The organism is Micromonospora sp. L5 (genome assembly GCF_000177655.2).
GTDB classification, from domain to species: Bacteria; Actinomycetota; Actinomycetes; order Mycobacteriales; family Micromonosporaceae; genus Micromonospora; species Micromonospora aurantiaca.
This window is the reverse complement of record NC_014815.1, coordinates 1,236,790-1,293,592: the sequence shown is the minus strand read 5'-3', so window position 1 is coordinate 1,293,592 and position 56,803 is coordinate 1,236,790. Positions and strand designations below refer to the sequence as shown.

General features: G+C 72.9%; 52 protein-coding genes, 1 tRNA gene and 1 other RNA gene (2 of these 54 running past the window's edge). 18 read left to right on the top strand and 36 right to left on the bottom strand.

The features are described from left to right. Both ML5_RS06430 and ML5_RS06425 read left to right on the top strand, forming a co-directional pair. A protein-coding gene (locus ML5_RS06430) for a TetR family transcriptional regulator (RefSeq protein ID WP_013284233.1) crosses the window boundary here: on the top strand, positions 1-226 show its 3' portion. The gene continues 389 nt to the left of window position 1, outside the view; only the last 226 of its 615 coding nucleotides appear in the window; the start codon falls outside the window, past its left edge; the stop codon is at positions 224-226. Between the two features lie 74 nt (positions 227-300). Next, a complete protein-coding gene (locus tag ML5_RS06425; RefSeq protein WP_013474130.1) occupies positions 301-432 on the top strand; it encodes a hypothetical protein in 132 nt (43 codons plus the stop codon). A 95-nt stretch (positions 433-527) separates the two neighbouring features. Here ML5_RS06425 and ML5_RS06420 read toward each other — a convergent pair. Together ML5_RS06420 and ML5_RS06415 are read right to left on the bottom strand one after the other, a co-directional pair. Then, positions 528-600 (bottom strand) — tRNA-Ala (locus ML5_RS06420). 88 nt (positions 601-688) lie between these two features. After that, on the bottom strand, positions 689-1,279 hold the full coding sequence (locus ML5_RS06415; protein WP_013284232.1) for a YqgE/AlgH family protein: 591 nt from the start codon (positions 1,277-1,279) through the stop codon (positions 689-691). A 149-nt stretch (positions 1,280-1,428) separates the two neighbouring features. On the opposite strand from ML5_RS06415, the gene ML5_RS06410 reads away from it, so the two are divergent. Beyond that, positions 1,429-2,229: an S-methyl-5'-thioadenosine phosphorylase gene (locus ML5_RS06410; RefSeq protein WP_013474129.1), complete on the top strand. Its 801-nt coding sequence runs from the start codon at positions 1,429-1,431 to the stop codon at positions 2,227-2,229. 109 nt (positions 2,230-2,338) lie between these two features. Then, positions 2,339-3,931 (top strand): benzoylformate decarboxylase, encoded by a 1,593-nt coding sequence (gene mdlC, locus ML5_RS06405; RefSeq protein WP_013474128.1) that lies wholly within the window; start codon positions 2,339-2,341, stop codon positions 3,929-3,931. Positions 3,932-3,934: 3 nt separating this feature from the next. Here the strand turns inward: mdlC and ML5_RS06400 are convergent, their stop codons facing one another. The 9 genes from ML5_RS06400 to pruA all read right to left on the bottom strand — a co-directional run bounded on the left by ML5_RS06400 (position 3,935) and on the right by pruA (position 11,807). Then, positions 3,935-4,879: a hypothetical protein gene (locus ML5_RS06400; protein WP_013474127.1), complete on the bottom strand. Its 945-nt coding sequence runs from the start codon at positions 4,877-4,879 to the stop codon at positions 3,935-3,937. Positions 4,880-4,920: 41 nt separating this feature from the next. Next, positions 4,921-5,346, bottom strand: coding sequence for a hypothetical protein (locus ML5_RS06395; protein WP_013284228.1), 426 nt, complete (start codon positions 5,344-5,346; stop codon positions 4,921-4,923). 194 nt (positions 5,347-5,540) lie between these two features. Beyond that, positions 5,541-5,916: a transfer-messenger RNA gene (gene ssrA / locus ML5_RS31410) on the bottom strand. Positions 5,917-6,019: 103 nt separating this feature from the next. Continuing rightward, positions 6,020-6,499 carry an SsrA-binding protein SmpB gene (smpB, locus tag ML5_RS06390; protein WP_013284227.1) on the bottom strand — a complete coding sequence of 160 codons (480 nt, stop codon included), beginning with the start codon at positions 6,497-6,499 and terminating at the stop codon, positions 6,020-6,022. Between the two features lie 133 nt (positions 6,500-6,632). After that, entirely contained in the window at positions 6,633-7,508 is an 876-nt protein-coding gene (gene ftsX / locus ML5_RS06385) for a permease-like cell division protein FtsX (protein ID WP_013284226.1), read from the bottom strand. A 64-nt stretch (positions 7,509-7,572) separates the two neighbouring features. After that, the gene (ftsE, locus tag ML5_RS06380; protein ID WP_013284225.1) at positions 7,573-8,253 is read right to left on the bottom strand and encodes a cell division ATP-binding protein FtsE; all 681 of its coding nucleotides are present in this window, start codon (positions 8,251-8,253) and stop codon (positions 7,573-7,575) included. A gap of 118 nt (positions 8,254-8,371) precedes the next feature. Then, complete coding sequence (prfB, locus tag ML5_RS06375) at positions 8,372-9,493, bottom strand: peptide chain release factor 2 (protein WP_013284224.1); 1,122 nt, start codon at positions 9,491-9,493, stop codon at positions 8,372-8,374. A 35-nt stretch (positions 9,494-9,528) separates the two neighbouring features. Further along, positions 9,529-10,044, bottom strand: a complete 516-nt coding sequence (locus ML5_RS06370; protein WP_013284223.1) for a PadR family transcriptional regulator — start codon at positions 10,042-10,044, stop codon at positions 9,529-9,531. A gap of 134 nt (positions 10,045-10,178) precedes the next feature. Further along, complete coding sequence (gene pruA, locus ML5_RS06365; RefSeq protein ID WP_013284222.1) at positions 10,179-11,807, bottom strand: L-glutamate gamma-semialdehyde dehydrogenase; 1,629 nt, start codon at positions 11,805-11,807, stop codon at positions 10,179-10,181. 454 nt (positions 11,808-12,261) lie between these two features. Between pruA and ML5_RS06360 the strand changes: the two genes are divergently transcribed. Beyond that, complete coding sequence (locus tag ML5_RS06360; protein WP_013474126.1) at positions 12,262-13,311, top strand: hypothetical protein; 1,050 nt, start codon at positions 12,262-12,264, stop codon at positions 13,309-13,311. 11 nt (positions 13,312-13,322) lie between these two features. Here the strand turns inward: ML5_RS06360 and ML5_RS06355 are convergent, their stop codons facing one another. Next, positions 13,323-13,832 carry a hypothetical protein gene (locus ML5_RS06355; protein WP_013474125.1) on the bottom strand — a complete coding sequence of 170 codons (510 nt, stop codon included), beginning with the start codon at positions 13,830-13,832 and terminating at the stop codon, positions 13,323-13,325. 197 nt (positions 13,833-14,029) lie between these two features. Between ML5_RS06355 and ML5_RS06350 the strand changes: the two genes are divergently transcribed. Both ML5_RS06350 and ML5_RS06345 read left to right on the top strand, forming a co-directional pair. Beyond that, complete coding sequence (locus ML5_RS06350) at positions 14,030-14,257, top strand: helix-turn-helix domain-containing protein (RefSeq protein WP_013474124.1); 228 nt, start codon at positions 14,030-14,032, stop codon at positions 14,255-14,257. 95 nt (positions 14,258-14,352) lie between these two features. Next, complete coding sequence (locus ML5_RS06345; RefSeq protein ID WP_013474123.1) at positions 14,353-14,931, top strand: Rv3235 family protein; 579 nt, start codon at positions 14,353-14,355, stop codon at positions 14,929-14,931. A gap of 414 nt (positions 14,932-15,345) precedes the next feature. Here ML5_RS06345 and secA read toward each other — a convergent pair whose 3' ends face one another. Next, complete coding sequence (gene secA, locus ML5_RS06340; protein ID WP_013284217.1) at positions 15,346-18,246, bottom strand: preprotein translocase subunit SecA; 2,901 nt, start codon at positions 18,244-18,246, stop codon at positions 15,346-15,348. A 169-nt stretch (positions 18,247-18,415) separates the two neighbouring features. Here secA and ML5_RS06335 point away from each other — a divergent pair, with 169 nt between their 5' ends. Both ML5_RS06335 and ML5_RS06330 read left to right on the top strand, forming a co-directional pair. Beyond that, positions 18,416-19,573 (top strand): GNAT family N-acetyltransferase, encoded by a 1,158-nt coding sequence (locus tag ML5_RS06335; RefSeq protein ID WP_013474122.1) that lies wholly within the window; start codon positions 18,416-18,418, stop codon positions 19,571-19,573. Continuing rightward, complete coding sequence (locus ML5_RS06330) at positions 19,570-20,676, top strand: GNAT family N-acetyltransferase (protein WP_013474121.1); 1,107 nt, start codon at positions 19,570-19,572, stop codon at positions 20,674-20,676. Before ML5_RS06335 ends, ML5_RS06330 begins: the two co-directional genes overlap by 4 nt. A 43-nt stretch (positions 20,677-20,719) precedes the next feature. Here the strand turns inward: ML5_RS06330 and hpf are convergent, their stop codons facing one another. From hpf to mtrA, 5 genes are all read right to left on the bottom strand, one after another. Continuing rightward, positions 20,720-21,364, bottom strand: coding sequence for a ribosome hibernation-promoting factor, HPF/YfiA family (gene hpf, locus ML5_RS06325; RefSeq protein ID WP_013474120.1), 645 nt, complete (start codon positions 21,362-21,364; stop codon positions 20,720-20,722). Between the two features lie 249 nt (positions 21,365-21,613). Beyond that, positions 21,614-22,318, bottom strand: a complete 705-nt coding sequence (locus ML5_RS06320) for a ComF family protein (protein ID WP_013474119.1) — start codon at positions 22,316-22,318, stop codon at positions 21,614-21,616. 7 nt (positions 22,319-22,325) lie between these two features. After that, positions 22,326-24,125, bottom strand: a complete 1,800-nt coding sequence (locus ML5_RS06315; RefSeq protein WP_013284212.1) for an LpqB family beta-propeller domain-containing protein — start codon at positions 24,123-24,125, stop codon at positions 22,326-22,328. Next, a complete protein-coding gene (gene mtrB, locus ML5_RS06310) occupies positions 24,122-25,861 on the bottom strand; it encodes an MtrAB system histidine kinase MtrB (RefSeq protein ID WP_013474118.1) in 1,740 nt (579 codons plus the stop codon). Before mtrB ends, ML5_RS06315 begins: the two co-directional genes overlap by 4 nt. Before the next feature lie 28 nt (positions 25,862-25,889). After that, positions 25,890-26,579 carry an MtrAB system response regulator MtrA gene (gene mtrA / locus ML5_RS06305; RefSeq protein WP_013284210.1) on the bottom strand — a complete coding sequence of 230 codons (690 nt, stop codon included), beginning with the start codon at positions 26,577-26,579 and terminating at the stop codon, positions 25,890-25,892. 215 nt (positions 26,580-26,794) lie between these two features. Between mtrA and ML5_RS06300 the strand changes: the two genes are divergently transcribed. The 5 genes from ML5_RS06300 to ML5_RS06280 are packed head-to-tail and all read left to right on the top strand — an operon-like array spanning position 26,795 to position 31,827. Continuing rightward, on the top strand, positions 26,795-27,640 hold the full coding sequence (locus tag ML5_RS06300; RefSeq protein ID WP_013474117.1) for a hypothetical protein: 846 nt from the start codon (positions 26,795-26,797) through the stop codon (positions 27,638-27,640). Next, positions 27,637-28,248 (top strand): DUF4129 domain-containing protein, encoded by a 612-nt coding sequence (locus ML5_RS06295; RefSeq protein ID WP_013284208.1) that lies wholly within the window; start codon positions 27,637-27,639, stop codon positions 28,246-28,248. Before ML5_RS06300 ends, ML5_RS06295 begins: the two co-directional genes overlap by 4 nt. Next, on the top strand, positions 28,245-29,546 hold the full coding sequence (locus ML5_RS06290) for a DUF4350 domain-containing protein (protein WP_013474116.1): 1,302 nt from the start codon (positions 28,245-28,247) through the stop codon (positions 29,544-29,546). The genes ML5_RS06295 and ML5_RS06290 overlap by 4 nt, the downstream gene beginning before the upstream one ends. Then, positions 29,543-30,520 carry a MoxR family ATPase gene (locus ML5_RS06285; protein WP_013284206.1) on the top strand — a complete coding sequence of 326 codons (978 nt, stop codon included), beginning with the start codon at positions 29,543-29,545 and terminating at the stop codon, positions 30,518-30,520. Before ML5_RS06290 ends, ML5_RS06285 begins: the two co-directional genes overlap by 4 nt. Continuing rightward, entirely contained in the window at positions 30,517-31,827 is a 1,311-nt protein-coding gene (locus ML5_RS06280; RefSeq protein WP_013474115.1) for a DUF58 domain-containing protein, read from the top strand. Before ML5_RS06285 ends, ML5_RS06280 begins: the two co-directional genes overlap by 4 nt. Here the strand turns inward: ML5_RS06280 and ML5_RS06275 are convergent. Next, on the bottom strand, positions 31,805-32,758 hold the full coding sequence (locus ML5_RS06275) for a stage II sporulation protein M (protein WP_013284204.1): 954 nt from the start codon (positions 32,756-32,758) through the stop codon (positions 31,805-31,807). The two genes, ML5_RS06280 and ML5_RS06275, sit on opposite strands and share 23 nt — an antisense overlap. 41 nt (positions 32,759-32,799) lie before the next feature. On the opposite strand from ML5_RS06275, the gene ML5_RS06270 reads away from it, so the two are divergent. Next, positions 32,800-33,768 carry an RDD family protein gene (locus ML5_RS06270; RefSeq protein ID WP_236619369.1) on the top strand — a complete coding sequence of 323 codons (969 nt, stop codon included), beginning with the start codon at positions 32,800-32,802 and terminating at the stop codon, positions 33,766-33,768. Between the two features lie 7 nt (positions 33,769-33,775). Here the strand turns inward: ML5_RS06270 and efeB are convergent, their stop codons facing one another. The 14 genes from efeB to ML5_RS06200 form a co-directional block, all read right to left on the bottom strand. Next, positions 33,776-35,098 (bottom strand): iron uptake transporter deferrochelatase/peroxidase subunit, encoded by a 1,323-nt coding sequence (efeB, locus tag ML5_RS06265; RefSeq protein ID WP_013474113.1) that lies wholly within the window; start codon positions 35,096-35,098, stop codon positions 33,776-33,778. After that, the gene (gene efeO / locus ML5_RS06260; RefSeq protein WP_013474112.1) at positions 35,095-36,225 is read right to left on the bottom strand and encodes an iron uptake system protein EfeO; all 1,131 of its coding nucleotides are present in this window, start codon (positions 36,223-36,225) and stop codon (positions 35,095-35,097) included. Before efeO ends, efeB begins: the two co-directional genes overlap by 4 nt. A gap of 29 nt (positions 36,226-36,254) precedes the next feature. Then, on the bottom strand, positions 36,255-37,181 hold the full coding sequence (gene efeU, locus ML5_RS06255) for an iron uptake transporter permease EfeU (protein ID WP_013474111.1): 927 nt from the start codon (positions 37,179-37,181) through the stop codon (positions 36,255-36,257). A 189-nt stretch (positions 37,182-37,370) separates the two neighbouring features. Beyond that, entirely contained in the window at positions 37,371-38,870 is a 1,500-nt protein-coding gene (gene ahcY, locus ML5_RS06250) for an adenosylhomocysteinase (RefSeq protein WP_013474110.1), read from the bottom strand. Between the two features lie 288 nt (positions 38,871-39,158). Continuing rightward, a complete protein-coding gene (gene manA / locus ML5_RS06245; RefSeq protein ID WP_013474109.1) occupies positions 39,159-40,319 on the bottom strand; it encodes a mannose-6-phosphate isomerase, class I in 1,161 nt (386 codons plus the stop codon). Positions 40,320-40,322: 3 nt separating this feature from the next. Then, on the bottom strand, positions 40,323-41,345 hold the full coding sequence (locus ML5_RS06240; RefSeq protein WP_013284197.1) for a cation diffusion facilitator family transporter: 1,023 nt from the start codon (positions 41,343-41,345) through the stop codon (positions 40,323-40,325). Positions 41,346-41,373: 28 nt separating this feature from the next. Further along, a complete protein-coding gene (locus ML5_RS06235) occupies positions 41,374-42,570 on the bottom strand; it encodes an SIS domain-containing protein (RefSeq protein ID WP_030271147.1) in 1,197 nt (398 codons plus the stop codon). Continuing rightward, positions 42,567-42,773: a Trm112 family protein gene (locus tag ML5_RS06230; RefSeq protein WP_013284195.1), complete on the bottom strand. Its 207-nt coding sequence runs from the start codon at positions 42,771-42,773 to the stop codon at positions 42,567-42,569. The genes ML5_RS06235 and ML5_RS06230 overlap by 4 nt, the downstream gene beginning before the upstream one ends. A 199-nt stretch (positions 42,774-42,972) precedes the next feature. Then, complete coding sequence (locus ML5_RS06225; protein WP_013474108.1) at positions 42,973-43,920, bottom strand: hypothetical protein; 948 nt, start codon at positions 43,918-43,920, stop codon at positions 42,973-42,975. Between the two features lie 105 nt (positions 43,921-44,025). After that, on the bottom strand, positions 44,026-44,745 hold the full coding sequence (gene nfi / locus ML5_RS06220; protein WP_013474107.1) for a deoxyribonuclease V: 720 nt from the start codon (positions 44,743-44,745) through the stop codon (positions 44,026-44,028). A 17-nt stretch (positions 44,746-44,762) separates the two neighbouring features. Beyond that, on the bottom strand, positions 44,763-45,197 hold the full coding sequence (locus ML5_RS06215) for a hypothetical protein (protein ID WP_013474106.1): 435 nt from the start codon (positions 45,195-45,197) through the stop codon (positions 44,763-44,765). Then, complete coding sequence (locus tag ML5_RS06210; RefSeq protein ID WP_236619430.1) at positions 45,197-49,411, bottom strand: toxin glutamine deamidase domain-containing protein; 4,215 nt, start codon at positions 49,409-49,411, stop codon at positions 45,197-45,199. The genes ML5_RS06215 and ML5_RS06210 overlap by 1 nt, the downstream gene beginning before the upstream one ends. Before the next feature lie 24 nt (positions 49,412-49,435). Next, complete coding sequence (locus ML5_RS06205; protein WP_013474104.1) at positions 49,436-49,792, bottom strand: hypothetical protein; 357 nt, start codon at positions 49,790-49,792, stop codon at positions 49,436-49,438. Between the two features lie 3 nt (positions 49,793-49,795). Then, positions 49,796-50,209: a YbaB/EbfC family nucleoid-associated protein gene (locus ML5_RS06200; protein WP_013284189.1), complete on the bottom strand. Its 414-nt coding sequence runs from the start codon at positions 50,207-50,209 to the stop codon at positions 49,796-49,798. A gap of 78 nt (positions 50,210-50,287) precedes the next feature. Between ML5_RS06200 and ML5_RS06195 the strand changes: the two genes are divergently transcribed. Beyond that, positions 50,288-51,523 (top strand): SUKH-3 domain-containing protein, encoded by a 1,236-nt coding sequence (locus ML5_RS06195; RefSeq protein ID WP_013474103.1) that lies wholly within the window; start codon positions 50,288-50,290, stop codon positions 51,521-51,523. A gap of 15 nt (positions 51,524-51,538) precedes the next feature. Here ML5_RS06195 and ML5_RS06190 read toward each other — a convergent pair whose 3' ends face one another. Continuing rightward, on the bottom strand, positions 51,539-52,978 hold the full coding sequence (locus ML5_RS06190; RefSeq protein ID WP_013474102.1) for an aldehyde dehydrogenase family protein: 1,440 nt from the start codon (positions 52,976-52,978) through the stop codon (positions 51,539-51,541). A 142-nt stretch (positions 52,979-53,120) separates the two neighbouring features. On the opposite strand from ML5_RS06190, the gene ML5_RS06185 reads away from it, so the two are divergent. Together ML5_RS06185 and gabT are read left to right on the top strand one after the other, a co-directional pair. After that, the gene (locus ML5_RS06185) at positions 53,121-54,557 is read left to right on the top strand and encodes a gamma-aminobutyraldehyde dehydrogenase (RefSeq protein ID WP_013474101.1); all 1,437 of its coding nucleotides are present in this window, start codon (positions 53,121-53,123) and stop codon (positions 54,555-54,557) included. A gap of 4 nt (positions 54,558-54,561) precedes the next feature. Beyond that, entirely contained in the window at positions 54,562-55,833 is a 1,272-nt protein-coding gene (gene gabT, locus ML5_RS06180) for a 4-aminobutyrate--2-oxoglutarate transaminase (protein WP_013474100.1), read from the top strand. Between the two features lie 67 nt (positions 55,834-55,900). Here the strand turns inward: gabT and ML5_RS06175 are convergent, their stop codons facing one another. Both ML5_RS06175 and ML5_RS06170 read right to left on the bottom strand, forming a co-directional pair. Beyond that, the gene (locus ML5_RS06175; protein WP_013474099.1) at positions 55,901-56,560 is read right to left on the bottom strand and encodes a hypothetical protein; all 660 of its coding nucleotides are present in this window, start codon (positions 56,558-56,560) and stop codon (positions 55,901-55,903) included. Between the two features lie 75 nt (positions 56,561-56,635). Then, a protein-coding gene (locus tag ML5_RS06170; protein ID WP_013474098.1) for a M15 family metallopeptidase crosses the window boundary here: on the bottom strand, positions 56,636-56,803 show its 3' end. The gene runs 468 nt beyond the window's last position; 168 of the gene's 636 nt are visible here — the last part of the coding sequence; its start codon lies beyond the right edge, outside the window; its stop codon occupies positions 56,636-56,638.

Sequence of the window (56,803 nt, the reverse complement as noted above, 5' to 3'; positions counted from 1 at the left end):
GCACCACCTGGCCGAGGCGGTGGCCACGCTGGCAGCAGCCGGGCACCTTGAGGTCAACTCGCCCGAGGCAACTGCCACCTTGCTCTCCGGCGCGATGAACGAGGCAGTGCTACGGATCGCCGAAGCCCCGGACCGGGACGCCGCATTGGTCGAGACGTGGCCCGATCTGCTGCGCCTGCTTCAGTGCCTCCGCGGGCCGCGCACCGCACCCGTCCGGCACGGTTAGCTGGTGGTGCGGCCTTCGAAGGTGACACCGGCAGCACATGGTCAGCACAGAGCGGCGCGACGCTCAAAGAACTGATGGCGCGCATCGGCCATACGAGCACCCGGGCAGCGATGATCTACCAGCACGCGACCCGTGACCGCGATCACGCCATCGCCGCCGCGTTGGACGCCCTGATCGAAGAGGCGCGCGGCAAGCTCAGCGCCTGATCTGACACGATCTGGCACATTGCGACCCGAGAAATCGACGAATGACAAAAGCCCTGGTGGGAGGCATTGTCTCTCACCAGGGCTTTTCGCTTGGGTGGAGCCGAGGGGACTCGAACCCCTGACCCCCACACTGCCAGTGTGGTGCGCTACCAGCTGCGCCACGGCCCCTTGCGGTCGTCCCCGGTCGCCCGGGCACGGAGAGAACTATACACACGCCGCCCGGCATGGTCATCTCGCGGGGTCACCCGCACCCGGCTCAGTTCAGCGCCACGTCCGGCGGGAAGTGGGCCACCGCGGCCAGCATGCCGCCCTGCCGGCGCAGCACCATCGGCCAGAGATCATCCGGCCGGTCGACGAAGGCGTCGCCGGGCAGCGCGTCGAACACGAACCAGGAGCCCTCCTCGATCTCGCGCTCCACCTGCCCGGCACCCCAGCCGGAGTAGCCGGCGAACACCCGGATGCCGCCGATGGCCTCGCGCAGCTTCTCCGGGTCGACCGAGAGGTCGATGGTGCCGACCGCGCCGGAGACGCGGTGGAAGCCTTTGACCGGCCGGACGGGGTGCCGCATCCGGGCCAGGCAGATGGCCGAGTCGGGCTGCACCGGGCCGCCCTCGAACAGCACGGCCGGGTCGCGGGCGAGGTCGCTCCAGTCGCCGAGCACGTCGGCCACGGAGACCTCGGTGGCCCGGTTCAGCACCACCCCGAGGGCGCCGCCGGGTTCGTGGGCGACGAGCAGCACGACCGTACGGTCGAAGTTCGGATCCTTGAGCCCCGGTGTCGCGACCAGCAGTCGTCCGGTCATCGACTCCATGGCTCGGCCACCGATCGCCTGCCCCTCACTCTGCATGTCCGACACCCGTCAGCCGTGCGCCCGTACGGGCCCGAGGCCGTCGACCGTCCACCCTGTCAACGCCATGTCACGCACCATAGCCTGCGTCCGGCCCGCTGGTTAAGGTCTGACGGGCGGGTGATCACGACGGATCGAGGGAGGGCCGGATGGCGGCGCAGGCCGAACTGGCGGTGATCGGCGGGTCGGGGCTCTACGCCCTGCTCGACGGGGTGGAACACGTCGTGGACACCCCGTACGGCGAGCCGTCGGGCCCGATCACGGTCGCCGAGGTGGGCGGTCGCCGGGTGGCGTTCCTGCCCCGGCACGGGCGCGATCACCGGTACCCGCCGCACCTGATCCCCTACCGGGCCAACCTGTGGGCGCTGCGGTCGCTCGGCGTACGCCAGGTGCTGGCGCCCTGTGCGGTGGGTGGCCTGTGGCCGGAGCTGGGGCCGGGGACGTTCGTGGTGCCGGATCAGTTGATCGACCGCACCAGCGGGCGCGCGCAGACCTACTACGACAGGGGCGCGGTGCACGTGTCGTTCGCCGACCCGTACTGCCCGGCGGGGCGGCGCACGCTGCTGGACACGGCGGCCGGTCGGGGCGTGCCGGCGGTGGACGGCGGGATCGTCGTCGTGGTCGAGGGTCCGCGCTTCTCGACCCGGGCGGAGTCGCGCTGGTTCGCCTCGATGGGCGGCACGATCGTCAACATGACCGGCCACCCGGAGGCGGTGCTGGCCCGCGAGCTGGCGCTCTGCTACACGTCGATCGCGCTGGTGACGGACCTGGACGCGGGGGTCGAGGCGGGCGAGTCGGTCACCCACGAGGAGGTGTTCCGCGTCTTCGCGGAGAACACGGACCGGCTGCGCGGGCTGCTCCTGGACGCCGTGGCGGCGCTGCCCACCGAGCGGGAGTGCGAGTGCGGAAGCGCCCTGGACGGGATCAAGCTGCCGTTCCCGCTGCCCTGAGCGCGGGAAGCGCCCGAAAAGTCGCCTTCGGCCCGATAGATTCGGCTGGTCGGGAGACTGGGCACCGGGCCGGCTCCGGCATCCGCGTGCGGAACGGAGGCAGCCGGCGATGGCGACGGTGCGGGAGGCGACCTACGACCTGCTGCGCGTGCTCGGCCTGACCACCGTCTTCGGCAACCCCGGCTCGACCGAGGAGCCGTTCCTCCAGCACTTCCCGGACGACTTCCACTACGTGCACGCGCTCCAGGAGGCGTCGGCGGTCGCGATGGCCGACGGCTACGCCCAGGGCACCGGCCGGCCCGCGCACGTCAACCTGCACACCGCGCCGGGCACCGGCAACGGCATGGGCAACCTGGTCACCGCCTGGCACAACCGGACCCCGCTGATCGTCAGCGCCGGCCAGCAGACCCGCGAGATGCTGCTGATCGAGCCACGCCTGGCCAGCCCGCGGGCGGTCGAGCTGGCCCAGCCGTACGTCAAGTGGGCCCACGAGCCGGCCCGCGCGCAGGACATCCCGGCGGCCTTCATGCGGGCGTACGCCTCGGCGGTGCAACCACCCGCCGGGCCGGTGTTCCTCTCCCTGCCGATGGACGACTGGGACCGTCCGGCCGACCCGCCGCCGCAGGTGCGTACCGTCGCCACCCGGATCGCGCCGGACCCGGACCGGCTGCGGAGCTTCGCCGGCGCGCTGGCCGCCGCCCGCACCCCGGCGCTGGTGCTCGGCGCGGCGGTGGACCGGTCGGACGCCTGGACGGACGCGGTAGCGCTGGCCGAACACCTGGCCGCCCCGGTCTGGGCCGCCCCGGCGCCGGAGCGCGCCGTGTTCCCGGAGCGCCACCCGCACTTCCGGGGCGTGCTGCCGTACGCGATCGGGCCGCTGTCGGAGGCGCTGCGCGGCCACGACGTGGTGCTGGTGGTGGGCGCGCCGGTGTTCCGCTACTACCCGCACGTGCCGGGCGACTACCTGCCCGGTGACGCGCGGCTGCTGCACGTCACCGACGACCCGGACGAGGCGGCCCGCGCTCCGGTCGGGGAGAGCCTGCTCGGCGACGCCGGGCTGACCATGGCCGCGCTGCGCGAGCTGCTGCCGCCGACCGACCGGGCGGCGCCGTCACCGCGCCCGCAGCCGGCCCTGCCGGAGCCGGCCGACCCGCCGAGCGCCGACGCGCTGTTCGCCGCGCTCGCCGCCGTGTGGCCGGCGGACGGGGTGCTGGTGCAGGAGTCGCCGTCCAACCTGGCCGCGCTGCGCCGCCGGCTGCCGATCGAGCGGCCCCGCTCGTACCTGACGATGGCCAGCGGCGGTCTCGGCTTCGGGCTACCGGCGGCGGTCGGCATGGCGCTCGCCGAACGCGACACCGGGCGTGGCCGCCCGGTCGTCGCGGTGGTCGGCGACGGCTCGTTCCACTACTCGGTCCAGGCGTTGTGGACGGCGGCGCGGCTGCGCCTGCCGCTCGCCGTCGTGGTCCCGGTGAATCAGCAGTACGCGATCCTCAAGGCGTTCGCCGAGCTGAAGCACACGCCTGGTGTGCCGGCGCTGGACCTGCCCGGGCTGGATGTGACGGCGGTGGCGCACGGTTACGGCTGCGCCGGTGAGGTGACCACGCCGGACGGGCTCGGTGCGGCGCTCGCCGCCGCGCTCGGCGCGGACCGGCCGACGGTGCTGCCGGTGCCGATCAGCACCGACGTGCCGCGGATCCTGTGAGTCTCAGCCGGGCCGTACGGTCAGCGGGGCACCGCTGGCGGCGTCCAGCACGGCCCGGCCGCCGAGCGGCGCGTCGAGCGTGACGCTCACCGGCTTCATCACGAGCTGGGCGGTGCACGGGCCGGTGGGCGTAACGACGGCGCCGCCGATCACCACCACGTCCGGCCGTTCCAGCACCAGCGGGGTGGGCGGGCCGTCGCAGGCGCCGACGCCGAGCAGGTAGTCGATGCGGTCGCCGTCGACCGCCCGCAGCTGCTGCGCGGACACCAGGCCCGCCGGGAGCGGCCGGGCAGGCACCGCGCCGCCGGGGGCCCGGCCGGTCACGCGCGGTGCGACAGCGATCCGCGCCACGGGTACGGCCAGCTCGTCCACTGTGAACAGCCAGGCGGGCACCTCGGCACGCCCTCGGCTGGTCCAGACCGGTGCGGTGTCCAGCCGTACCCCGGTCACGGTGAGCGCCACGCACGCGCCCGGCGCCGAGGTCGACACCGGGTCGTTCGGGCCGGGCCGCCCGGTCGGTGCCGGGTCCGGTGCGGCCGGGCGCCCGTCGCACGGCGGCGGGTCGCCCTGGTGGAGTTCGGCGTACGCGTCGGCGGCGCTGACCAGCGGCACCCGCAGCGTGCCGTCGGGGAACCGGATCGTGGCGTCCTTCGGCACGTCGGCCGGCATCGGGATCTGGTCCCGGTACCAGCCGGCGCCGAACGCCGTCTTCGTCTCCTCGGTGAAGCCCGGGTCGCCGGTGAGCACTGTGGCGTCCTGGATCGGCACGTACCCGTCGCGCCAGCCCGGCCCGGGCCGCCAGCCCGCCGCCACCTCCTCGGCCCGCTCGGTGAACGCGGTCCGCTGGTCCGGGCCGGCGGGCGGGGCCGCCCCCGGATCGGCGCCGGGCGTGGCGCAGGCGGAGAGGGCCAGCAACGGGATCCCGAGCAGGGCGAGCACGCGACGCATACGGGTTGGACGCCTGCCCGTCCCGGCCGGTTCCCCCCGGCTCAGTCCTCGCCGCCGAGGTCGGCCTGGTACGCCTCCCAGAGCAGGTCGGCGCCGTGCCGCCGGTGCCGGTCGAGCGCGCGCACCAGGTCGCGGGTGCGGGCCCGCACCTCCGCGGCGGACACCCCGGGCAGGCGTACGGCGTGCTGGAGCGCGGCCAGCGCCGCACTGATCGCGGCGTGCTCGCCGACCAGCAGGCGTACGCCCCGGTCCAGCCGTGGCGCGGCGCGCACCAGGTCGGCGTAGTGCCCACCCACTCCCTCGGTGACGCGGACGTGTTCGGTGAAGCCCCGCCGGACGGGGTCCAGATCGGTGAGAAGTCGCTCCCGCCAGCGCGGCCCGGTGGCCGGTGCCCGCCCGAGGGCGCGCAGGTCACCGACGGCGCTCGGGAGCACGGCGGTCGGCTGCTGGATCGGACTGGTGACCATGGGACACCTCCCTCTGCTGGGTGCGAACCCGTATGGCGATGGTGGACCTGGTTCGAGGGCCTGTCCAGCGGTCCGCGCCGCCTCATCTGCCTCTCGGGCATCACCGGCCCCAGCCGCCCCGCAGGCCCCAGGGATGGCGGCCCCAGAGACGACTGTGCGCCCCGGTCCGGGTGGACCGGGGCGCACAGGCCGTGTGGTGGAGGTGCCGGGAATCGAACCCGGGTCCTTCGCCGGTTTGTCAGGGCTTCTCCGAGCGCAGCTCGCTATGCCTCTACTCGGCCCCACCGCTCACGCGAGCAAGTTGGTGTGACGGGCCCAGTCGCTGATTGATCTCGCCGCACGGACCCCGCGACCGGGTCCGATTGGCCAGCCTTCTAGCTGATGCCGGCTAACTGGGTCGAAGGCGCTCCCAGGCCGACAGACTTGCTACTCGCCTCAGGCGGCGAGAGCGAAGTCAGCGCGATTGTTCTTGGCGCTTATTGGTTTCCGACGACCGATTCTCGAGACGACGTCGGCTTCCTCGGCTCGCTTCCCCTGTCGCTGCGTACGAAGTCGAAACCAGTCACCCCCTCGAAGCGCTGCCCCTGTCGGCAGCACACCAAGCCTAACGCCTGGCGCAACCGGTTTCATCCCGAGGCCCGCTCGACGCGGGCCACCGGACGAACCGGACGTATCACTCAGCCATGCCCTTGCCGCGCCGGCCCACCGCCCGGGCGATCTCCCGGTCGGCGTCCCGCTTGGCGAGGTCCTGGCGCTTGTCGTACGACTTCTTACCCCGCGCCAGGCCGATCTCCACCTTGGCCCAGCCGTCGGAGAAGTAGACCTGCAACGGCACCAGCGTCAGGCCGCTCTCCTTGAGCTTGCCCAGCAGCCGGTCGATCTCCAGCCGGTTCAGCAGCAGCTTCCGGGTACGCCGGGGCTCATGATTCGTCCAGGTGCCCTGGGCGTACTCCGGGATGTGCATGGCGTGCAGGTAGATCTCGCCGTCACGCTCCTGGGCGAACGCGTCCACGAGCGACGCCCGCCCGGCCCGCAGCGACTTGACCTCGGTGCCGGTGAGCGCCATGCCCGCCTCGTACGTGTCGAGGATGGCGTAGTCGTGGCGCGCCTTCTTGTTGGAGGCGACCACCTTGCGACCCTTTTCCCGTGGCATCGGCGCCACCCCCTTCCTGATCGACTCACCGGCCACCGGCCGGCGAGCGGAGATCATGCTACCGGAACCACAAGGGCCCTCCCGCGCCGTTTATTCCGGCGCGGGAGGGCCCTCGGTGAGCCGTACGAGGTGACTAGACCCGCAGGTAGAAGCGCAGCGTGACCCAGGCGGTGACCGCGCTGACCACGCCACCGACGGCGGCCATCAGCGGGAAGGTCAGGAAGATCTCGGACCAGGAGATCGGGGTGATGAGGCCCTCCAGGGCCGCCATCGAGCTGCCGGCCGACAGCAGCTTCACCCCGACCAACGCGAGCAGGCCCAGGATGGAGCCGAACAGACCGGCCACCACCGCCTCCAGCACGAACGGCGCCTGGATGAACCAGTTCGACGCGCCGACGAGCTTCATGACCGCCACCTCACGCCGCTTGCTGTACGCGGCCACCTGGATGGTGTTCGCGACGAGCAGCAGGGCGGCGATGGCCATCACGGTGGCGATCGCGAGGGCGCCGTTCTGGAACCCGCTGAGCACGCCGAAGACCTTGTCGAGCAGCTTGCTCTGGTCGACGATCGTGTCGATGCCCTCGGTGGCCTTGTACTTGTCGTAGATCGCCTTGTACTGCTCCGGGTCGTTCAGCTTCACCCGGTACGACTCGGGAAGCTGGTCCGGCTTGACGGCGCTGACCAGGTCCGGGGCGTCAGCGTACATCTGCTGGAAGCGCTCGTACGCCTGCTCCTTGTTGACGTACGTCGAGTCCTTTACCAGCGGGTCCTGGCCGAGCTGCTGGCCCAGCGCGTCGACCTGTTCCTTGGTGGCATCGGTCTTCAGGAAGATCGAGACCTCGACGTTCTCGTAGTAGAGGTCCTTCATGTCGCCGACCTTCTGGTAGAGAAGGCCGCTGCCGCCCAGCATGAACAGCGACACCGCCATAGTGATGATCATGGCGATGGTCATGGTGACGTTGCGCCACAGCCCGACCAGTACTTCGGACAGGACGTACTTCATCCGCATCGGGATATCCTCCGGCTCTCCGGCGTGAGGTTTCGTCGTCAGGGTCTACGGAACGTCGGCCGGCTCAGCCGTAGACGCCCCGGGCCTGGTCGCGCACGATGCGGCCGCTCTCGATCTCGATGACCCGGCGCCGCATCTGGTTCACGATGTTGGAGTCGTGCGTGACCATCACGACGGTCGTACCGGTGCGGTTGATCCGGTCCAGCAGGCGCATGATCTCGATCGAGGTGTCCGGGTCCAGGTTTCCGGTCGGCTCGTCGGCCAGCAGGATCAGCGGCCGGTTGACGAACGCCCGGGCCACCGCGACACGCTGCTGCTCACCACCGGACAGCTCGTGCGGGTAGCGGTGCTCCTTGCCGCCGAGACCGACCAGCTCCAGCACCTCCGGCACGACCCGGCGGGCGACCGCCTTCGTCTTACCGATCACCTCCAGCGCGAACGCCACGTTCTCGTACGCGGTGCGGTTCGGCAGCAACCGGAAGTCCTGGAAGACGCAGCCGATGGAACGCCGGAAGTGGGGTCGCTTCCAGGAACGCATCGACGTGACGTCCTTGCCGTTGACGACGACCCGGCCCTTGTTGGGCGTGACCTCGTGCAGCAGCAACTTGATGATGGTGGACTTGCCGGAGCCGGATGGACCGATGAAGAAGACGAACTCGCCCTTCTCGATCGAGACGGACACGTTGTCGAGCGAAGGCCGGGACGCCTTCGGGTACGTCTTCGTCACTTGCTCAAGCTGAATCACGGGTCGGTAGTCTACGCGGTGTAACCGCAGAGCCAAGCCCCACGCCCCGCCGAAGCGGTGCGCGTCATCGATTTACCCGGTCAGACCGAGATCGATGACGCGCTGCGTCCAACCGTGATCACGCACTGTCAGCGCTGAGCTGCTGCTGCTTCCGCCAGCGGATTCCCGCCTCGATGAAGCTGTCCAGGTCACCGTCGAAGACCGAGGACGGATTGCCCGTCTCCTGCTCGGTACGCAGATCCTTCACCATCTGATACGGGTGCAGGACGTACGAGCGCATCTGGTCGCCCCAGGAGCTGGTGCTGCCGGTCTTCAGGCCGGCCAGCTTCTCCTCCTCCTCCTGCCGCTTGCGCTCCAGCAGCCGGGCCTGAAGCACCCGCATCGCGGACGCCTTGTTCTGGAGCTGGGACTTCTCGTTCTGGCAGGTCACCACGATGCCGGTGGGGATGTGGGTCAGCCGCACCGCCGAGTCGGTGGTGTTGACGCTCTGCCCACCCGGCCCGGACGACCGGTAGACGTCCACCCGGACCTCGTTCTCCGGGATGTCGATGTGGTCGGTCTGCTCGGTGACCGGCAGCACCTCGACCCCGGCGAAGCTGGTCTGCCGGCGGCCCTGGTTGTCGAACGGGCTGATCCGCACCAGCCGGTGCGTGCCGGACTCCACGCTGAGCGTGCCGTAGGCGTAGGGCACCTTCACCGTGAAGGTTGCCGACTTCAGGCCCGCCTCCTCGGCGTACGAGGTCTCGTAGACCTCGGTCGGGTAGCCGTGCCGCTCGGCCCAGCGCAGGTACATCCGCAGCAGCATCTCGGCGAAGTCGGCGGCGTCCACGCCACCGGCCCCGGCCCGGATCGCGACGAGCGCCTCCCGCGAGTCGTACTCGCCGGAGAGCAGCGTCCGGACCTCCATCTCCTGGATGGCCTTGGTCAGCCCGGTGATCTCCGACTCGACCTCGGTCAGCGCGCCCGGGTCGTCCTCGGCCTGGGCAAGTTCCAGCAGCACCCCGGCGTCGTCGAGCCGGGAGCGCAGGTCACCGAGCTTGGTGATCTCGCCGTTGACGTACGACAGCTGCGACGTCACCTGCTGCGCCTTGGCCTGGTCGTCCCAGAGGTCGGGGGCGGAGGCCTCCTGCTCCAGCCGGGCCTTCTGCTCGCGCAGCTTGTCGAGGTCGAGCACAGCCTCGATGTTGCGCAGCGTGGCGTCGAGGTCCTTGAGCTGTTCGGCGTAATCGGCAGCGGTCACGACAGACAAGACTACTGCCTGGTCGACGCAGGTGGTCAGCCGACGGGCGCGGTCTTCAGCCAGGACAGCGCCGCCTTGTGGTAGGCGACGGCGAACTCCAGCGCGCTGGCGTCGTAGCTGTCGCCTTCCTTCTTGGCGTTCTTGACCTGCTCCCGCACCGCCGCCAGCGCCTCGGTGTGGTACTCGTTCGCCGTCGCGTACAGGTTCTTGAGCTGGCTCGACGAGTGCAGGTCACCGAACGCGATCCGTAGCGCTATCGGGTTACGGATGGTGTCCTTGCCGGGATTCTCCGCCAGCCAGCGGGAGAATGTCCGTTTCCCGGCCGCCGTCAGCGCGTACGGCTGGCTCATCCGCGGCCCGGGCTTGCCGAGACGCACCAGACCCTTCTCGGCCAGGACCGGCAGCTCCCGGTAGACCTGACTGCGGGTCATCGACCAGTACGGCGCCAGCCGGCGCTCAGCGGCGGCCATCAACTGGCCGCCAGTCATCGGGCCGTCGTGCAGCAGACCGAGCAGAGCTGCTGCCGTCGGGTTGACTCCGGATTCCGCCATGCCCTCTAAGCTGCCACTTTGTCGGCTCTGGCGTCCAGGATTTGCTCATTTCGGCACCCGATGACGGGTCCGATGTGCACTGTCGGATGAGGAAGAGGGCCCGCCCCGGCCGGGACGGGCCCTCTCGGAGCGCCTCAGCCCATGTGCGGGTAGACGTGATCGGTCGGCGGGACGAACGTCTCCTTGATCGTCCGCGGCGACATCCAGCGGACCAGGTTGTGCCAGGAGCCCGCCTTGTCGTTGGTGCCGCTGGCCCGGGCGCCGCCGAACGGCTGCTGCCCGACCACCGCGCCGGTCGGCTTGTCGTTGATGTAGAAGTTGCCGGCGGCGTACCGCATCTTCTCCGCCACCTGGTCCACCACCCGGCGGTCGGTCGCGAAGATCGACCCGGTCAGCGCGTACGGCGCGATCGACTCGGCCTGGGTGACCACGTCGTCGAAGCGGGCGTCGTCGAAGACGTGCACGCCGAGGATCGGCCCGAAGTACTCGGTGGTGAACGTCTCGTGCGCGGCGTCGGAGCACTCGAACAGCGTCGGCCGGACGAAGTAGCCGACCGAGTCGTCGGCGGTGCCGCCGGCCAGGATGCGGCAGGAGTCGTCGCCCTTGATCAGCTCCAGCGCGGCGGTGTGCCGGCCGAACGCCTTGTCGTCGATCACCGCGCCGCCGAAGTTGCTGAAGTCGGTCACGTCGCCGTAGGTCAGCGAGTCGGCGGTGGCGGCGAGCCGGTCGCGCAGCCCGCCCTCCCAGATCGACCGCGGGACGTACGCCCGCGAGGCGGCCGAGCACTTCTGGCCCTGGTACTCGTAGGCGCCCCGGATCAGCGCGGTGTGCAGCGCGTCCACGTCGGCGCTGGGGTGCGCGACGACGAAGTCCTTGCCGCCGGTCTCGCCGACCAGCCGGGGGTAGCCCCGGTAGCGGGCGATGTTGTCGCCGACGGTCTTCCACAGGTGCTGGAACACCTTGGTCGAGCCGGTGAAGTGGATACCTGCGAGGTCCGGGTCGGCCAGCGCCACCTCGGAGACCTCCTCGCCGCGCCCGGTGACCATGTTGATCACACCGGGCGGCAGGCCGGCGGCCTCGAACAGGCGCATGGTGAAGTGCGCCGCGAACTGCTGCGTCGGGGACGGCTTCCAGACCACAGTGTTGCCGAGCATGGCCGGCGCGGACGGCAGGTTGCCGGCGATCGCGGTGAAGTTGAACGGGGTGATCGCGTAGACGAACCCCTCCAGCGGCCGGTGGTCGAGGCGGTTCCAGACCCCGGGCGAGGACAGCGGCTGCTCGGCCAGGAGCCGCCGGGCGAAGTGCACGTTGAAGCGGAGGAAGTCGATCAGCTCGCACGCCGCGTCGATCTCGGCCTGGACGGCGGTCTTGGACTGGCCGAGCATGGTGGCCGCGTTGAGCGTGTCCCGCCAGGGGCCGGCGAGCAGGTCGGCGGCGCGCAGGAAGATCGCGGCCCGCTCCTCGAACGGCAGCGCCCGCCACATCGGAGCGGCGTCCTTGGCGGCCCGGACCGCGGCGCGGGCGTCGTCGTGGGTGGCGTGCCCGGTGACGCCGAGGACGTGCGCGTGCTTGTGCGGCTGCACCACGTCGATCGAGGCGCCGCCGGCCATCCGGCGCTCGCCCGCGATCGTCATCGGCAGCTCGATCCGCTCGGCGGCCAGTTCGGCCAGCCGCCGCTGGAGCCGTTCCCGGTCGGCACTGCCGGGCTCGTAGGTGTGCACCGGCTCGTTGAGCGGCTCGGGTACGGAGAACACGGCGTCCATCACAGGCTCCTGGCGATCTCGACGGCGACGGCGAAACCGGACCCGCTGGCGCCGGCCGGCGGCCGGACGCCGGACACCGCGGGGTCAGCGGCGGCGGGACCTGGCCCGATTCTGTCACGAGACGCCCCCGCCGACCGCGCCTCCCCGCCACACCGGACAGCCGGATCATCTCGGGACCGTCGGCTCAACCCACCCACATCCGACGAAACATCGGATCGCAACCCCGTTCATCGACGATTCGTCGGCACCCGCGCGGACCGGTTGATCGACTCCACCTCGGGGGGACGGCGGCATCCGAGCCTTCGGGATACCACCACATCGGCGTACTGCAGTCGATCAAGGCGCGGACGGCACACGGCCCGCCCGGGGAGCGACGGCACGCCGCGTACGCTGGATGACCGGTGACCTGCCCCGCCCGGCGCGGGAAGATCCGGCGACCGTCGAAGGGAAGACGATGAGCAACCAGCCCGGCAGCTCCACGGCCGCGGAGACGGATCAGCCCGAGGCCGTCGAGCCCACCACGGGCGACGGGACCGCCGTCGAGACGTCCTCCGGCGAGGAAGCAGCCGGGCACGCGGACGAGGGCACTGTCACCGGTGGGCGGCCGGAGTTCGCGCCGGGCGCGATCGTGCTCGCCCTGATCTCGGCCGGGTGGCTGGCCGCCATGCTCTGGTCCACCCGCGAGGCGATCCACTCCACGGCGGCAGGCGTCACCGCGATCAGCCTCTCCGCGTACGCGCTGCCAGGCGTCATCACCGCGGCGCTGGTCACCGGCGCCACGGTGGCCCTGCTCGCGACCAACCGGCTGGGCCGCGCCACGCTGCGCTTCCTGGCCGCCGTCGGCACCGGCCTCCTGGTCGGGCTCGTCACCGCGGTGGCGATCAACCTGACGTACGCGGACAACGCCACCACGAACACCATCGCCGGTACCGCGGCGGCGGCAGCGATCATCGGCGGGGCGATGGCCGGTGCGCGCCAGGCCCGGGTGGTGGGGGCGATCACCCTCGCCACGCTCACCGCGCAGATCTTCGTGGTGCTGTTCAGCCGCGTCCGCGACCCGCTCTCCGACCTGTTCGGCGCCGGGGAGACCCAGCAGTCGGTGCTCGACGCCGCGAAGTGGGTCTCGCGTACCGAGTCGCTGCTCGCCGGGCTGCTCGCCGGCCTGGCCGCGTACCTCTATCTCACCTGGTCCCGGCGTCGGGCGGAGCGCCGCGACGGCGCCGCGTCGCCGCTGCGCTGGCCGGCCTACCTGGTCGCCGGGGCGGGCGCGGGCCTGCTCCTGCTGCTCACCGAGGTGATCATCCGGATCGGCGGCCGTGGGCTGCTCGACCTGGCCGCGGCGCTCAGCGAGGCCGACGAGGTGGCGCAGACCGCGCTGGGCACCTCGCGGGTGGACAACGGGATCTGGGTGCTCTTCGTGGGCGCGCTGACCACGCTCATCGTCTTCGGGCGCACGCTCGGGCCGCGCCCGGTGGACGACGACGAGGACGAGCCCGCGGCCTGAACCGCGCGCCGTCAGCCCGCTTCGCGCAGGAGCAGGTCCAGCTCGGTCACGTCGTACCACTCCAGTTCGTGGTCCTCGGCGCCGTCGACTGTGAACTGGGCGTCCGGGTCACCGGCCTGGGCCTCCACCACCACGTCGACGGCGGCGGCCACGTCCTCGACCGCGTCCGCGCCGTCCACGTGCAGCGCGGCGACCGACTTCACGGGTACCGGTCCGACCGGCCGGACCACGCTCGATCCCAGCTCGCCGCCGACCCGGCCGACAGCACGGGCCGGCAGGTCGGCCGAGACCACCACCCGTCGCCGGGGGGCGGCGGGGTCGTGCCGGAGCAGGAGCAACGCGTCCTGGGCGGCCCGGGTGAAGGCCACGTACTCCAGTTCCTCCTCGTCGCCCTCGGCGTACCACTCGCGCAGCTCCGGGGTCACGGCGTGCGCCGCCTCGGCGCTCAGCCCCTCCTCGCGCAGCCGGGCGAGCATGGGAACGGTCGCCGGCAGGTACACCCGGACAAGCTCGTCGGTCACCGGTCACTCCCACACTCAGGCCGATCGTCGGCGGACGCCGACTCCGGGCGCCGATCATGCCGTACGCCGAGACCGTCATACACCCGGCACCCGCGCGGGTGAAGTCTCCCGCCGGTGTGTCTCCCGAACGGGCGCGCGGCGATGTCACCTGGTGATGGCAAACTGAAGCAAACACAACCAACCCCGGGAGTCACACCGTGGAGTCGAGGTTCCTGCTGCTGTCCGACGTCGCCGCCGAGCTGAACGTGTCGGACTCGCAGGTCTACCACATGGTCCGCAGCGGCGAACTGCCCGCGATCAAGATCGGTGGCCGGGGCCAGTGGCGGGTCGAGCGCGCCCGGCTGGAGGAATACATCGAGCGCAAGTACGCCGAGACCGCCGAATGGGTACGCGGCAACCCGCTCGGCGAGCGCGACGAGGAGTGACCACCCGGGGACCGTGAGCCATTGACGGCGATCGTCCGCGTCCGGGAAGATGAGAGTCTGTCGGAGGCAAACGAAGGCAAACGCAAGGATTCGAGATGGTCGACACCCGCCGTCCCCGCGCACCCCGCCCGCCGGTCCGTCTCCGGCCCGCCCCGCCGCTCGACCCGCCGTGCACCGACGAGGAACCGCTCTGGAGTCCCGTCGGTCAGCTCACGCTCGACCTGGCCGACCCACGCCGCCGTGCCGCCGCACGCCCCGCCGGTCGAGCACCGGACCCGGCGACCGCCTGGCCCCGCTGGTCCGGGGCGCAGGCGTCAGCCCTCGCCTCCGCCACACCCGAGGGAGCGCGAGCCGCGCACCTGTTCGTGCGCACCTTCCTGGAGATCGTCAACGGCTTCCGCCCACCCGGTCAGCTCCGGCCGCTCTGCCTGCCCGAGTCGGCCGGCCCGGTGGCAGCCGAGCTGACCCGCGCGGCCCGCCGGGTGACACCGGTCCGCCGCCGTACCGCCCGGCCGGCGCTGCTGCTGCGGCGCCTGCGCGTGTGCGAGCCGCGCGCGGGTGCGGTCGAGGCCACCGCCGTGTTCGCGGGCGCCGGGGGCGCGAGCTGGGCGGTGGCGATACGCCTGGAACGCCGTCGAGGCACCTGGCTGTGCCAGGTCCTGGACGTCCTTTGAGCCCGGCCATCGCCTCCCCGACCTGGCCCGACGCGCCGCGGCCACCCGCGCCGGTCGGCGTGCGGACGCCCGGCACTCAGCGCCCGGGCCGGCGCGATCTTGGTACCAAACGGCCCTCATAGGGGCCCTTTCCTACCAAGATCTCCACCGCTCCCACCAAGCGGAACGCTAATCTCGCTCAACGGGAGGTTCGCCGCAACAACCAGGCGAACGAGGATCTCCAGCCCACCCCACCCCACCAAACCCCCGCGATCTTGCACTTTCGTACCCCCGATTCCGGTATGAATCGGTCACAACAGGGGCCGCAACTGCAAGATCGACCGAGGGAGGGCGCGAGGGAGGACGGGAGGGAGGACGGGAGGACGGCGACGGGCCCCGGCCTTGGTGGCCGGGGCCCGTCGTGGGTGTTCGGGGTCAGTTGCCGCCGTTGGGCGAGCCGTGGCAGCGCTTGTACTTGCGGCCCGAGCCACACGGGCAGGGCGCGTTACGGGACGGGCCCTCACCGCCGTCGACCTGGCCGGGCGCGGCCCGCCGGGCGGTGCTGGCGGCCACAGCCTGGCCGCTCGCCCCGGCCGGCGCACGGCGCGGCGTGGTGGCGGCCGGGCGCTCCGAGGACTGCTGGCCGATGCCGAGCGCCGGCGCCTGCTGCTCGGGCCGCTCGATCACCGGGGCACCCCGGCCGGCCTCGCCGTCCACGGCGGGCGCGGAGTATTGCAGGCCCTGCTGCTGCGGCGCGCGGTTGAGACCCTTGGCCCGGATCTCCACCGGCTTCTCCAGCAGCTGCACCTCCTCGGCCTCCGGCTCCGCCTCCTCGACCTGGACGTCCAGGTTGTAGAGGAAGCCGACAGTCTCCTCCTTGATGCCGTCCATCATGGAGGCGAACATGTCGAAGCCCTCGCGCTGGTACTCGATGACCGGGTCGCGCTGGGCGTACGCCCGCAGGCTGATGCCCTCCTGGAGGTAGTCCATCTCGTAGAGGTGCTCGCGCCACTTACGGTCGATCACCTGGAGTAGGACCATGCGCTCGAGCTGACGCACCGCCTCCTCGCCGAGGCTCTCCTCACGCCTGTCGTACGCGGCGTGCGCGTCCTCCTTCAGGCGGGCGAGCAGGAAGTCCTGGTCGATGCCCGAGCGGGAACCGACCTCCTCTTCCAGCTCCTCGACGGTGATCCCCACCGGGTAGAGCTGCTTCAGGCTCGACCAGAGCTGGTCGAGGTCCCAGTCCTCGGCGTAGCCGTCGCTCGTCGCGCCGACCACGTACGCGGTCACCACGTCGTCGATCATGTTGCGGACCTGGTCGGACAGGTCCTCGCCGTTGAGCACCCGGAGGCGCTCGGCGTAGATCACCTGGCGCTGCTTGTTCAGCACCTCGTCGTACTTGAGGACGTTCTTGCGGATCTCGGCGTTCTGGCCCTCGATCTGGGCCTGGGCGCTCCTGATCTGGCGGGTGACCATCTTCGACTCGATGGGCACGTCCTCCGGGATGTTGAAGCGGTCCATCACGGCCTCGACCGCGCCGGCCCGGAAGCGCTTCATCAGCTCGTCCTGGAGCGACAGGTAGAAGCGGGACTCGCCCGGGTCACCCTGCCGGCCGGCGCGACCGCGCAGCTGGTTGTCGATCCGGCGGGACTCGTGCCGCTCGGTGCCCAGCACGTAGAGCCCACCGGCGGCGGCGACCTCCTCCGCCTCGACGTCGCACGCCTGCTTCCAGGTCGGGAGGATCTCCTCCATCGCCTTGGCGTACTCCTCCGGCTGCTCGACCGGGTCGAGCCCGCGCTGGCGCAGCTCGTTCGCGGCGAGGAACTCGGGGTTGCCGCCGAGCAGGATGTCCGTACCGCGGCCGGCCATGTTGGTGGCGACGGTGACCGCGCCCTTGCGCCCGGCCTGCGCGACGATCTCCGCCTCCTTGGCGTGGAACTTCGCGTTCAGCACCGAGTGCGGGATGCCGCGGCGGCGCAGCATGTGCGACAGGATCTCGGAGTTCTCCACCGAGACGGTGCCGACCAGCACCGGCTGGCCCTGCACGTGCCGCTCGGCGATGTCCTCGACGACGGCGTTGAACTTGGCCTTCTCGGTCTTGTAGATGACGTCGGGCCGGTCGAGCCGGACCATCGGCCGGTGCGTCGGGATGGTCACGACGCCGACCTTGTAGACCTTGTTGAACTCGCCCGCCTCGGTCTGGGCGGTACCGGTCATGCCGGAGAGCTTCTCGTAGAGGCGGAAGTAGTTCTGGAGGGTGATGGTGGCGAGCGTCTGGTTCTCCTGCTTGATCTCCACCCCCTCCTTGGCCTCGATCGCCTGGTGCATGCCCTCGTTGTAGCGGCGGCCGTGCAGGATGCGGCCGGTGAACTCGTCGACGATCAGGACCTCACCGTCGTTGACGATGTAGTCCTTGTCGCGCTTGTAGAGCTCCTTGGCCTTGATCGCGTTGTTCAGGTAGCCGACCAGCGGGGTGTTCACCGACTCGTACAGGTTGTCGATGCCCAGGCGGTCCTCCACCTTGGCCACGCCGCGCTCGGTGATCGCGATGGTGCGCTTGGCGTAGTCGACCTCGTAGTCGCCCTCGCCGTCGGTGCCGGGCTGGAGCCGGGCCACCACGGCGGCGAACTCCTGGTACCACCGGGCGGAGTGCTCGGCCGGACCGGAGATGATCAGCGGGGTACGCGCCTCGTCGATCAGGATCGAGTCGACCTCGTCGACCACGGCGAAGAAGTGGCCGCGCTGGACCAGCTCGTCCTTCGACCAGGCCATGTTGTCGCGCAGGTAGTCGAAGCCGAACTCGTTGTTGGTGCCGTAGGTGATGTCGCACTCGTAGGCCGCGCGGTGCTCGCTGGCGGGCCGGTTGGGCAGCACCACGCCGACCTGCAGGCCGAGGAACTCGTGGACGCGGCCCATCCAGGCGGCGTCGCGCTCGGCCAGGTAGTCGTTCACCGTGATCACGTGCACGCCCTTGCCGGCGAGCGCGTTCAGGTAGACCGGCATGACCGAGGTGAGCGTCTTGCCCTCACCCGTCTTCATCTCGGCGATGTTGCCGAAGTGCAGCGCCGCGCCACCCATCACCTGGACGTCGTAGGGGCGCTGGCCGAGCACCCGCGAGGCGGCTTCCCGGCACACCGCGAACGCCTCGGGCAGCAGGTCGTCGAGGGTCTCGCCATCCTCGAGCCGCTCCTTGAACTGGTCGGTCATGGCGCGCAGCTCGTCGTCGCTGAGGTTGACGTAGTCGTCCTCGATCGAGTTGACGGCGGCAGCGATGGCCTTCAGCCGACGCACCATGCGGCCCTCGCCGGCGCGAAGGAACTTTTCCAGAATCGACACGGATCAACGCTCCCCTAGACGGTCTCGAACCATCGTAGGCGCTCCGACGCGACGATGGTCACTGGTGGCGGCGGTCCGGGCTCCGGAACCCGACATAACGCCGCGACCGTGCGCCACCGGCCGCTAATCGGGTTACGCCGTGCGCGAACGATCCGGCACGATGGCTCGAATGGAGCCTGTGGAGATCATCGAGGACGGCCTGCTGCTGCGCCAGTGGCGCGCGGAGGACGCCGACGCGGTGCACCGTGCCTGCCAGGATCCGGACATCCAGCGCTGGACCACCGTACCTCGCCCGTACCTTCTGGAGCACGCGAGCGAGTACGTCACCACGATCAGCGCCACCGCCTGGGCCGAGGGCACCGGTGCGCTCTTCGCGGTCTGCGACGCCGGCACCGGTGAGCTGCTCGCCTCCTTCGGCCTGGTCTCCGTCGACCGCGCGCGGGAGTCGGCCGAGGTGGGCTACTGGACCGCGCCGTGGGCCCGGGGCCGGGGCGTCGCGGTCCGCGCCACCCGCGCGCTCGCCCGCTGGGCGTTCGACGCGCTCAAGCTGCGCCGGCTCACCTGGCAGGCCGAGATCGGCAACCACGCCTCCCGGCTGGTCGCGCTGCGCGCCGGCTTCCGGATCGAGGGTGAGCTGCGGCTTGCCGACCCCAGCCCCGGCGGCCGGCCCGAGGGCTGGATCGGCTCGCTGCTCCCCGGGGAGGTCGCCGCCGCCGGCGACCCGGTCCCCTACGGCCCGGACACGCTCCAGGCCCGCCGCGCGGCGGTCTTCGGCCGGCCGCAGCCGGTCCTGTTCGCCACCGCAGGCGACACCGAACTGCGGCTGCGCGCGCTGGAGGAACGCGACCTGGCCGCGGTGACCCGCACCTGCCAGGACGAGCAGACGATCCGCTGGACCACGGTGCCGCACCCGTACCGGCCGGAGCACGCCGAGGGCTTCCTGCGCGACCTGGTGCGCCCGGCCTGGGCGCGGGGAACGGCAGTGACGTTCGCCGTGGCCGACCCGGACGACCGCTACGTCGCGTCGATCGACCTGCGCCTGCTGCCGAACGACCCGCTGGTGGCCGACGTGGGCTACATGACCGCGCCGCACGCCCGCGGCCGGGGCTACCTGCCGGCCGCGCTCGCCGCGGTGTGCGCCTGGGGTTTCACCACGCTCGGCCTGGCCCGGATCGAGTGGCGGGCGAACGTGGGCAACACCGCCTCGCGGCGGGCCGCCGAGAAGGCCGGGTTCACCGTCGAGGGCACGCTGCGCGGCGGCGTCCAGCACCGCGGCGAGCGGCAGGACGTGTGGATCGGCGGCCTGCTCCCGGGCGACCTGGCGTGACGCCGGAGGCGATCGAGGGGTACGGCGTACGGCTGCGGCCGTGCCACCTCGCGGACGTGCCCGAGATGGTGGCCGGGTGCGCCGATCCGGAGATCCGCCGGTTCATGCCCCTGCTGCCCGACCCGTACGACTCCGACGCCGCTCGCTGGTGGGTCACCGAGGGCGCGCCCGCGGCGTGGGCGGCGGGCGGTGCGGCGTACACGATCGCCGACCCGGCGAGCGACCGGCTGCTCGGCAGCATCGGGCTGACCCGGCTCAGCGCGGAGCGGGCGACGTACGAGATCGGTTACTGGGTGGGAGCGGCGGCGCGCGGCCGGGGCGTGGCCACCGCCGCCACCCGGCTGCTGACCGAGCGGGCGTTCGCCGCCGGGGCGGCCCGGTTGGAGTTGCTCACCCGCACGGAGAACGTGGCGAGCCAGCGCATCGCGCTCGCCTGCGGTTACCGGCACGAGGGCGTACGCCGGGCGGCGGGCGCGGACGGCGACGGCGTACGCCAGGATCTGATCGCCTGGGTGCGGCTGGCCGACGACCCGCCCGGGCCGCTCGCCCGGTTGCTGCCGGACCTGCCGGACGGCCGGCTCACCGACGGCGTGGTGACGCTGCGCCCGGTGGAGCTGGCGGACACGGACGCGCTGTACCGGCTGCACTCGCTGCCGGAGGTGGTGGCGAACCGGGTGCCGCCGGTGGCGCCGGAGCGGGCGGCGCTCGCGCGCCGCTGCCGGCTGGCGGCGAGCCGCTGGCTCGCCGGCGAGGCCGCCGACCTGGCGATCGTCGACGCGGTCACCGGCGCTGTCGTCGGCGGCTGCGCGCTGTTCTACGACGAGCCGGCCACCGGGCAGGCCATGATCGGCTACAGCCTGCTGCCCGAGGCGCGCGGGCGCGGGCTGGCGGCCCGGACGGTCCGGCTGGTCGCGGGGTGGGCGTTCGGCATCGGGGTGGCCCGGCTGTGGGCCGGCACGCGGCCGGACAACGTCGCCTCGCAGCGGGTGCTGGAACGGGCCGGCTTCCGGCGGGAGGGTCTGTTGCGCGGCCGGCTGCCCGGCCCGGACGGCGCCCGTGTCGACTCGGTGGTCTACGGCCGGCTGGCCACCGACGAGAATTGAGTACGGGCCCCCGCGCGGGGGCCCGTACTCACCGGTCAAGGGGTCACGTGTCGAGCTGGATGATCCCGTAGTCGTACGCGTGCCGCCGGTAGACCACGCTCGGGCGGCCGGACTCCTTGTCCTGGAACAGGTAGAAGTCGTGGCCGACCAGTTCCATCTGGAACAGCGCGTCGTCGACGGTCATCGGTTCGGCGGGGTGGACCTTCGCCCGGGCGATGTGCCACGGCTGGTCGTCGGGTTCGGTGTGGCCGCTCTCGTCGGGGCGTTCCGCGACCGCTGTGGCGGTGCCGTGGCCGTCGAGCGCCGCCAGTCCGGGCCCGTCGAGGTCGGCAACCGGCAGGCCGGCGGTCGCGGCGGCCACGGAGATCGGCGCATGCCGTCCGCGGTGTACCCGGCGACGGTCCGCCGCGCGGCGGAATCGCGTGTCCAGCTTGGCGATGGCGGCGTCGAGCGCGCTGTAGAAGTCGTTCGTGCAGGCCTCGGCCCGGATCACCGGGCCGCGCGTCACGCACGTGATCTCCACCCGCTGGCAGGTGTCCGCCTGGCGTGGATTGCGCTCGTGGAACAACTCGACGTCCACGCGAATGAGCTTCTGGTCGTAGCGTTCGATCTTCGCGAGCTTCTCGGCTACGTGCACCCGGTAATGGTCCGGCACTTCGACGTTACGGCCCTTGACCACGATGTCCACGTGACCTCCCTTGTTCGGACGGTCGTTCGGTCCGGATCATCCGGTCGACGCACCCGGGAGGGCCCCGCTCGGCGTCGACCGGTGTTGTTCGGCTACGCCTCCTTCCAGTGCCGGGGGAAGGTTTGACCCTCACTACCCCCGACACCGAAACGCTAACTCCTGTACGGCCAACCGTCACCCCTGGTTGCCGAAGGCGGTCGCGAAATTTAACAGCTCATACACCATGGGGTGAAACGGATACACGAAGCGTCACCGACGGTGCCGCTTTTGCGTTGCGGCGAGCACGGCCGCGGCCTTTGGCGTCATTCCCGCGCGGTGCAACATCCGGCTCACCGCCGCCAGCGTGGCGCCGGTGGTGACGATGTCGTCGAGCAGCACGACCGTCTCCCCCGGCCGGTGGCCGGCCGACGGGCGGCGCAACCGGAACGCCTCCTCGGCCGCGGCGGCCCGCCCGGCGCTGTCCAGCGCCACCGAGTCGGTCCGGGGCAGCGCCCGCAGCGGGCGCAGCACGCGTACCGGCCAGCCGGCCGCGCGTAACCGGGCCGCCGCCGGCCGGACGAGCCGGTCGAGGTGGTCGCCGTAGCGGGCCCGGGCGGCGCGAGCGGTGTCGGGCACCGCCACGAGCGTGACCGGGCCGGGTTGCCCTGCCGCCACCGCGACCACCTCGGCGAGCAGCGCGCCCAACGGCCGGGCCAGCCCGTGCCGGCCCCGTTCCTTGTACGCCAGCAGACCCTCGCGCAGCGCGCCGCCGTACGGGCCGAGCGCGACGCAGGGCGGCAGGCCGGGTGGAGCCGGATCGGGCCGGGCAGGTGCGGGACGCAGCGACTCCAGCTCCCGCACGCAGCCGGGGCAGAAGCCGTGCCGCAGCCGTACCGATCCCGCGCCGCAGCCCGCGCACCCGGCGGGCAGCACCAGGTCGGTCAGGTCCGACCAGAGCCCGCCCAGGTCACGCACGGACGGCTCAGTAGAGGAAGAACGGCGCGGTCGGGTTGGTCGCCCGGCTGCCCGACGGAACGTCGAGCACCTGCTCCCGCTTCACGTAGTCGAACGGGTTGTTCCGCCAGGCCGCGCCGTCCGTCTCGAACATGAACGAGAACGCGGCCAGGCCGCGGTCGCCGCCGCCCGGATAACCGGCGAGCTGGGTCACCGGGGCGCCGATCTCCACCGCCAGCGGGGTCTCCCAGGCACCGTCGACGCTGAGCTGGTGGATCGCCGAACGCCGGTCCGCCTCGTTGCCGGCGAGCGCCAGCTCGTTCTCCGCCACCCAGTCCACCACCGTCACGCCGGTGAGCAGCGTGGTCACCCGGCGGGGCTGTCCGAGGCTGACCACGCCACCGTCGACGCTCACCGCGGCGACGAAGACCGCGCCGCCGGAGGCCAGCGCGATCCGGTGGCCGTCGAGGGAACCGGCCACAGCCGTCACCGGCCCGGGAACGGACAGCGGGATCTCGCTCATCCGGCCCGCGCCGTCGAACCGGTAGAGCCGGCCGTCCGCCGCCACCAGACCGGCCGGGCGGGCCTTGTTCAGCGACCGCAGCCAGGTGGGACGGCTCATCGCCCGGAACGTACGGTCGCCGGGGCTGAGCATCGCGACCGGTTCCGGACCGGTGCCCACCTTGAGCCGCCTGCGGTTGTCCGACCCGGTCACCACGAGCGCGGCGAGCACCTGGTCGTCGGCGCGGGCGAGCGACGCGGAGACCACGTTGCGGTTCTCCGCGGGCGGCAGCGGAACGGCGGCACGCGACTCGTTGCCGAACGCCAGGGGGCGGACGGCGCCGTCGTAGACGGCGAACCGCATCGGATCGCCGCCGCGTGGATAGGCGGCGGTGGAGACGCGCTCCCGCCGCAGGTCGACGGTGAGCCGCTTCTGGTTCTGGATCTTCAGGTCGACCTGGCCGTCGAGGTCCGACAGCGACCATGCCAGCTGGGTGCCGAGCCGGGTCAGCCGCTGCTCGTTGGCGCCCGGCATGTTCAGGTTTATCTCCCAGTGGCCGTCGGCGCCGGTCGCATTGTTGATCAGCTGGGTGCCGTCGGGCAGCCCGGTCACGCCGGGGGCCAGCCAGTCCGACGGGCGGTCGGCCAGCCACTTCATCACCTCGGTGATCCGGCGCTCGGTCGGCGCCGACGAGGGCAGGTAGCGCTGGTCCGGCACCAGCCGGGTCAGGTCGGTGTTCCAGAAGTAGACGGTGCGGGGACGGTAGTACTCGCGCATCGCCGAGTCGCTGGCCAGCAGCACGTTCGGCAGCTCGGTGATCAGCAGGCCGGTACCGGCCTGCTCGGCCCGGCGCAGCTCGAAGGCGTACTGCGTCTCGCTCGCCACCGGCGGGCCGAGCGTGCCGTCGGCGCGCAGCACGCCCACCTGCTGCACCTTGAGCGTCACGGTGCTGGTGCCCTGGTTGTTGGGCGGCGTGCTCTCCGGCTTCTCCCGCAGCCGCACCACTGTCAGTTCGACCTCGCTGGTCTGCGGCTTGCCGGGAAGCAGGTCGCGGGCCTCCGCGGCGAGGAACTTCCGGGCCCGGGCGTACGCCTGGTCGCGTTCCCCTGCCGCGGCGGCCCGCAGGTAGTTCTCGATGAAGGGCACCGGCTCGCTGCTGTCGGCCGGCTCGGGCGGCCGGGCCGGGCTGCCGTTGAGCGCCCCGGACTCGGCGGCCGGCACCGAGCCGTCCACCTGCACGTCCGTCTGGTCCGGGATGCCGCATCCGGCGAGCGCGGCCGGCAGCAGCGCGCCGGTCAGCAGCAGGGCCAGGACGCGGCGGTTCACGGCCGCGCCTCCGCGTGGTCGCCCCCGCCGGCCGGTCCGGCGGTCAGCGCCGCGACACCGCCGCCGGGCCCGACGGCGGGCAGCCCGCCGTCGCGGGGGCCGCCGAACGGCACCGTGGCGTCGGCCGGCACCAGCCGCAGCGGGGAGGTGGTGAGCCGGTCCCCGGCCCGGGCCGGCAGGGTGAGGCGGAACTGCGCGCCCTGCCCCGGCGCGCCCCACGCCTCCAGCCAGCCGCCGTGCAGGCGGGCGTCCTCCAGGCTGATCGACAGGCCCAGCCCGGTGCCGCCGGTCTGCCGGGCGCGCGACGGGTCGGCCCGCCAGAAGCGGTTGAACACCAGCTTCTCCTCCCCCGGCTTGAGGCCGACCCCGTGGTCCCGCACGGTGATCGCCACCGCGCTCTGGTCCTGGCCCAGGGTGATCCGTACCGGCTTGGCCTCGCCGTGCTCGACCGCGTTGCCGACCAGGTTGCGCAGCACCCGCTCGACGCGGCGCGGGTCGACCTCGGCGATCACCGGAGTGTCCGGCAGGTCCAGCTCGATGGTCACCCCGACCCGCTCGGCCAGCCCGGCCAGCCGCTCGGTCACCCGGTGCACCACCGGCACCAGGTCGGTCGGCTCGCTGTCCAGCACCGCGAAGCCGGCGTCGAACCGGCTGATCTCCAGCAGGTCGGTGAGCAGTTCCTCGAACCGGTCCAGCTCGGCCTGGAGCAGCTCGGCGCTGCGGGCCACCGCCGGGTCGAACTCGTCGCGCTCGGCGAAGATCAGGTCGGCTGCCATCCGTACCGTCGTCAGCGGTGTCCGCAGCTCGTGCGAGACGTCTGAGGTGAACCGGCGTTGCAGCCGGGACATCTCCTCCAGCCGGAGGATCTGCCGTTGCAGGTTCGTCGCCATCTGGTTGAACGAGGCGGCCAGCAGGGCGAGGTCGTCCTCGCCGGAGACCACCATGCGCTGGTCGAGCAGGCCGGCGGAGAGCCGCTGCGCGGTGCGCGCGGCCACCCGTACGGGCGTCACCACCAGGCGGGTGACAAGGGCGGCCAGCAGGCCGAGCAGCAGCACCAGCGCGACGCCGGTGGCGACCACCGTGGCGCGGGCGTCGGCCGCCGTCGCGTCCTGCCGCGCCAGGGGTACGAGGTAGTAGAGCTCGACCTGCCCGAACTTGGTGGGCACCGGGGAGCCGTAGACCAGGTATTTCGTCCGCTCGTCGCCGAGCGAGCCGGTACGGATCTGGTGTGCGACCTTGCCGGAGGCGACTGTGGCCCGCAGCTCGTCGCCGATCACCGCGCCCACCGGCACGTCGGGCGTGGTACGCGGCTCGATGAACTCGGCGAAGTTGTCGGCGGTGATCGCCACCACCACGCCGCTGGTCTGGGTGGGGTCTCCGCCGGCCAGGTAGTTGACGGTGCCGTCGATGGTGTTCTGGAGCTGCGCCTCCTGCGGCTGGCTGTAGAGGTTGAACTGCTTGGCCGCGTACTCGCTGCCGTTGCTCAACCGCAGCCGCACGTCGGTCTCGGCGTTCTCCAGCAGGATGCTCGTGATCTTGTCGGCGATCAGATAGGCGAAACCGCCCACCAGCAGGCTCGACGCCACCAGCGTGATGGTGACCACACGGACCTGGAGCGACCGCCGCCACGCCTGGTGCACCGCGGCCACCAGCCGGGCGACCCGGCCGGTCAGGACGAGCCAGATCGCCCGCACGGCGTGGAGCCGGCGGGGCGCGGCGGTCGGCGGGTCGGGCATCGGGGTGGTCACCACAGTGCTGACCAGGCTATCCGGTACCCGCCTTGTAGCCCACGCCCCGCACGGTGAGGATGATTTCGGGTCGCTCCGGATCCGGCTCGATCTTGGCGCGCAGCCGCTGGACGTGCACGTTGACCAGGCGGGTGTCCGCCGCGTGGCGGTAGCCCCAGACCTGCTCCAGCAGCACCTCGCGGGTGAAGACCTGACGCGGCTTGCGGGCGAGCGCGACCAGCAGGTCGAACTCCAGCGGCGTCAGCTTCACCTCCTCGCCGTCGCGGCTGACCGTGTGGGCCGGCACGTCGATGGTGATCTGGTTGCCGGGCGGGCCGATGGTCAGCATCTCCGGCGCCACGTCCTCGCCGCGGCGCAGCCGGGCCCGCATCCGGGCCACCAGCTCCTTGGGCTTGAACGGCTTGACCACGTAGTCGTCGGCGCCGGACTCCAGCCCGAGCACCACGTCGACTGTGTCGCTCTTGGCGGTCAGCATCACGATCGGCACGCCGGACTCGCCCCGGATGGCGCGGGCCACGTCGATGCCGCTCATGCCCGGCAGCATCAGGTCGAGCAGGACGATGTCGGGTCGGTTGTCGCGGAACGCGGCCAGCGCCCGTTCGCCGTCCGCGACGAAGGACGGCACGAAGCCCTCGCTGCGCAGCACGATGCCGAGCATCTCGGCGAGGGCGGGGTCGTCGTCGACCACGAGTACCCGGGCTCTCATGGGGTTTATCGTTCCATCCCCGTTCGTCTGGAGTGTTCGGCGTCTCCACGAGACCGTAGCGCCGAGCGGCCCCGCGCACCACAGCAAGTCGGCGTGGCCGCCCAGCGTGGCGCGCCGGGGCGGACGGGTCCACCGGATGCGGACCCGCCGTGCAACCATGATCCCCCGGGCGTCGCCCCGCCCGCCACCTCCGCTCGCCCCGCCCAGGAGTACGCGTGCCCGACGCCGGCCCGACCGCGGTGCTGCCGCGCCGTCCGCTGACCGTCGGCGAGCTGCTCGACGCGGCCGTGCTGCTGCTGCGCGACCAGGCCCGGGTGCTCGTCCCGCTCGCCCTGCTGCTGGCCCTCGCCGAACAGGCGGTGCTCCACCCGCTGCGGATGCTCGCCGGGACCGAACCGCCGTTCTGGTGGCCGGCGGAGTTCGGCGACTCCCTCCGCGTGTACTGGCTGCTGCTGGCGGCCGGCGCGGGCACCGAGGCCGCGATCGTCGCGCTGCTCGGCGCCCCTGCGGCTCGCGGCGCCGGCGCGGCGCTTCTGGGGCGCCGTCCCGCACCGTCGGAGCTGCTGCGCGGCGCCCGGCTCGGCGCGGCACTGCCGGCCGCCGTCCTGGTCGGGCTGACCGTCACCGCCGCCGGGCTGACCGGGCCGGGCTGGTTCCCGGCGTACGCGCTGCTCGGCCTGGTGGTGCCGGTCCTGGTGCTGGACGGGGTGCCCGCGCACCTGGTGCCCTGGCGGGCGCTACGCCTGGCCGGCCGGGTCAGCGCGCGGGCCGCCGCGATACGGCTGCTGGGCTACCTGGGCTGGTGGCTGATCCGGCTCGGCATCGGGCTGGGTCTCTACCAGGGCCTCACCATGCTGGGCCTGTTCGACGTCTCGGCCTGGGCGCTGCCGGTGACGATCGCCGCCTTCACCGCTGTGAACGCGCTGGCGTACCCGGCGCTCGCCTGCCTGGACGCGGTGCTGCACCTGGAGACCCGGATCCGCACCGAAGGGCTGGACATCCGGCTCTCCCGCGCGCCGGCCGACGTGCCCGAGCCGGTCCTGCTGGCGGCGCACCGGTGAGCCGGTGGTGGACCGAGACGGTCGCGGCCCTCGGTGACGTGGTGCCGCTGCCGCTGGTCGCGCTGATCCTGCTGGCGGTCGCGCTGCTGGCGGCGCTGGGCTGGTACTTCTTCCCGGCCTGGGTGCCCCGCCGGCTGCCCCGGTTCAGTCTCCCCCGGTGGCGGCGTCCACGGCTGCCCCGGTTCCGCCTGCCCCGGTTCCGCCTGCCCCGGTTCCGGCGGCGCAGCCGGAAGCGCACCGATCCGCCGCCGGTACGCCTGCCCGCGCCCCGGACCCCGGAACCCGTGCCGGCAGGCGGGCTCGGGCCGGCCGACCGGCTGGCGGCCGAGGGCCGGTACGCCGAGGCGGTCCGGGAGCGCCTGCGCGAGATGGTCCGGCTGCTGGTCGTCCGGCAGGTGGTGGAACCCCGCCCCGGGCTCACCGTCGTCGAGCTGACCGAGGCGGCGGCCCGTAACCGGCCGCAGGTCCGGCCGACGCTGCACGCGGCCGGGGCGATCTTCTCCGATCTCTGGTACGCCCAGCGTCCCGCGACCGCCGCGCACGACCGGCGGATGCGTGAACTCGCCACCGACCTGAGCCGCGAGCTGACCGGGGAGGAGCCGCGGTGACGGCCACAGTCGTACCGGAGACCGTGACGGCGGCGGCCACGGCGGCGCCGCGCCGGCGTCCGTACCGGTTGATCGTCCCGCTCGGGCTCGCAGTGCTGTTGATCGTGACCACGCTCGTGCTGCGCGCGGTCGACCGGCCCGACGCCGACGAGCCCGGTTTCCTGTCCCCGGTCGCCACCGACGACGACGGCGCCAGCCTGCTCGCCGAGGCGCTGCGGACGCAGGGCGTGCCGGTACGCCGGGAGACGGATCTGGCGGCGGCGCTGCGTACCGCCGGGGCCGGGCCGAGCACGCTGTTCGTGCCCGCGCCCGGCCTGGTGCACCCGGACCTGCTCGACGGGCTGACCACCCTGCCGCCCGGCAGCCGGCTGGTGCTCGTCGAGCCGTCCCGGCGGGTGCTCGCCGAGTTGGACACCCCTGTCGAACCGGCCGGCGGGCGCTGGGCCGCCCGCGCGGTGCCGCCGGACGCCGACGGCACGCCCTGCCCGCTGCCCGAGGCGGTCCGGGCCGGCACGGCCGCGATCGACCTCCAGCGGTACGCCGGGCCGGCCGAGGTGGACCACTGCTACGGCGGCGCGCTGCTGCGCGTCCCCGGCCGGGTCGAGGTGGTGCTGGCCGGCGCCAGCGACCCGTTCCGCAACGACCGGATCGGCGAGTGGGGCAACGAGGCCCTCGCCACCGGCCTGCTCGGCGGCGACCGCCCGCTGGTCTGGCTCGACCTGCCCGAGCCGGCGTCGGCCCCGACCGGTCCGAGCTGGTCCCCGGAGCCGTTCACCGAGGAGCCCGCCCCGGCCGGCAGCGGCAGGTCGGAACGGCCCGACCCGCCCGACCGCGCCGACCCGCCGCGGGAGAACCCGCTCTGGGGCGCCTTCCCGCAGTGGTTCTGGGCCCTCCTGGTGCAGCTCGCCCTGGCCGGCCTGCTCGTGGTGCTCTGGCGGGCCCGCCGGCTCGGGCCGCCGGTGTCGGAGCCGCTGCCGGTGACCGTCCGGTCCGCCGAGACGGTACGCGGCCGGGCGCGGCTCTACCGCCGGGCGGGCGCCCGGGACACCGTCGCCGCGACGCTGCGCGACGCCGCGCTGGACCGGCTGACGACCCGGCTCAACCTGCCCCCGGGCACGCCCGACGACGAGGTGGCCGCCCGGGTCGCCGAGCGCGCCGGCGCCGACCCGGAACGGGTGGCCGACCTGCTCTACGGCCCCGCCCCGGAGAAGGACCGCGAGCTGCTGGAGCTGGCCCGCGAACTGGACGTCCTGACCCGTACCCTGGCCCCGCATCCCAGCGAAGGAGACACCCGGTGACCGGACCCGTCACGACCACCGCCCCGTCCGGCGCCCGCGCCGCCCTGCACCGGCTGCGCGCCGAGGTCGCCAAGGCCGTCGTCGGGCAGGACGCCGTGGTGACCGGCCTGGTGATCGCCCTGCTCTGCCGGGGGCACGTGCTGCTGGAGGGCGTACCGGGAGTGGCCAAGACGCTGCTGGTGCGGACGCTGGCGGCCGCGCTCGACCTGGACGCCAAGCGGGTTCAGTTCACCCCCGACCTGATGCCGGGCGACGTCACCGGCTCGCTGATCTTCGACCAGCGCACCGCCGCGTTCACGTTCCGGGAGGGGCCGGTCTTCACCAACCTGCTGCTCGCCGACGAGATCAACCGCACCCCGCCCAAGACGCAGTCGGCGCTGCTGGAGGTGATGGAGGAGCGGCAGGTCTCCGTCGAGGGCGAGCGCCGCCCGCTGCCCGACCCGTTCATCGTCGCGGCCACCCAGAACCCGGTCGAGTACGAGGGCACCTACCCGCTGCCCGAGGCGCAGCTCGACCGTTTCCTGCTCAAGCTGACTGTGCCGCTGCCGGAGCGCGAGGAGGAGCTGGGCGTGCTGCGGGCGCACCACGCCGGCTTCGACCCGCGCGACCTGCGTGCCGCGGGCGTACGCCCGGTGGCCGACGCGTCGGACCTGGCCGCCGCCCGGGCCGAGGTGCGGATGGTGCACGTGGCCGAGCCGGTGCTCGGCTACATCGTGGACCTGTGCCGGGGCACCCGGTCCGCTCCGGCGCTGGAGCTGGGCGCGTCCCCCCGGGGCGCCACCGCGCTGCTCAACGCCGCCAAGGCGTGGTCCTGGCTGGCCGGCCGCGACCACGTCACCCCGGACGACGTCAAGGCGGTCGCCCGGCCCACGCTGCGGCACCGGCTGCGCCCGCGTCCGGAGGCGGAGCTGGAGGGCGTGACTGTGGACGCCGTGCTGGACTCGGTGCTGGCCACCGTGCCGACGCCGCGATGACCTGGCGGGCGGGTCTGCTGCTCGGCGCGGGCGCGCTGACCCTGCCGGCCTGGCCGGCGCCGTTCCTCGGCGTCGCCGTGCTGACCGCGACGGTGCTGCTGCTGGTGCTGCTCGACCGGGCGATGGCGGTCCCGCCGGACGCGCTCACGGTGACCCGGTCCGGGGAGCGGACGGTCCGCCTCGGCGGCACCGCCACCGTCACGCTGCACCTGGCCAACCCCACCGATCGCACGCTCCACGCCCAGGTACGCGACGCCTGGGTGCCGTCGGCCGGGGCGCGCCCGGACGTGCCGCCGGACCGCCTGCTCACCGTGCCGCCCGGTGGCACCGCCACGCTGCCGGTCCGGCTCACCCCGACCCGGCGCGGCGACCGGCCGGCGGTGGCGCTGACCGTACGCTCGCTCGGGCCGATGCGCCTGGGCGCCCGGCAGCGCGCCGGGCAACCCGCCACGCCACAGTGGACGCTGCGGGTGCTGCCACGCTTCGACTCCCGCCGGCACCTGCCGGAGAAGCTGGCCCGGCTGCGGGTCATCGACGGCGTGCAGGTGACCCGGGGGCGCGGTCACGGCACCGAGTTCGACACGCTGCGCGAGTACGCGGTGGGCGACGACGTCCGCTCGATCGACTGGCGGGGCAGCGCCCGCCGCGCCGACGTGCTGGTGCGCACGTGGCGCCCGGAGCGCGACCGGCGGCTGGTCTGCGTCCTGGACACCGGCCGCACGTCGGCGGTACGCCTCGGCGACGAGCCGCGGCTGGACACCGCCATCGACGCGGCGCTGCTGCTCACCGCGCTCGCCGCCCGGGCCGGTGACCGGGTGGACCTGCTGGCGGCGGACACGGAGATCCGGGCCCGGGTGACCGGCAGCGGCCGTCCGGCGCTGCTCGCCCGGCTGGTCGACGCGGTGGCGCCGTTGCAGCCCGCGCTGGCCGAGACCGACTTCGAGCTGATCGCCGCCGAGGTGCTGCGCCGGGAGCGGCAGCGCAGCCTGGTGGTGCTGTTCACCGCGCTGGAGGCGGGCGCGATCGGCGACGGGCTGCTGCCGGTGCTGCCCCGGCTGGCGACCCGGCACCGGGTGGTGCTGGCCGCGGCCGGCGACCCGGTGCTGAACCGGCTCGCCACTGCCACCCCGGCCGGCCCGGACGACCCGTACGCGGCCGCGTCGGCGTGGCGGGCGCTGGCCGAACGGGACCGGGTACGCGCCGCCCTGTCGCGCTACGGCGTGACTGTGGTGGACGTACCGGGGCACCGGCTGGCCCCGGCCGTCGCCGACACCTATCTGCGGCTCAAGTCTCTCGGCCAGCTCTGACCGCGCGCCGGCCGAGCACCAGCGCGTACGCCAGGAAGGCCAGCCACACCGCGGCGCCGGCGGCCACCCGCAGCGGGATCGGCACCGGCGCCGGGGTCACGAACGCCTCGATCAGCGCGGAGACCGCGAAGAGGCCGACCAGGCCGGCGGCGACCACGACGGCGAGCCGTCCCGCCTCGGCGACCGCGCGGCCGCGCCCGAGGTGCGCGGGCGGAGCGATCCAGGCCCAGGCGGTCCGCAGTCCGACCCCGGCGGCGACGAAGATGCCGGTCAGCTCCAGCAGCCCGTGCGGGGTGATCATGCCGAAGAAGACGTCCGCCCGGCCGTAGGAGATCATCACGCCGCCGACCACGCCGATGTTCAGCGCGTTCTGCCACAGCAGCCAGAGCACCGGCACCACGAGCACGCCGGCGGCCAGGCACTGGGCGGCCAGCCAGGCGTTGTGCGTCCACAGGTGGAACGCGAACGTGGGCGCGGCGAACTCGGTGTAGTAGCCGGCGAAACCGGAGTCCACGAGCTGCCGGGCCGCCTCGGGGCCGACGAACGCGGCGGCGGTGTCCGGGTTACCGGCGACGAACCAGATGAGGAAGGCGCTCAGGGCGCTGAACGCCGTGGCCACGCCGCACCACCACGGCCAGGCCCGGTAGAGGGCGGCGGGCAGGTCGGCGGCCAGGAACCGGCCCACCGCCGCCCAGGACAGCCGGGGGCGGCCGGTGACCCGGGCCCGGGCGGCGAGGACCAGGTGGGACAGGCGGTTCACCAGCGTCGGCTCGGGTGCCCGGGCGCGCAGCGCGGAGAGGTGTGTGGCGCTGCGCTGGTAGAGCGCCACCAGTTCGTCGACCTCGGCCGCGTCGAGGCGACGCCGGCCGGTCAGGTGTTCCAGCCGCCGCCATTCGGCGCCGTGCTCGGCCACGTACGCGTCGAGATCCACTCACCCTCCCCCGTTCGGCGTCCATGGTGTTCACTGTCGGGGTGCGCGCGCAACCTCCCCCACCGCCCAGTTGGGCCGATGCCGGTCTGGTCAGCGGCGAGGCGGTGGAGCTGGACGTCCGGGTGGCCCGGCTGGGCTCCCGGGTGCTCGCCCTGCTGATCGACGCCGTGATCCAGCTCGTGCTGTTCCTGCTGCTCGGCGCAGTGCTGGCCATGGTTGCGCTCGCCCTGCTGGGCGACCTCCTCGACGCCGCGCTGGCCGGCGCGCTCCAGGTCGTGCTGCTGGTGCTGGTCCTGCTCGGCTATCCGGTGGTGATGGAGCGCTTCGCCGGTGGCCGGACGGTGGGCAAGCTGGCCGTGGGGCTGCGGGTGGTGCGGGCCGACGGCGGCCCGGTGGGGGTGGGCCAGTCGCTGACCCGGGCGCTCGTGGGCGTCGCGGTGGAGTGGCCCGGGCTGGTGCTGCCGCTGCTGAGCTGGGCGGCGAGCGTCACGGTGATGCTCACCGACCCGCGCGGCCGCCGGCTGGGTGACCTGGTCGCCGGCACGCTCGTGGTGCACAGTCGAGGCGCCGCGCTGTGGCGGCCGCTGCCGCCGGCTCCGCCGCCGCTGCTGGCCTGGGCGACCACGCTCGACCTGACCCGGTTCGACGACGGGCTGGCGCTGGCCGTCCGGCAGTATCTGGACCGGCTGCCTCAGCTCGCCGAGCCGGACCGTTCCCGGCTGGGCCGGGCGTTGTGGGTGGAGGCCGCGGCGGTCACCTCGCCGCCTCCGCCGTGGTCCGCGCCGGACTGGGTCTACCTGTCCGCCGTGCTGGCCGAGCGGGGGCGCCGGGCCGCGCTCCGGCTGGGCCGCGCCCGGGCGGTCACCGCCACGCTCTGGCCGGAGCTGGTCCCGCCCCCGGCCGCGGTGCCGCACGCCGTCGCGCCGGCCACCCTGCGTCCCGCCGCGCCGGCCGTCGGCCGGTTGCGGTCCGCGGCGCCGGAGGCCGTCCCCGATCCGGTACGCCGCTGAGCCGGGCTCAGCCGAACAGCCCTCGCCCCCACCAGTCGGCGGCGTCGCGTACGCCGGGCGGGCAGGCGAACAGGCCGCTGGAGACGTGCCGCAGGTACTCGTTCATCGCGTCGTTGCGGGCCAGCCGGGTCTGGATCGGCACGAACTGCCGGCGCGGATCCCGCTGGTAGGCGATGAAGAACAGACCGGCGTCGAGCCGGCCCAGCCCGTCCGAGCCGTCCACGAAGTTGTAGCCGCGGCGCAGCAGGCGGGCGCCGTTGTTCGCGTCCGGGTGGGCGAGCCGTACATGTGCGGTGTCGGCGATGAGCGGCTCCCCGTCGTCGCCCTTCGCGGCGAAGTCCGGTTCGTCGAACTCGTCCCGGAGGCCCAGCGGCGCGCCGCTGCCCTTGGTCCGCCCGACGATCATCTCCTGCTCGGCCAGCGGGCTGCGGTCCCACGTCTCGATCAGCATCCGGATCTTCCGGGTGACCAGGTAGGAGCCACCCGTCATCCACTCCGGGCCGTCACCGGGCTGCACCCAGAGCTGGTCGCGGAGCAGGCCCGCGTCCTCGGCCTTGAGGTTGGCGGTGCCGTCCTTGAAGCCGAACAGGTTGCGCGGCGTGGCCTGGTCCCGCGACGTCGACGAGGTACGCCCGAAGCCGAGCTGCGACCAGCGGACGCTCACCACGCCCATGCCGATCCGGGCCAGGTTACGGATGGCGTGCACCGCCACCTGCGGATCGTTGGCGCAGGCCTGGACGCAGAGGTCGCCGCCGGACAGCTCCGGCCTGAGCGCGTCCCCGGCGAAGTGCGGCAGGTCGGCGAGGGCTGCCGGGCGGCGGGCGGCGATGCCGAAGCGGTCCCGGCCCTGCGCGTCGCGGAACAGCGTCGGCCCGAAGCCCACAGTGAGGGTGAGCTGCGACGGGGGCAGTCCGAGCGCCTCGCCGGTGTCGTCCGGCGGAGCCTCGGGCATGCCGCCGACGGCGCCGATCACCCCGGCGTCCTTGCCGGCGGTCATCCGGGCCGCGGCGGCGGTCCACTCCTGGAGCATGGCGACGAGCCGGTCCCGGTCCTTCGTGACCACGTCGAACGCGACGAAGTGCAGCCGGTCCTGGGCCGGGGTGGTGATGCCGGCCTGGTGCTCGCCGAGGAACGGCACCGACCCGGCGGCGGACCCGGTGGCTGAGGCCTCGTTCCCGTCGGCGAGCAGCGCGCCAGCGCCGCCCGCCACCCCGGCGACGCCGGCCACACCGACGCCGGCCAGTGTCATCGCCCGGCGGCGGGACAGGCCGCGACCGGTCCGCTCGCGGTTCGGCTCGCTCGTCGCGTCACCACCGGCCGGGCCGGTCATCGCGCGACTGCCGCCGCGACCTTGCTGACCGGCTCGGCCAGCGCGTTCACCGCGTCCGACAGCTCCTTGAGCTCGGCCTTGCCGAGCTGGGTGTGCAGCTTCCAGCCGTCGCCGTCCCGGTGCTTGCCGAGGGTTGCCTCCACGTTCGCGAACTCGCTGTCGAGCTGCTTCACCAGGTCGGGCGCGCGCTGCTCCAGCGCCGGGCGCAGCGCCGCGATCGCCGCCTTCGAGCCCTCCAGGTTGGCGTTGAAGTCCCAGAGGTCGGTGTGCGAGTAACGCTCCTCCTCACCGGTGATCTTGCCGCTGGCGACCTCGTCGAGCAGCGCCTTGGCGCCGTTGGCGAGCTGGAGCGGGGTGAGCTTCTCGGCGTCCGCCTTGGCGACGATCGCCTTCACGTCGACCAGGAGCCGGTCGGCGATCGGGCCGTCCTTGCTGACGTCCCCGGTGGTCCAGAGGTCCTTCTCGATCCGGTGGAAGCCGGTGAACTCCATGCCCTCCTCGACCACCTCCTCGCGGCCGTCGATCTTCGGGTCGAGGTCGCCGAAGCTCTCCGCGACCGGCTCGATCCGCTCCCAGTAGGTGCGGGCCACCGGGTACAGCGCCTTGGCCCTGGCCACGTCGTTCGCCTTGACCGCGGCCACGAACTCCTCGGTCTTCGTCAGCAGCGCGGCGGTCTGGCTGCGCACGTACCGCTGGTAGCTCTCGGTCGCCTGGGTCAGCGCGGCGTCGGGGGCGACAGTGGCGGCGGTGCCGGAGACCTTCAGCGCGCCCCGGATGCCCCGGCCGCTCATCCCCGGCTTGCAGGCCGTCTCGTACGTGCCGGCGGTCAGCTCGACCCGCAGCTCGCGGCTGAGCCCGGGGGCGATGTTCTCCACCTCGCCCATCACCCGGTCACCGGCCGCGTAGACGTAGAACTCGTTGACCTTGGAACCGGTGTTCGTCACCTTGAAGGTCACCTGACCGGCGTCGATCTCGGTGTCGCCGACCTCGCAGACGGTGTCGGTGGCCTTGACGGCGATCGGCCCGCCGTTCGTGGCGTCGGCGTCGTCACCGCCCCCGCAGCCGGTCAGGCCGGCGACGGCGAGCAGCCCGGCGGCGGCGGGCGCGACGAGTCGAGTGGTACGCATCGTGCGGGGTCTCCTCGGAAACGGGCGGGTCAGGAGCGGGGGGACGGAACGGCGGCGTCGGCCGGCGCGGCGGACGTCTCGGCGGACGTGTCGGCGGCCGGCTCGGCGGGCTGAACCGGCTCGGCGGACTGCACCGGCTTCGCGGGCTTGGCCGGCTTGCGCAGGAAGAGGACGAGCACCGGCACCGCGTACGCGACCCAGGCGACCAGTTCCAGCACCGTCGGCGCGGCGGTGACGTTGAACATGCCGGCGAGCAGCGCGCCGTACCAGGAGCCCGGGTCGAGCGTGCCCGAGATGTCGAAGGCCAGGTCGTTCAGGCCGGGCAGCACGCCGGCCTCCTGGAAGTCGTGCACGCCGTACTTGAGGATGCCGGCCGCGACCAGGATGAGCAGCGCGCCGGTCCAGGTGAAGAACCGGCTCAGGTTGATCCGTACCGCGCTGCGGTAGAGCAGGAAGCCGATCACGACGGCGGTGGCGATGCCGCCGGCCAGGGCGAGCAGCGAGCCGGGCCCGGTTCCGCCGGCCGCGCTCTCGGCGGCGGCGTAGAAGATCAGCGCGGTCTCCAGGCCCTCGCGGATCACGGCGAGGAACGCCATGCCGGCGACCGCCAGGGAGCCGACGGCGAGCGCGTCGGTGAGCTTGCCGCGCAGCTCACCGGCGATGGTGCGGGCGGCCCTGCGCATCCAGAAGATCATCCAGGTCACGAAGACCACGGCGGCGACCGAGGTGACCGCCTCGAACAGCTCGCGCGACTCGGAGGTGCGCAGCAGCGAGGTGGAGGTGTACTGGATCAGGGAGCCGAAGCCGACGGAGAGCGCCAGGGCCAGGCCGACGCCGACCCACACCTGCGGCAGCCGGTCCCGGCGCTGCGACTTGACCAGGAAGGCGACGAGGATGCTGACCACGAGGGTCGCTTCCAGGCCCTCGCGCAGGCCGATCAGGTACGTGGCGAACATGGATACTCCGTAGTCAGGCTTGCCTCAGTTAACTTAGGGCAGCCATACCTTGCTCCTGTTCACAGCAAACGTCAAGCCGATCCGGGTAACGTCACCTGGTTCGACATCCGCCGGACTCCCCCCGTACGCGAAAAAGGACCGGGGCGGCCGCGCGGCGGCCGACCCCGGTCCTTTCGGGAAGCGTGGGACTCAGTAGCGGTAGTGGTCCGACTTGAACGGGCCCTCCGGGGAGACGCCCAGGTAGGCGGCCTGCTCCTTGGTCAGCGTGGTCAGCTTCGCGCCGAGCGCGTCCAGGTGCAGCCGGGCGACCTTCTCGTCCAGGTGCTTGGGCAGCACGTAGACGCCGATCGGGTATTCCTCGGTCTTGGTGAACAGCTCGATCTGGGCGATCGTCTGGTTGGCGAACGAGTTCGACATCACGAAGCTCGGGTGGCCGGTGGCGTTGCCCAGGTTCAGCAGGCGGCCCTCGGAGAGCACGATGATGGCGTGGCCGTCGTCGAAGCGCCACACGTCGACCTGCGGCTTGATGTTCTCCCGGGTCACGTCGCTGCGCTTGGCCAGGCCGGCCATGTCGATCTCGTTGTCGAAGTGGCCGATGTTGCCCACGATGGCCTGGTGCTTCATCCGGGCCATGTGCTCGTTGGTGATGACGTCGAAGCAGCCGGTCGCGGTGATGAAGATGTCGGCCTGCTCCACCACGTCGTCGAGCGTGGCGACCTGGTAGCCGTCCATCGCCGCCTGGAGCGCGCAGATCGGGTCGACCTCGGTCACCACGACCCGGGCGCCCTGGCCGCGCAGCGACTCAGCGCAGCCCTTGCCCACGTCGCCGTAGCCCATGACGACAGCCATCTTGCCGCCGATCAGCACGTCGGTGGCGCGGTTGATGCCGTCGATGAGCGAGTGGCGGCAGCCGTACTTGTTGTCGAACTTGCTCTTGGTCACCGAGTCGTTGACGTTGATGGCCGGGAAGAGCAGCGTGCCGGCGCGGTGCATCTCGTAGAGCCGGTGCACACCGGTGGTGGTCTCCTCGGTGACGCCCTTGATGCCGGCGGCGATCCGGGTCCAGCGCTGGCCGTCCTCGGCCAGCGAGCGGTGCAGCAGTTCGAGGATGACCGCGTACTCCTCGGAGTCGGCGGACTCGACCGGCGGCACGACGCCGGCCTTCTCGAACTCGGCGCCCTTGTGGACGAGCAGGGTGGCGTCGCCGCCGTCGTCCAGGATCATGTTCGGGCCCTGCCCGTCGGGCCACGCCAGCACCTGCTCGGTGCACCACCAGTACTCCGGCAGCGTCTCGCCCTTCCAGGCGTAGACCGGCACGCCGGCCGGGGCCTCCGGGGTGCCCTCGGGGCCGACCACGATCGCCGCGGCGGCGTGGTCCTGGGTGGAGAAGATGTTGCAGGACGCCCAGCGGACCTGCGCGCCGAGCGCGACAAGGGTCTCGATCAGGACGGCGGTCTGAACGGTCATGTGCAGCGAACCGGTGATGCGGGCGCCGGCCAGCGGCTGGGCCTCGGCGAACTCACGCCGGATCGCCATCAGGCCGGGCATCTCGTGCTCGGCGAGCCGGATCTCCTTGCGCCCGAACGCGGCGAGCGACAGATCCGCCACCTTGTAGTCGCCCTCGGCGAGGGTGCTCGGCCGGGCCTGCGACGACGCGCCGCTGGAGGCCGCCGGGAGGGTGCTGGTCATGGAAGCTCCTGTCGAACGATGGTGGTGCGCAGCCTTCCACCTTACGCTCGCGGGCCACTCGACCCGTGCCCGGTTGGCCGACCGCGCAATCGGCCGGTCGGCGGACAGCGCACGGGGCGGTCGGTCGTGAGCGGACTTTCCACCCACGGCCCGGCCGCCCCGCGCATCCCCCCGGTTTGGTTCCCCCGCACGTCACCGGACCTTCGTCGCGACAACGCTGCGTACCCATAGAGTCACACCACGCAGCGTGACCGTCAAGCCATTTCGGGAAAGTCGGACTTGCGCAGATCAGTGCATGCCGCAAGTGGCGACGAACGCCTCGCCCGCCCCGCCCACCGTCAGCGGGCCACCGGCCGCCGTACCGACCGCCGCCTGACCCGCGTCCAGCGTCACCACGCCCACGCCGTCGTCAACTGTCAGCTTCCCGGCCCGGCAGAGCACCACACGCGGCCCAGGCAGCGTCAGCCGCACCCCCGGTGACCCGGCAGCCACCTCGACCCGGTGCAGCGCGAAGTCCTCCACCGGCACCGGCCAGGTCAGCACCCCCGGCTCCACCTGCTCCGGCCGCAGCACCGGCTGGGTCAGCACCTCGAACCGGAGCACCCGCAACAGCTCGTCCACGTCGACCCGCTTAGGGGTCAGCCCGCCGCGCAGCACGTTGTCACTGGCCGCCATGATCTCGACGCCGGTGCCGTGCAGGTAGGCGTGCAGGTTCCCGGCCGGCATCCAGATGCCCTCGCCGGGCGCCAGCCGGACGTGGTGCAGCAGCAACGCCACCACCACGCCCGGGTCGGCCGGATAGCCCGACGCGAGCGTGCGGACCAGCTCGGCGTCCGCCGAGGCCGGCCCGGCCTCCGCCGCCGCCAGCACGGCCGCCACCAGCCCCGCCCGCTCCGCCCGGGGCCAGCTCAACAGCAGGCGTACCGCCTCCCGCAGCCCCGCCGGCCCGTCGCGCAACGCCGCCACCACAGGCTCCAGCGCGGGTACGCCGAACGCGGCGATCGCCGCCGCCGACTCCCCCGGATCGCGGAAGCCGCACAGCGCGTCGAACTCCGAGAGCGCCACCAGCAACTCCGGCTTGTGGTACGGGTCGACGTAGTTGACCCGCCCCACGTCGACGGCGTGCCCGGCGCGGGCCTGCTCGGCGTCCGGATGCGCCTGGAGGCTCAGCGGCGCGTCGGCGGCCAGCACCTTCAGCAGGAACGGCAGCCGGGTGCCGAACCGGCCGACCAGCCGCTCACCCAGCCAGTGGCCCGGCTCGGCCACCAGCAGTTCGGTGAGGCTGACCGGTCGGCCGTCGCGCTGCACAGTGGCCGGGGCGCCCGGGTGGGCGCCCAGCCACAGCTCCGCCTCCGGCCCGTTGCTCGGCACCGGCCGCCCCTGCAACTCGGCGATCGCGGTGCGCGAGCCCCAGGCGTAGTCACGGATCCGGCCCTGCAACAACTCCATCGGTCAGCTCCCGGGCCGCCCGGCCACCTCGTCGGCCGGCTGCGCCCCACCACTGGTCACGGCCTCCGGGACGGCGGTGTCCGCCGCCTGCCCGGTGCCGGCCCGCTCGGCGGCGGGCGAGTAGATGTCCGGCTCCAGGTAGATCACCCGGGCGGTGGGCACCTCGCGGCGGATCCGCGCCTCGACCGCGTTGATGTCACGCGCCAGGTCCTGGGCGGTCTCCCAGGCCGGCACCGCGATCTTCGCGGCCACCATCAGCTCCTCGGGGCCGAGGTAGAGCGTCTTCATGTGGATGATCCGCTCGACCTCGGGACCGCTGGTCACAGCCTGCTCGATCTTGTCCAGCTCGCTCTGCTCGGCACCCTCGCCGAGCAGCAGGCTCTTGGTCTCGATCGCCAGCGTGATCGCGATGATCACCAGCAGCACACCGATCATCGCGGTGCCCGCGGCGTCCCACATGCCGTCTCCGGTGATCAGCGTCATGCCGACGCCGAACAACGCGAAGACCAGACCGACCAGGGCGCCGAAGTCCTCCAGCAGCACCACCGGCAGCTCCGGCGCCTTGGCGCGACGGATGAACCGGACCCAGGACTGCTTGCCCCGGACCAGGTTCGACTCCTTGATCGCGGTACGGAAGGAGAAGCTCTCCATCACGATCGCCGCGACCAGCACGACCACCGGCACCCACTGCCAGTTGTCGATCGGGTGCGGGTCGGACGCCTTGTGGTACGCCTCGTAGAGCGCGAACAGGCCACCGATGCTGAACAGCACGATCGCCACGATGAAGGCGTAGATGTAGCGCTCCCGGCCGTACCCGAACGGGTGCTGCGGCGTGGCCTGCCGCTTGGCCCGCCGGCCGCCGAGCAGCAGCAGGCCCTGGTTACCCGAGTCGGCCACCGAGTGGATCGACTCGGCCAGCATCGACGACGAGCCGGTGAGGGCGAACGCGATGAACTTGGTGACGGCGATGCCGAGGTTCGCCGCCAGGGCGGCGACGATCGCCTTCGTGCCCCCGTTTGCGCTCATTCCCCGCCTCGCTCGATGCCCCGTGTGCTCACTGGTTTGCCAGCTCCTTCATCTCCGTGATTGCCGGTACCGCCATCGGGTCCAGCCCGTGCGCCAGGGCCAGGTAGATCGAGGCGAAGTCGGGGACCGCCACCAGCGACGCGAGCCGCTCCAGCGCGGAGCCGCCCTCGGCGGTCACCACGTCGCAGCGCACCCCGCGCCGCTCGGCGAGCGTCTGCACCGCGTCCGCGCGGCGCTCCTCGACCGCCAGCGGCTCGTCGGTGTCGTCGTCGGCGTTGAGCCCGCCGTCGCGCAGCAGCACCAGCCGTAGCCGGGTGCCGTCGGGCTCGTCGTCGCCCGGGTCGGCGAAGATGTCCCGCTCGCCCTCGGCCAGACCGCCGAACACGCCGTCGAGCAGGCCGACGCGGCCCCGGCCCGCCTCGCCCAGCGCACCGGCGACCACCGGGTAGCGGGCGTTCGCGGACAACGTGTCACCGAACCGCCGGGCGGCCACGGTGGCCAGCGGGGACGAACCCCACACGATCGGGATCGAACCGGACAGGCCGAGCGCCAGCGACTTCGCCGGGTTGACGAAGGACTCGGCGGTCGGCCGGCATCGATCGGCGTCGGCGTCCAGCCGGGCCGCCGTCTCGGCCAGATCCGCCTCGTTGACCTTCACGAGCCCGAGGGTACGGGCGGCCAGCAGAACCGGCACGGTGAGCGCCCAGAGGCTGGCCCGGGCCGGCGCGCGCCGGGGCACCGGGATGAACGGCGCGCGGGCCCGCTCGGCCACCGACTGGAGCTGCGAGTCCGGCGCGCCGACCGCGACCAGCCGGGCACCGCGCCGGTGCGCCGCCTCGGCCGCGCCCAGCGCCTCCGGGCTGCGGCCCGACGCGCTCACCGCGATGACCACGTCCGCCGCGCCCACCCAGCCCGGCACGCCGGCGCTGCGGTGCGGGATGACCGGCACCGGGCAGCGCGGCCCGGCGACGGTGGCCAGCACGTCACCGGTACGCCCGGCGGTGCCGATGCCGGCGATGACCACCGCGCGGGGTCGCCCGTCGTCGGCGAGCACCGACAGGTTCGCCTCGGCGGCCAGCGCCGCCGACTCGCGCACCTGGGCGCCCGCGGACGCGGTGAACCGGAGCATGCCGCCCGGATCCCGCTCGGAGAGCTGCGCCGCGTCGTCCAGCAGGGCCTCGTCGGCGTGCCGGTGGCCGCTGACCCCGGCCGTACCCTCCATCACCGCGACGACCCGCCCCGCGCGTCGTCGGCGGCGGGTCCACCGCGCGCCTCGTCCAGCAGGAGCACCGGGACGTCGTCCCGGACCTCGAAGATGCGACCGCACTCGGTGCAGGTGAGCGTCTGCGCCTGCGCGTCGTAGTCGAGCGGGGCGTGGTGCGTGTCCGGGCAGGCGAGGATGTCGAGCAACTGCGGGTCCAGGGCCACGGCGCGGCTCCTTCCACGTATGCGGTCTCACCGGTCGGCGGTGCCGATCGGCGCACGCGATCTTATCGGCCGAGCGGCCCCGGCACCGGGCCCCGTTCGGCCCCGGTGTTCCGTCCTCCGGCCGGGCAGGTGGCGGCTACCGGGTCACGGCATGACCACCCACAGTCACGGTAACCCCGGGACCGGGTCGGGTTCCGGCTCAGTCCGGCAAGCGGGGCAAGACGCTCGTCGCGTCCCCGGCAGGCGAGGCCGGCGGCGTCGGGGCGGGCGCGGGCGCGCCGTACACGTTGCCGGCCGGGCGGGGCGGCGTCGCGCCCCCGTACACCGTGGGGGCCGGCCCGGGCGTGCCGGAGCGGTAGGTGGTGGTGCTGCGCGGCAGCGGGACCGGCGGGAGGCCGGCGTCCACGCCGCCACCGCTGCGGTCGGCGCGGTTGCGGCGCAGCAGCAGGACGATGAGAGCGGCGCCGACGAGCACCAGCCCGATACCGAACCACATGATCATGGAACCTCCGAACGACGAGTCGTCGGCCGCGGCGGTGGCCGGGGCGACGGCGGCGGCCACCGGCGACGTGTCGGTCGCCTCGGCCGGCGTGGTCTCGCTCGCGCTGGGCGTCGGCGAGGGCTTACGGGACGGGCTGGGACTCGGCGTCGGCGCGCCCACCAGCCGGGCCGACCCGCCGGCGCGGCCGAGCACGTCGCCGTTCGCGGCGCTCGCCTCACCGGCCAGTTCCAGCCGGCCGCCGACGGCCCCGGCCAGGAAGGACACCCGGTAACGCACGGTGACGCCCTTGCCCTTGCACAGCGGCCGGTCGACCGGCGCGACCGCGGCGGTGGCGACGGCGCCGCCGTCCCCGGAGACCTGCACCGGCACCCATCGGCCGCCGGACGCCACCTGCACCCGGACCTGGTCGGCCCGCAGGCCCTCCAGCCGGAGCCCGACAGCGGTACGCAACTGCACGCAGCCGTCCGTCCGCTTGCGCACCTCGACCGCCACCGTCCCGGGCGGACCACCGGCGGTGAAGCTCTTCGCCGAGCGCAGTCCCACCCGGTCGTCCCGGGCCGACGCCGGTGACGCCGGGACGGCGATCAGGCCACCCAGCAGCGCGCCGACCATGGCCCACCGCGCCGCGTGCCGCCCTGCCGACATCTCCACCTCACCGTTGCGTCCGGACCGGATCCGCCGGTCAGGTTACTACCGGCCCCTCCGGGCACCCGCGCATCGAGCACGCCACATGTGTGCCGCGCCACGCGATCACCGCCCGCCCAGGTCACCGCCCGACGCGCCTGCATCGGCGAGCGCCCGCCGGCACAGCCGGTCGGCCGTACGGGTGGTCTCCGGCAGCCGGTACCGGGGCGTCAGTGCCAGTACCCGCTCCACCGCTTCGTCCAACCCCATCCGGTGCCCGACGCTCACGAAGACCGGCCGGACACCGTCCTGAGTCCGCAGCACCCGCCCGACCACCTCGCCCTCGTCACACAGGTCGGCGCTGTCACCACGCTCGGGACCGGGGCCCGTCCACGAGCCGACGAGCGGCGTCTTACCCACCCCGATCGTGGGCAGCCCGGTCACCAGGCCCAGATGACAGGCCAGCCCGAACCGGCGCGGGTGCGCCAGCCCGTGGCCGTCACAGACCAACAGCTCCGGACGGGTGGTGAGCCGGTCCAGCGCGGCGAGCAACGCCGGCATCTCGCGGAACGCGAACAGTCCCGGCACGTACGGGAAGGCGGGCCGCCCCACGCACACCGCCTCGTCCACCACGTCGAGGGTGGCCGCGTCGAGGACCGTGACGGCCGCTGCGAGCAGGTCACGGTCCTGCGCGTACGCCACGTCCAGCCCGGCCACCGTCGCGGGCGCGGCAGGACCGGGCCCGACCAGGTCCACCCGGGACCGCAACTCCTCCTGTACGCGTCGCGCCTCCGCCACGTCGGCGGGCGGCAGGTAGGGCACGGGCGGGCCGCCGGTGGAGGGCATGGCGTTCCGGGCCGCTGTCAGGAGGCGATGGTGGGGTCGGCAGCCGGGTCACCGGCCTGCTGGAGCTGCTCCTCGAACATCACGAAGGTCCGCCGCCGGATCCCCTTGATCAGCGCGGCTTCCTCCGCGGTGAACGGTCGCCTCTCCGCGACGGCGGGCGCCGCGATCGCCCGGACCGTCTCGTAGAGCGCGAAGACCGGCCCCTCTCCGCTCAGGTAGCGTCCGCGCAACTGCTCGACGTGCTGCACGAAGGCATCAGCCGAGCGCACGTAGATCTCGCCGCCCACGCCACCGATCACGTCGTCGACGAGCTCGTCCGCCGGCCGCCAACCCCCCGTCGAGCGGTCCAGCTTCCAAGCGGCGTGGCCGCCATCCGGTGTGGCGACCAGCTTCACAGGCGTGTCGTAGTGCTCGAAATAAGCGGGAAGTTCGACGCCGTCGACTGTAGCCATCACTCACGCTCCTTGTGCAGCGCCGTCTGAAGAGCCTCCCAGAACAGCTCACGCTGGCGCCGAAGCACCGCCCGACGAATGGCGGACTCTGTCACCGTCACGCTACGTCCCTCCTCACGAGCGACCGCTTCGAGGTCGCGCCGCACTTCGAAGAGGGAGTGTTCCCAGGTCGCCACTCTGTCGAGTGGCGCCAGTTGCAGCCGGAACTCAGCGATGTGCCCGTTGGAGGCACGAAGGAACATCTGTACGTCTCGGTATCCACTTTTCTGTGGGCTCTGGAAGCGGTCTTCGAACTTCACCAGATCCAATCGCCCGTCGTTCCTCAGACGTGCCAGTCCGCCGTAGAGTTCGTCGAGGTTGCCAAACGAGACGTAGCCGCCCGCGAGATCCTTCAGCTGTGACGCATCGCCGCCGTAGCCCTTGATCTTGTCCTCAGCCCGCCCACGGTCCTTGGGCTCACGACGCGGGTGATATTCGGCACCACCACCGCATGACTCTGCCAAATCCCGCCCCAGGGCGTTGAGCTCCGACTGTGCGACAGCGGCTTCCTCATACAACTGGTCCAAGAACTGCTTTCGATACGCGGCGTCACCGAGTCGCGTTAGATCGAAACCCGGCTGCGCGGCCTCCGCGCCATCAGTCGTAAAGGATTCGCTCACCGCCAGGTGAGCGCCTGTCAATCGAGTCGGCATCAGGGCCGGCGGTTCCGTCGATGCAACGACGTCAGCCCCCCGTTCCCGGATCTCGCCTACCACGTCCTGCAATACGTCGATGGCCTGCTGGTGGCTGGCCAGGTGGTGCAGGGTCAGCGGCCGCGCGGTCAGCGAGTTGGCGAGTTCCGGCGTCGCCAGGATCATCCGGACCAGGTCGGGCCGCTCCGCGAGCTGCCGCACCAGCGTCTCGGCCAGCAACTCCTCGCGTCGCGGCGGCGCCTCCCAGCTCTGGTCGAGCATCCGCTGCACGCGCGGGTCGGCGAACAACCGGGTGAGGTCGGCCGCACCGCTCTCGTCCAGCGCCGGTACGAGCCGCCGCAGCGTCGGCACGTCGGCGTGCTGCGCCAGCTCGACGGGCGTCACCCCGGCGGCGAAGGCGTCGTCGAGGTTCCCGCTCTGCGCGAGCGCGTCGCGCACGTAGAGCCCGGCGGCGATCCGGTCGGCGTGCGCCTGCCGGTGGTCCTGGTGCACCCGGGCCGGTTCCGGCTCGACCGGCGGCGCGCTCCCCGGCAACGGTCCGTCGCCCCGGCGGTAGATGGTGGTGGACTCGCCGAGCAGGTGGACGTGGTTGAAGTCCGGGACGTGGCCGTCTGCGATCGGCGGCGGGGCCGGCGGCCGTGGCCGCACCGGACGGGGTAGCGGCTCGGGCAGGACGCTGTAGGTGCCGGGCGGCCGGCCGGCGAGCGGCATCGGCCGGCCGTCGGGGCCGAGCACCAGAGCGTCGACGCCGACGACGTTGCCGCGGGCCGGACGGCCGCTGTGGTGGTAGATCGGCCGGTCCGCCACGTCGCCCGTCTGCGGGTCGAGGAAGAGGATCGTGCCGTTCTGGTTCAACGCCACCCACGCGTGCGATCCGCCGCCCTCGAAGCTGGTGATGAGGAACGCGTAACTGCCGTGACCGCCCGACGCGAGCTGCGCGTACAGGTCCCGGTAACCGCCGTCCACCAACAGCTGCCGGTCCCGGCCGGTGATCCCGGGCCGATCCGGCCGGCAGAGGTTCTGGAACCGGCCGCCGGTCGTCTGCTCGACCCGCAGCGGTCCGTCCGCCTCGCCGCCCACCGGCCGGTTCACGTCGCCGTGCAGGTAGCCGTCGAACGTACGCGGCGCCGCGACGCGCGGCCGTCCGTGGACCCAGGTCTCGAACAGCGACAGGGTGCAGTCGAGGCAGTTGATCCCCCGGGTGGCGTCGGCCGCCGGTCCGCCGTCGTTCGCGAGGCGGAACCAGCCACCGCGCCGGGGATCGGCGGTACGCGTCACGCTGCCGTCGGGGTTGCGGGGCATCTGCCGTTCGAGGTCGGTCTGGTGCAGCGCGAGTGGAGGCCGGAGCCCTCCCCGGCGGCCGTAGGGCCGGGACCTGTCGATCGGCTCGGGGTGTCCGTGACCGGTGAGCGCGGAGTGGTCGGCCGTCTCCACCGCGCCGACGGCCAGGTCCGCCACGTCGTCGTTGATGCGGTAGAAGTCGAGGTCGTCCTCGACCATCACCTCCTGCGGAACGAGCCTGCCGGCCAGGACGTGCCGCGCCTCCTCGCGCAGGTCGGCCGCCTCCAGGGCGGCCTCGTGCGACTCCCGGTGCCATCGTTCGGCCGCCAGGGTCCGGCCGGCGCGGCGCAGCTCCATGGCCTGCGCGGCCCAGTCGCTGGCCCGTTCCTCGTGGTACGTGGCGCGCTCATGCAGCCAGTCGGCTCGGGTCTCACGTCGACGGTCCTCGAACCAGGTCCGCTGGGACTGCAGGTGACCGCGGTAGCGGCGTCTGTCGAACGACTCCCTGTCGGCGACCAGCCGTGCGGCGCGCTCCCGGATCGTTCGCAGGTCGGGAGGCGGCGGGTCGAGCCGGCTGAGGTCGGGACCTGGGGAGTCCGCGGACGGCCGGGGCGGCGCCAAAGACTCCAGCAGGGGGAAGCGGGGGTTCGGAATCGGGCGCGGATCCGGGCCGGGCAGGCCTGGGAACGGTGCCGCATGCGGTTGCGGTGACGGCGTGGACACCGGCGCCGAAGGTCCGAGGCCGGGGCCGGCCCGGTCCGACAACGGCGGCGCCGCCACACTCGGATGGTCAGTGGTGGACGGGGAGAGCGTGGCAGGTGCCGCTCCCGCCTGCACGGGGGTCGACGGTGGCGGGGCGTTGTCGATCGGCGTCGCCACCGGAACCGCGCCGCTGTGGACTCCGGGCGCGGTCGACGGGGGCGTGGCGACGGGCGCTTCCGTGATCACCGAGGACAACGTAGGGCTCGTGGTGACCGTCGGACGTGCCACGTCGTGCGGGACGACATGATTGTGCGGCGGCGTCGTCGTGGGATCCGGCGCCGGGAGGGGCAGGTCCACGGCGAGCGGGTGCGGACCGGCGGCTTGGGGCGTGACGTGCGTGGGTGTCACGGGAACGGCACCGGCGATCGTGTCGCCGCCCTGGACGACCGGCTCGGCGACCCGCTGGGCCGGGATCAACCCGACGGGATCGGCGGCGACCGGCACGTCCAAGCCGACCGGGGACACCGTCAACCCGCTCAGCTGCCCGTCGAGGCGGCGTTGCAGCGCCGAGTCCGCCTGGTTGGTGGCGGACCCGGTGGCGCCGGAGGCTGCCGCACGTGCCAGATCCTCCAGCGACGGCCCTTGGCCGGTCGCCAGACCCGCAGCGGTCTCGGCGAGCGTCTCCCCGGCCATCTCCCGCCCGAACCGCTCGCCGATCTCCGCGAACCGCCCGTTGGCGTGCCGGCCCAGCCCGGCCATCGGCGCGACCGCGCCGCCGGCGAATCCGCCGAGAGCCGACGTGCTCACGTCGGTCAGGTCGAGGCCGTCCCGCCGGCCGGTGGAGTTCTGGTACGCCTGCGTGCCGAGGCTGGTGCCCGCCTCCTGACCGGCCTCCAGCAGTCCGCCGATCGCGGTCCGTCGAGCCAGCGTGCGGGCACCGGACCTGGCCGCCTCCTTGGCAGCGCGTTCGCCCGCCTCTTTGAGGCCCTGCTTGACCGCCTTGCGGGCGAGCTGGGCCACCAACCGCTTGAAGATCTGCTGCACCACGACCCGCGTGGCGGTGATCGCAGCGGCCGCCGCCGGTGAGGCGGCGCCCAGGGTGAGCACCGTGGCGACCGCCAGGGACAGCAACTCGACGACCAGGATGCCCAGCTCGATCCAGGCTTCCAGCTTCGCGCCCTCGATGTCGCAGCCGCAGGAGTCGACCAGACGCGCCAGCTCGTCTGTGGCCGCGACCAGGACGTGCAGTGGAGCGTCCTGGCCTTCGGCGAGCTTGTGCCACGCCGTGTCGAACGCGCCGGCGACCAGGCCGACTCCCCCGTACCCGCTCTTGACCTCGCCGGCGGCGGTGATCGCGTCGTCGCGCGGACGGGTAAGGACGCCTGCTACGCCGTACCACTGGTCGGCCAGGTCCCAGACGGCGCGCTCGTTGCCCTCCGGCCATTCGACGCCGACCACCCAGTCGAGCGCCTCGTAGATCCAGCCGGGCAGGTCCCACGGGCAGAAGTCGAGCGGGTGCGGGATCGGGCTGGGCAGCATGCTCACGCGCGGGTCCTCCGGTGGTCAGCGCCGGGGCCGATGGGGGTTGTGCCCTTGCTGCGGGATCTTCCCGAGGTCACGGGCGTTGCTGAGGTCCGTCTCCACGGTGGCCGTGACCGAGCGGACGACGTCCGACCCGAGCACCTCCAGCGACCGGCCGAGAAGCTCCCACGCGCGCAGCAGCGTCTCGGCGTAGCCCTGGTAGTGCTTGTCGAACGCGGCGCCGATGTCGTCGCGGCCCCAGGGCCGCTGCGCGCTCGCGTGGGCGATCGGCTCGCCCGTCTCCCGCCGGGCCGCGCTCACCGCCCGCCCCGACAGCGCCAGGTCAGCCCCGCCGCGCCGGGCCCGGTCCGGGTCCAGCCAGATCTCTCCCCCGGCCACCTGTCACTCGCCGCGGGCCAGCACGGAGTCGGCCCGGCCGAGCAGCGCGCCGAAGTCATGGGTACGCAGGAATTCGACCGAAGGGGAGCCCGGCGGCAGGTATCCGGAGACCAGTTCGCGGGTGGCGGCGCTCGCCGCCGTGGAGGCGCGCAGCACGGTCTCGGTGATCTTCCGGCTCAACGCACGGGCGTCCCGGTCCTGGAACGCCGCCGGGCTCACCTCGACGCTGATCAGCTCGCCTCGCGCGCCGACGACGGCGGTCACCTGACCGTCGTCGGAGCGTTCGGTGACCCGCAACTCGGCCAGCTTGGTCTGGAGATCGTCCAGACCGGACCGCAAGCGCTGGTATTGGCCGTACACCTCGTCGAATCGCGCGCGTAGTGCACGGTTCGCATCCCGGTCCGCACTCTCGGCCACCGTCGCTCCCCTTCCGTCACCGTGGGTAGGGCCGACCATACCGGGTGCCACGAAATCCGTGGGGTCCGGTAATTTCAGGTGGTGATCGAGCGACAGCAGGCCGAGCAGATCGCCTCGGTGTGGGCCCGGCGGGACTCCGACCGCCTCGGTTTTCCCTGCACGCCGGAGGTCGAGGAGTTCGACCTGGGCTACGTGGTGAGTTCCGTCGTGTCCACCGAGGCCCGGGCGCTCCCCGGCGACCTGCCGACCACTGTGATCGACAAGGAGACCGGCGAGGTGTCCACGTGGCCGCGGGTGCCGGCCGCGGCGGTCGAGCGGATGTACCGGCAGCGGCGTCCGGCCGAACCGCGCCCGCCGCGTACCGTCGACCCGGCCGCCCAACTGCTGCGTGAGCTGACCCGCCTGCCCACGCCCGGCGCGGCGGCGCACCTCACGCTCGACGGCCGGCAGCACGTCGCGCAGGGCGCGAAGGGCGAGATCGAGGTACGCCACCATCCGCTGGTGCAGTCCTATCTGGACGAGCTACCAGCGGGGCATCTGGTACGCGGCGGGGAGCGGCACGCCGAGATTATCGTCGTCTCGGACGCGCTCTACGAGCACGACCACCGTCGGGCCGCCGAAGGTCTGCCACCGCTGTCCATCGAGGACGCCCGCGACCTGCTCGGCACCAGCCGGATCGAGAGCTTCCGCGTCCGCGAACCCGGCGACCCCGCGGGCGGCCCGGCCGAGTTGCGCTGCGAGTCGTGCATCAGGTTCCTCGTGCACGTCAACGTGCTGCCCTGGCCGGAGCTGGCCCTCGCCGAGGAGTGGCAGTCCGAGCCCCAGACGCCTCCCGAGCCCGACCGGTTTCCCGCCGAGGTGGCGAACGCGCTCGTGATCGCCGGCTGGCGGCCGCACTTCGGCGACGAGGTGTCCGCCGCCACCTCGGTCCGCAAGGTCAGCGAGGTCCGGGGCGCACAGCACACCCACGCCACCTTCCCGGCCGCGCTGGCGACGCTCACCGCCTTTCCCGGGCTGGTCACCGCACGCCAGGGCCCCGGTGAAGCGGTCTGGATCTCGCGCTTCGAGGTACGACCGCGGAAGGTGGCACACACCGCCGACTCCCTCGCCGACTTCGCCGCCGTCCTGGGCGCCCGCCTCTTCCCGCTCGGCAGCGAACGTCAGGAGAGCATCCTCGCGGTCGACGAGCACGGCCGGATCTTCGCCCTCGACCAGGCCGGCGAGTGGTTCCTCGGCGCCGACATCGACGCCGCCCTCACCACCCTGCTGCTCGGCCGCGCCCCCGCCCGGGTCCGCGACGACGGCACCTGGTGAGCGGCGGGCGAGCGGTCAGAGGGCCACGCCGGTCAGCACCGTGACCCGCGGCTCGGTGTAGTCGTCCATCGCGCTGCGCAGCCCTTCCCGCCCGACCCCGGAGCCCTTCATCCCGCCGTACGGCATCTGGTCGGCCCGGTACGACGGCACGTCTCCGACGATCACGCCACCGACCTCCAGCGTGCGGGCGGCGTCGAACGCCACGTCGAGCCGGTGGGTGAAGACGCCGGCCTGGAGGCCGTACGCCGAGTCGTTGACGGCGGCGAACGCGGCCCGGTCGTTCACGACCGGGGCGACCACCAGCACCGGTCCGAACACCTCTTCGGCGCACACCTTCGCGTCGGCCGGCACGCCGCTGAGCACAGTGGGCGGGTAGGTGGCGCCGTCGCGCCGCCCGCCGGTCTCGATGACGGCGCCGGCGGCGACCGCCTCGTCCACCCAGGTCTCGACGCGCTGCGCCGCCTCGACCGACACCAGCGGGCCGACGTCGGTCAGCTCGGAGCGCGGGTCGCCGGTGCGCAGCGCCTGCACCGCCGCGACGAGCCGGGGCAGGAAGCCGTCGTAGAGCCATTCGTGCACGTAGACCCGCTGCACGGCGATGCACGACTGCCCGGCCTGGTAGTTGGAGAACGTGGCGATGCGGTGTGCGGCGAAGGTCAGGTCCTCGTCCGCCGCCCAGTCCTCGCAGATGACCGCCGCCGCGTTGCCGCCGAGTTCCAGCGTGACGTGCTTGTCCGGCGCGGCCCGGCGGATGGCCGCGCCGACCGGTCCGGAGCCGGTGAACGACACCACCGGCAGCCGCGGGTCGGTGACCAGTTCGGCGGCGCGCTCGTTCGGCAGCGGCAGCACCGAGAACATGCCCTCGGGCAGGTCGGTCTCGGCCAGGATCTCGCCGAGCAGCAGCGCGGTGAGAGGAGTGGCCGGGGCGGGCTTGACCACGATCGGGGTGCCGACGGCGAGCGCCGGGGCGACCTTGTGGGCGACCAGGTTGAGCGGGAAGTTGAACGGGGTGATGCCGAACACCGGCCCGCGCGGCACGCGCCGGACCAGGGCGATCCGCCCGGTGGCGGCGGGGTCGGTGTCGAGCCGTTGCAGCTCGCCGGAGAAGCGGCGGGCCTCCTCGGCGGCCCAGCGGAACGTGGAGATCGCGCGCCCGACCTCGGCCTTCGCCCATTTGACCGGCTTGCCGTTCTCGGCGGTGATCAGCGCGGCGACCTCGTCGGCCCGCTCGGCGAGCCGGCGGGAGACGTGGTCCAGGGCGGCCGCGCGGGCGTGCGCGGGCAGGGCCGCGGCCTCCGCGGCCACCGCGGCGGCGCCCGCGACTGCGGCTTCGACCTGTTCGGCCGTGGCGAGCGTGGTACGCCCCACCGGCTGCCCGTCGTACGGGTGGGTGACTGTCAGCTCGTCCTCGCCGTGGGCAGGGCGACCGGCGACGTAGAAGGCTCTCGGCTCCACGACCGGCAGCCTAGACCACAGACGCCCACGCGGAAACAGTTGCTCAAACCCTTGTCTGCCTCGGATTTAGTAGCCAAGATGGCAGTCAGATTGCGATAACCTCCGCTGACCCTCTCCCCGGCCACCCTCTCGGAGACTTCTGATGAGCGACCAGCAGCAGCTGCGCAACTTCGTCAACGGCGAGTACGTCGACCCGGTGGACGGCGGCTACGCCGACCTGATCGACCCGTGCACCGGCGAGGTCTTCGCCCAGGCCCCGGTCTCCGGCGCGGCGGACGTGGACGCGGCGATGAAGGCCGCCTCCGCCGCGTTCGAGACCTGGCGGGACGCCACACCGGCCGAGCGGCAGCGGGCGCTGCTGAAGTTCGCCGACGCGGTGGAGTCGCGGGCCGCCGAGCTGGTCGACGCGGAGGTCCGCAACACCGGTAAGCCCCGGCAGCTCACCGCCGACGAGGAGTTGCCGCCGGCGGTGGACGAGCTGCGCTTCTTCGCCGGGGCGGCCCGCCTGCTGGAGGGGCGCTCGGCGGGCGAGTACATGGCCGGGCACACCTCCTACGTGCGGCGCGAGCCGATCGGCGTCTGCGCCCAGGTGACGCCCTGGAACTACCCGCTGATGATGGCGGTCTGGAAGATCGCCCCGGCGCTGGCGGCGGGTAACGCGGTGGTGCTGAAGCCGTCGGACACCACGCCGGTGTCGACGCTGCTGCTGGCCGAGATCGCCGCCGAGCACCTGCCCCCGGGTGTGTTCAACGTGGTCTGCGGCGACCGCGACACCGGCCGTACGCTGGTCTCCCACCCGACCCCGCAGCTCGTGTCGATCACCGGCTCGACCCGCGCGGGGATGGAGGTCGCCGCCGCGGCGGCGCCGGACCTGAAGCGGACGCACCTGGAGCTGGGCGGCAAGGCCCCGGTGGTGATCTTCGACGACGCGGACGTGGCGGCGGCGGCCGAGGCGATCGCGATGGGCGGCTACTTCAACGCCGGTCAGGACTGCACGGCGGCGACCCGCGTGCTCACCGGTCCGGGCATCCACGAGGATTTCGTGGCCGCGCTGACCGAGCAGGCCCGCAACACCCGCACCGGCGCGCCGGACGACGCCGACGTGCTCTACGGCCCGCTGAACAACGCCAACCAGCTCGCCCGGGTGAGCGGCTTCGTGGACCGGCTGCCGGACCACGCGAACGTCACCACCGGCGGCACCCGGGTCGGCGAGCGCGGCTTCTTCTACGCCCCGACAGTGGTCTCCGGCGTACGCCAGGCCGACGAGATCATCCAGGACGAGGTGTTCGGGCCGGTCATCACCGTGCAGCGCTTCTCCGACGAGGACGAGGCGGTGCGCTGGGCCAACGGCGTGGACTACGGCCTGTCCGCCTCGGTGTGGACGCGCGACCACGGCCGGGCCATGCGGATGACCCGGCGGCTGGACTTCGGGTGCGTCTGGGTGAACACGCACATCCCGTTCGTCTCGGAGATGCCGCACGGCGGCTTCAAGCACTCCGGCCACGGCAAGGACCTGTCGGTCTACAGCCTGGAGGACTACACCCGGGTCAAGCACGTCATGCACAACATCGAGGGCTGAGCCGATGGCCACGAGCGAGGAGCTGCACAAGCGCCGGGTCGAGGCGGTGGCGCGGGGCGTGGGCAGCACGATCCCCGCGTACGTGGACCGGGCGGGCGGCGGCACGATCACCGACGTGGACGGCCGCGAGTGGATCGACTTCGCGGCCGGCATCGCTGTCACCAACGTGGGCAACTCCGCGCCGCGCGTGGTCGAGGCGGTACGCGCGCAGGTCGAACGCTTCACCCACACCTGCTTCATGGTCGCGCCGTACGAGTCGTACGTGGCGGTCTGCGAGCAGCTCAACGCGCTGACGCCGGGTGGCTTCGAGAAGCGGTCGGCGTTGTTCAACTCCGGCGCCGAGGCGGTGGAGAACGCGGTGAAGATCGCCCGGCACGCGACCGGGCGGCCCGCTGTCGTGGTGTTCGACCACGCGTACCACGGCCGGACCAACCTGACGATGGCGCTGACCGCGAAGAACATGCCGTACAAGCACCGGTTCGGGCCGTTCGCCGGTGAGGTCTACCGGGTGCCGATGTCGTACCCGCTGCGCGACGGCGGGCTGGACGGCGCCACCGCGGCGGCCCGGTCGATCGAGATGATCGAGAAGCAGGTGGGCGCGGAGAACGTGGCGGCGCTGCTGATCGAGCCGATCCAGGGCGAGGGCGGTTTCGTCGTACCCGCTCAGGGTTTCCTGCCGGCGCTGCGCGAGTGGGCGACGGCGGCCGGGGTGGTGTTCGTCGCCGACGAGATCCAGACCGGTTTCTGCCGCACCGGCGACTGGTTCGCCTGCGAGCACGAGGGCGTGCAGCCGGACCTGATCACGCTGGCGAAGGGCATCGCGGGCGGCCTGCCGCTGGCGGCGGTGACCGGCCGGGCGGACCTGATGGACGCGGTGCACGTCGGCGGCCTCGGCGGCACGTACGGCGGAAACCCGATCGCCTGCGCCGCCGCGCTCGCGTCGATGGAGACGATGCGGGAGCTGGACCTGGGCGCCGCCGCGCGCCGGATCGGCGCGGTGATGGGTGAGCGGCTGCGCGTGATCGCCGCCGGTGACCCGCGCGTGGCCGAGGTACGCGGCCGGGGCGCGATGCTCGCGATGGAGATCGTGGTGCCGGGCACGCTGACCCCGGACCCGGCCGCCACGGCGGCGATCTCGGCGGCCTGCCACGCGGCCGGGCTGCTCACCCTGACCTGCGGCACCTACAGCAACGTGCTGCGGTTCCTGCCTCCGCTCGTCATCTCCGACGACGAGCTGGGCCGGGGACTGGACATCCTGGCGGCCGCCTTCGGCTGACCCCGGACGTGGGACACCATGGGCCCGATCTCCACCAGGACCGGCCCATGGTGTTCCGCCCGGAGGATCAGCGGAGCAGCTCCACAGTGTTGCGCCGGACCAGGTTCTTGCCGGGTTCCCGGATCGCGTCCATCGCCGCCGTGTTCAGCAGCACGCAACTACCAGACGGCCCGGTCACCGTCACGGTCACCACCTTGTTGTTGTCCAGGTTCGTCACCCGCAGCCGGGTGCCGAGCGGGAACTGGCCGCTGGTGGCTGCGGGCGCCCCGCCCTCGGCGAAGAACGTGAGCGCGCCGGAGCAGACGCTGCCGCCGATCGGCTGCGCCGCGCCCGGCCGGGTCTCACCCGGCTGCGCGCCCGGCGCCGGGGCGGCGGCGCCGTCGAGGCGTTCCACCACGTTGCGGCGGACGACGTTCTTGCCCGGCTCGCGTACCAGGTCCATGGCGGCGGCGTTCAGCAGCACGCAGCTCCCGGACGGCCCGGTCACCGTCACCGTGGCCACCTTGCGGTTGTCCAGGTTCGTCACCCGCAGCCGGGTGCCCACCGGGAACCTGTCGCTTGTCGCGGCCGGCGGCCCGCCCTCGGCCGAGAAGGTCACCGACCCGGCGCAGACCGATCGCGCGGCCGGCGCGGTGTCCGCGAAACCGAGTCCGGTGCCCACCGAGACCGCCACAGTGGCGGTCACCGCCACAGTCGCCGCCAGCACGTGCTTGCGCTGCACCCTCACGTTCTCTCCCGTCGTCGCTGTCGTTCGACGCGTGGTACGGACGGGAGGGCCGGACCGTTCACCCGGATGCGTGGGCTACAGCGGACCGTAGCGGGTGTGTGGCGCTCCGGTCATCAGCGCCCAGTACCTGTCGCCGTACGACCAGTGCCACCACTCCGTGGGGTAGTTCACCAGCCCCGCGCCGCTCAGCGCCGCCACCAGCACGTTCCGGTTGCGCCACGCGCTGACCGGGATGTGCCGGGC

Excerpts from the sequence above, each read along its gene's own strand:
- ML5_RS06240 (WP_013284197.1), bottom strand. The coding sequence starts at position 41,345 with ATGAGCGCAAACGGGGGCACGAAGGCGATCGTCGCCGCCCTGGCGGCG.
- efeO (WP_013474112.1), bottom strand. The coding sequence starts at position 36,225 with ATGCGTACCACTCGACTCGTCGCGCCCGCCGCCGCCGGGCTGCTCGCC.
- ML5_RS06370 (WP_013284223.1), bottom strand. The coding sequence starts at position 10,044 with ATGGCGGAATCCGGAGTCAACCCGACGGCAGCAGCTCTGCTCGGTCTG.
- gabT (WP_013474100.1), top strand. The coding sequence starts at position 54,562 with ATGGCCACGAGCGAGGAGCTGCACAAGCGCCGGGTCGAGGCGGTGGCG.
- efeU (WP_013474111.1), bottom strand. The coding sequence starts at position 37,181 with ATGTTCGCCACGTACCTGATCGGCCTGCGCGAGGGCCTGGAAGCGACC.
- smpB (WP_013284227.1), bottom strand. The coding sequence starts at position 6,499 with ATGCCACGGGAAAAGGGTCGCAAGGTGGTCGCCTCCAACAAGAAGGCG.
- ML5_RS06395 (WP_013284228.1), bottom strand. The coding sequence starts at position 5,346 with ATGGTCACCAGTCCGATCCAGCAGCCGACCGCCGTGCTCCCGAGCGCC.
- nfi (WP_013474107.1), bottom strand. The coding sequence starts at position 44,745 with ATGCCCTCCACCGGCGGCCCGCCCGTGCCCTACCTGCCGCCCGCCGAC.
- ML5_RS06280 (WP_013474115.1), top strand. The coding sequence starts at position 30,517 with ATGACCTGGCGGGCGGGTCTGCTGCTCGGCGCGGGCGCGCTGACCCTG.
- efeB (WP_013474113.1), bottom strand. The coding sequence starts at position 35,098 with ATGACCGGCCCGGCCGGTGGTGACGCGACGAGCGAGCCGAACCGCGAG.
- ML5_RS06210 (WP_236619430.1), bottom strand. The coding sequence starts at position 49,411 with ATGCTGCCCAGCCCGATCCCGCACCCGCTCGACTTCTGCCCGTGGGAC.
- ML5_RS06425 (WP_013474130.1), top strand. The coding sequence starts at position 301 with ATGGCGCGCATCGGCCATACGAGCACCCGGGCAGCGATGATCTACCAG.
- mdlC (WP_013474128.1), top strand. The coding sequence starts at position 2,339 with ATGGCGACGGTGCGGGAGGCGACCTACGACCTGCTGCGCGTGCTCGGC.
- mtrB (WP_013474118.1), bottom strand. The coding sequence starts at position 25,861 with ATGCCCGACCCGCCGACCGCCGCGCCCCGCCGGCTCCACGCCGTGCGG.
- ML5_RS06215 (WP_013474106.1), bottom strand. The coding sequence starts at position 45,197 with ATGGCTACAGTCGACGGCGTCGAACTTCCCGCTTATTTCGAGCACTAC.
- ftsX (WP_013284226.1), bottom strand. The coding sequence starts at position 7,508 with ATGCGGATGAAGTACGTCCTGTCCGAAGTACTGGTCGGGCTGTGGCGC.
- ML5_RS06360 (WP_013474126.1), top strand. The coding sequence starts at position 12,262 with ATGAGCAACCAGCCCGGCAGCTCCACGGCCGCGGAGACGGATCAGCCC.
- ML5_RS06225 (WP_013474108.1), bottom strand. The coding sequence starts at position 43,920 with ATGTCGGCAGGGCGGCACGCGGCGCGGTGGGCCATGGTCGGCGCGCTG.
- pruA (WP_013284222.1), bottom strand. The coding sequence starts at position 11,807 with ATGGACGCCGTGTTCTCCGTACCCGAGCCGCTCAACGAGCCGGTGCAC.
- ahcY (WP_013474110.1), bottom strand. The coding sequence starts at position 38,870 with ATGACCAGCACCCTCCCGGCGGCCTCCAGCGGCGCGTCGTCGCAGGCC.
- ML5_RS06415 (WP_013284232.1), bottom strand. The coding sequence starts at position 1,279 with ATGCAGAGTGAGGGGCAGGCGATCGGTGGCCGAGCCATGGAGTCGATG.
- manA (WP_013474109.1), bottom strand. The coding sequence starts at position 40,319 with ATGGAGTTGTTGCAGGGCCGGATCCGTGACTACGCCTGGGGCTCGCGC.
- ML5_RS06335 (WP_013474122.1), top strand. The coding sequence starts at position 18,416 with ATGGAGCCTGTGGAGATCATCGAGGACGGCCTGCTGCTGCGCCAGTGG.
- ML5_RS06410 (WP_013474129.1), top strand. The coding sequence starts at position 1,429 with ATGGCGGCGCAGGCCGAACTGGCGGTGATCGGCGGGTCGGGGCTCTAC.
- mtrA (WP_013284210.1), bottom strand. The coding sequence starts at position 26,579 with ATGAGAGCCCGGGTACTCGTGGTCGACGACGACCCCGCCCTCGCCGAG.
- ML5_RS06400 (WP_013474127.1), bottom strand. The coding sequence starts at position 4,879 with ATGCGTCGCGTGCTCGCCCTGCTCGGGATCCCGTTGCTGGCCCTCTCC.
- ML5_RS06185 (WP_013474101.1), top strand. The coding sequence starts at position 53,121 with ATGAGCGACCAGCAGCAGCTGCGCAACTTCGTCAACGGCGAGTACGTC.
- ML5_RS06345 (WP_013474123.1), top strand. The coding sequence starts at position 14,353 with ATGGTCGACACCCGCCGTCCCCGCGCACCCCGCCCGCCGGTCCGTCTC.